This is a genomic window from Thermosporothrix hazakensis, from assembly GCF_003253565.1.
Taxonomy (GTDB): Bacteria; Chloroflexota; Ktedonobacteria; order Ktedonobacterales; family Ktedonobacteraceae; genus Thermosporothrix; species Thermosporothrix hazakensis.
Genome location: NZ_QKUF01000038.1, coordinates 1 through 50,403, shown reverse-complemented (window position 1 = coordinate 50,403; position 50,403 = coordinate 1). Strand labels below are relative to the sequence as shown.

53 protein-coding genes and 1 other RNA gene are annotated in these 50,403 nt (G+C 52.6%); 13 read left to right on the top strand and 41 right to left on the bottom strand.

The window, feature by feature from the left end; translation table 11 throughout:
• The 3 genes from EI42_RS28425 to EI42_RS28415 all read right to left on the bottom strand — a co-directional run.
• Nucleotides 1-866 (bottom strand): RNA-guided endonuclease InsQ/TnpB family protein (locus EI42_RS28425; protein WP_111326023.1); only part of this gene is annotated, 866 nt, incomplete at its 3' end.
• A gap of 113 nt (nt 867-979) precedes the next feature.
• Nucleotides 980-2,113, bottom strand: coding sequence for a lipocalin-like domain-containing protein (locus EI42_RS28420; RefSeq protein WP_170142979.1), 1,134 nt, complete (start codon nt 2,111-2,113; stop codon nt 980-982).
• A complete protein-coding gene (locus tag EI42_RS28415; RefSeq protein ID WP_111326021.1) occupies nt 2,106-4,385 on the bottom strand; it encodes an MMPL family transporter in 2,280 nt (759 codons plus the stop codon). Before EI42_RS28415 ends, EI42_RS28420 begins: the two co-directional genes overlap by 8 nt.
• 310 nt (nt 4,386-4,695) lie before the next feature.
• Between EI42_RS28415 and smpB the strand changes: the two genes are divergently transcribed.
• Both smpB and EI42_RS28405 read left to right on the top strand, forming a co-directional pair.
• Nucleotides 4,696-5,193: an SsrA-binding protein SmpB gene (smpB, locus tag EI42_RS28410; RefSeq protein WP_111326020.1), complete on the top strand. Its 498-nt coding sequence runs from the start codon at nt 4,696-4,698 to the stop codon at nt 5,191-5,193.
• Between the two features lie 35 nt (nt 5,194-5,228).
• Entirely contained in the window at nt 5,229-5,597 is a 369-nt protein-coding gene (locus tag EI42_RS28405; protein ID WP_111326019.1) for a VOC family protein, read from the top strand.
• A 28-nt stretch (nt 5,598-5,625) separates the two neighbouring features.
• Here EI42_RS28405 and EI42_RS32885 read toward each other — a convergent pair whose 3' ends face one another.
• The 10 genes from EI42_RS32885 to EI42_RS28360 form a co-directional block, all read right to left on the bottom strand.
• On the bottom strand, nt 5,626-5,787 hold the full coding sequence (locus EI42_RS32885) for a hypothetical protein (protein ID WP_170142978.1): 162 nt from the start codon (nt 5,785-5,787) through the stop codon (nt 5,626-5,628).
• Between the two features lie 113 nt (nt 5,788-5,900).
• Nucleotides 5,901-6,578 carry a GNAT family N-acetyltransferase gene (locus EI42_RS28400; protein ID WP_111326018.1) on the bottom strand — a complete coding sequence of 226 codons (678 nt, stop codon included), beginning with the start codon at nt 6,576-6,578 and terminating at the stop codon, nt 5,901-5,903.
• Nucleotides 6,579-6,952: 374 nt separating this feature from the next.
• A complete protein-coding gene (locus EI42_RS28395; RefSeq protein WP_111326017.1) occupies nt 6,953-7,945 on the bottom strand; it encodes a GNAT family N-acetyltransferase in 993 nt (330 codons plus the stop codon).
• Nucleotides 7,946-7,998: 53 nt separating this feature from the next.
• Complete coding sequence (locus tag EI42_RS28390; RefSeq protein ID WP_111326016.1) at nt 7,999-8,823, bottom strand: ABC transporter permease; 825 nt, start codon at nt 8,821-8,823, stop codon at nt 7,999-8,001.
• Between the two features lie 15 nt (nt 8,824-8,838).
• Complete coding sequence (locus EI42_RS28385) at nt 8,839-9,798, bottom strand: ABC transporter ATP-binding protein (protein WP_111326015.1); 960 nt, start codon at nt 9,796-9,798, stop codon at nt 8,839-8,841.
• A gap of 226 nt (nt 9,799-10,024) precedes the next feature.
• A complete protein-coding gene (locus EI42_RS28380; RefSeq protein ID WP_111326014.1) occupies nt 10,025-10,228 on the bottom strand; it encodes a hypothetical protein in 204 nt (67 codons plus the stop codon).
• Nucleotides 10,229-10,460: 232 nt separating this feature from the next.
• Nucleotides 10,461-10,835, bottom strand: coding sequence for a hypothetical protein (locus EI42_RS28375; RefSeq protein ID WP_111326013.1), 375 nt, complete (start codon nt 10,833-10,835; stop codon nt 10,461-10,463).
• 121 nt (nt 10,836-10,956) lie between these two features.
• Nucleotides 10,957-13,413, bottom strand: coding sequence for a transglutaminase domain-containing protein (locus EI42_RS28370; RefSeq protein WP_111326012.1), 2,457 nt, complete (start codon nt 13,411-13,413; stop codon nt 10,957-10,959).
• Nucleotides 13,414-13,419: 6 nt separating this feature from the next.
• Nucleotides 13,420-14,631, bottom strand: coding sequence for a DUF58 domain-containing protein (locus EI42_RS28365; RefSeq protein WP_111326011.1), 1,212 nt, complete (start codon nt 14,629-14,631; stop codon nt 13,420-13,422).
• A gap of 4 nt (nt 14,632-14,635) precedes the next feature.
• Nucleotides 14,636-15,604 (bottom strand): AAA family ATPase, encoded by a 969-nt coding sequence (locus EI42_RS28360; protein ID WP_111326010.1) that lies wholly within the window; start codon nt 15,602-15,604, stop codon nt 14,636-14,638.
• Nucleotides 15,605-15,945: 341 nt separating this feature from the next.
• Between EI42_RS28360 and EI42_RS28355 the strand changes: the two genes are divergently transcribed.
• The 7 genes from EI42_RS28355 (at nt 15,946) to mfd (ending at nt 25,330) form a co-directional block, all read left to right on the top strand.
• Nucleotides 15,946-16,257, top strand: a complete 312-nt coding sequence (locus EI42_RS28355; RefSeq protein WP_211326385.1) for an acylphosphatase — start codon at nt 15,946-15,948, stop codon at nt 16,255-16,257.
• Between the two features lie 25 nt (nt 16,258-16,282).
• Complete coding sequence (gene gatC, locus EI42_RS28350; protein WP_111326009.1) at nt 16,283-16,576, top strand: Asp-tRNA(Asn)/Glu-tRNA(Gln) amidotransferase subunit GatC; 294 nt, start codon at nt 16,283-16,285, stop codon at nt 16,574-16,576.
• Between the two features lie 3 nt (nt 16,577-16,579).
• Complete coding sequence (gene gatA / locus EI42_RS28345) at nt 16,580-18,040, top strand: Asp-tRNA(Asn)/Glu-tRNA(Gln) amidotransferase subunit GatA (protein WP_111326008.1); 1,461 nt, start codon at nt 16,580-16,582, stop codon at nt 18,038-18,040.
• Nucleotides 18,041-18,471: 431 nt separating this feature from the next.
• Nucleotides 18,472-19,449 (top strand): serine hydrolase, encoded by a 978-nt coding sequence (locus tag EI42_RS28340; protein ID WP_111326007.1) that lies wholly within the window; start codon nt 18,472-18,474, stop codon nt 19,447-19,449.
• Between the two features lie 181 nt (nt 19,450-19,630).
• Nucleotides 19,631-20,728: a metallophosphoesterase family protein gene (locus EI42_RS28335; RefSeq protein ID WP_111326006.1), complete on the top strand. Its 1,098-nt coding sequence runs from the start codon at nt 19,631-19,633 to the stop codon at nt 20,726-20,728.
• Between the two features lie 9 nt (nt 20,729-20,737).
• Nucleotides 20,738-21,412, top strand: a complete 675-nt coding sequence (pth, locus tag EI42_RS28330; protein ID WP_111326005.1) for an aminoacyl-tRNA hydrolase — start codon at nt 20,738-20,740, stop codon at nt 21,410-21,412.
• Between the two features lie 408 nt (nt 21,413-21,820).
• The gene (gene mfd / locus EI42_RS28325) at nt 21,821-25,330 is read left to right on the top strand and encodes a transcription-repair coupling factor (RefSeq protein WP_111326004.1); all 3,510 of its coding nucleotides are present in this window, start codon (nt 21,821-21,823) and stop codon (nt 25,328-25,330) included.
• Between the two features lie 32 nt (nt 25,331-25,362).
• On the opposite strand, the gene EI42_RS28320 is transcribed toward mfd, so the two are convergent.
• The 4 genes from EI42_RS28320 to EI42_RS28305 form a co-directional block, all read right to left on the bottom strand.
• Nucleotides 25,363-26,763, bottom strand: coding sequence for a hypothetical protein (locus tag EI42_RS28320; protein WP_211326383.1), 1,401 nt, complete (start codon nt 26,761-26,763; stop codon nt 25,363-25,365).
• Nucleotides 26,764-26,859: 96 nt separating this feature from the next.
• Nucleotides 26,860-29,106, bottom strand: a complete 2,247-nt coding sequence (locus EI42_RS28315) for a DUF2079 domain-containing protein (protein WP_111326002.1) — start codon at nt 29,104-29,106, stop codon at nt 26,860-26,862.
• Nucleotides 29,107-29,351: 245 nt separating this feature from the next.
• A complete protein-coding gene (locus EI42_RS28310) occupies nt 29,352-30,362 on the bottom strand; it encodes a glycosyltransferase family 2 protein (RefSeq protein ID WP_111326001.1) in 1,011 nt (336 codons plus the stop codon).
• 196 nt (nt 30,363-30,558) lie between these two features.
• Nucleotides 30,559-31,341: a glycerophosphodiester phosphodiesterase gene (locus EI42_RS28305; protein WP_111326000.1), complete on the bottom strand. Its 783-nt coding sequence runs from the start codon at nt 31,339-31,341 to the stop codon at nt 30,559-30,561.
• Between the two features lie 264 nt (nt 31,342-31,605).
• On the opposite strand from EI42_RS28305, the gene EI42_RS28300 reads away from it, so the two are divergent.
• From EI42_RS28300 to ssrA, 4 genes are all read left to right on the top strand, one after another.
• A complete protein-coding gene (locus EI42_RS28300) occupies nt 31,606-32,001 on the top strand; it encodes a Fur family transcriptional regulator (protein ID WP_111325999.1) in 396 nt (131 codons plus the stop codon).
• A 116-nt stretch (nt 32,002-32,117) separates the two neighbouring features.
• The gene (locus EI42_RS28295; protein WP_111325998.1) at nt 32,118-32,699 is read left to right on the top strand and encodes a VIT1/CCC1 transporter family protein; all 582 of its coding nucleotides are present in this window, start codon (nt 32,118-32,120) and stop codon (nt 32,697-32,699) included.
• A gap of 215 nt (nt 32,700-32,914) precedes the next feature.
• Nucleotides 32,915-33,295, top strand: a complete 381-nt coding sequence (locus tag EI42_RS28290) for a thioesterase family protein (protein ID WP_111325997.1) — start codon at nt 32,915-32,917, stop codon at nt 33,293-33,295.
• A gap of 104 nt (nt 33,296-33,399) precedes the next feature.
• Nucleotides 33,400-33,769, top strand: a transfer-messenger RNA (tmRNA) gene (ssrA, locus tag EI42_RS28285).
• 112 nt (nt 33,770-33,881) lie between these two features.
• Here ssrA and EI42_RS28280 read toward each other — a convergent pair.
• The 24 genes from EI42_RS28280 to EI42_RS32875 form a co-directional block, all read right to left on the bottom strand.
• Entirely contained in the window at nt 33,882-35,030 is a 1,149-nt protein-coding gene (locus EI42_RS28280) for a site-specific integrase (RefSeq protein WP_137686224.1), read from the bottom strand.
• Between the two features lie 56 nt (nt 35,031-35,086).
• Entirely contained in the window at nt 35,087-35,272 is a 186-nt protein-coding gene (locus tag EI42_RS28275; RefSeq protein ID WP_111326024.1) for a helix-turn-helix domain-containing protein, read from the bottom strand.
• Nucleotides 35,273-35,914: 642 nt separating this feature from the next.
• Complete coding sequence (gene dnaB / locus EI42_RS28270) at nt 35,915-37,318, bottom strand: replicative DNA helicase (protein ID WP_111325995.1); 1,404 nt, start codon at nt 37,316-37,318, stop codon at nt 35,915-35,917.
• Nucleotides 37,319-37,321: 3 nt separating this feature from the next.
• Nucleotides 37,322-38,347: a helix-turn-helix domain-containing protein gene (locus tag EI42_RS28265; protein WP_111325994.1), complete on the bottom strand. Its 1,026-nt coding sequence runs from the start codon at nt 38,345-38,347 to the stop codon at nt 37,322-37,324.
• A 182-nt stretch (nt 38,348-38,529) separates the two neighbouring features.
• Nucleotides 38,530-38,841, bottom strand: a complete 312-nt coding sequence (locus EI42_RS28260) for a hypothetical protein (RefSeq protein WP_111325993.1) — start codon at nt 38,839-38,841, stop codon at nt 38,530-38,532.
• 24 nt (nt 38,842-38,865) lie between these two features.
• Entirely contained in the window at nt 38,866-39,198 is a 333-nt protein-coding gene (locus EI42_RS28255) for a hypothetical protein (protein ID WP_111325992.1), read from the bottom strand.
• A 161-nt stretch (nt 39,199-39,359) separates the two neighbouring features.
• Nucleotides 39,360-40,160 (bottom strand): hypothetical protein, encoded by an 801-nt coding sequence (locus tag EI42_RS28250; RefSeq protein ID WP_111325991.1) that lies wholly within the window; start codon nt 40,158-40,160, stop codon nt 39,360-39,362.
• 21 nt (nt 40,161-40,181) lie between these two features.
• The gene (locus EI42_RS28245; protein WP_111325990.1) at nt 40,182-40,409 is read right to left on the bottom strand and encodes a hypothetical protein; all 228 of its coding nucleotides are present in this window, start codon (nt 40,407-40,409) and stop codon (nt 40,182-40,184) included.
• 93 nt (nt 40,410-40,502) lie between these two features.
• Nucleotides 40,503-40,778: a hypothetical protein gene (locus EI42_RS28240; RefSeq protein WP_111325989.1), complete on the bottom strand. Its 276-nt coding sequence runs from the start codon at nt 40,776-40,778 to the stop codon at nt 40,503-40,505.
• 106 nt (nt 40,779-40,884) lie between these two features.
• Nucleotides 40,885-42,315 (bottom strand): hypothetical protein, encoded by a 1,431-nt coding sequence (locus EI42_RS28235; protein ID WP_170142977.1) that lies wholly within the window; start codon nt 42,313-42,315, stop codon nt 40,885-40,887.
• A 15-nt stretch (nt 42,316-42,330) separates the two neighbouring features.
• Nucleotides 42,331-44,544, bottom strand: a complete 2,214-nt coding sequence (locus tag EI42_RS28225) for an ATP-binding protein (protein ID WP_111325986.1) — start codon at nt 44,542-44,544, stop codon at nt 42,331-42,333.
• 85 nt (nt 44,545-44,629) lie between these two features.
• Nucleotides 44,630-45,157, bottom strand: a complete 528-nt coding sequence (locus tag EI42_RS28220; protein ID WP_111325985.1) for a hypothetical protein — start codon at nt 45,155-45,157, stop codon at nt 44,630-44,632.
• Between the two features lie 15 nt (nt 45,158-45,172).
• Nucleotides 45,173-45,487, bottom strand: coding sequence for a hypothetical protein (locus EI42_RS28215; RefSeq protein ID WP_111325984.1), 315 nt, complete (start codon nt 45,485-45,487; stop codon nt 45,173-45,175).
• Between the two features lie 5 nt (nt 45,488-45,492).
• Entirely contained in the window at nt 45,493-46,062 is a 570-nt protein-coding gene (locus EI42_RS28210; protein ID WP_111325983.1) for a hypothetical protein, read from the bottom strand.
• A gap of 291 nt (nt 46,063-46,353) precedes the next feature.
• A complete protein-coding gene (locus EI42_RS28205; RefSeq protein WP_111325982.1) occupies nt 46,354-47,493 on the bottom strand; it encodes a hypothetical protein in 1,140 nt (379 codons plus the stop codon).
• Complete coding sequence (locus tag EI42_RS28200) at nt 47,477-47,971, bottom strand: hypothetical protein (RefSeq protein WP_111325981.1); 495 nt, start codon at nt 47,969-47,971, stop codon at nt 47,477-47,479. Before EI42_RS28200 ends, EI42_RS28205 begins: the two co-directional genes overlap by 17 nt.
• Nucleotides 47,968-48,312 (bottom strand): hypothetical protein, encoded by a 345-nt coding sequence (locus EI42_RS28195; protein ID WP_111325980.1) that lies wholly within the window; start codon nt 48,310-48,312, stop codon nt 47,968-47,970. Before EI42_RS28195 ends, EI42_RS28200 begins: the two co-directional genes overlap by 4 nt.
• Nucleotides 48,313-48,326: 14 nt before the next feature.
• Entirely contained in the window at nt 48,327-48,800 is a 474-nt protein-coding gene (locus EI42_RS28190; protein ID WP_137686223.1) for a hypothetical protein, read from the bottom strand.
• Entirely contained in the window at nt 48,797-49,000 is a 204-nt protein-coding gene (locus EI42_RS28185) for a hypothetical protein (protein ID WP_111325978.1), read from the bottom strand. The genes EI42_RS28190 and EI42_RS28185 overlap by 4 nt, the downstream gene beginning before the upstream one ends.
• On the bottom strand, nt 48,945-49,370 hold the full coding sequence (locus EI42_RS28180) for a hypothetical protein (protein ID WP_111325977.1): 426 nt from the start codon (nt 49,368-49,370) through the stop codon (nt 48,945-48,947). Before EI42_RS28180 ends, EI42_RS28185 begins: the two co-directional genes overlap by 56 nt.
• Nucleotides 49,336-49,605 carry a hypothetical protein gene (locus EI42_RS28175; protein ID WP_111325976.1) on the bottom strand — a complete coding sequence of 90 codons (270 nt, stop codon included), beginning with the start codon at nt 49,603-49,605 and terminating at the stop codon, nt 49,336-49,338. The genes EI42_RS28180 and EI42_RS28175 overlap by 35 nt, the downstream gene beginning before the upstream one ends.
• Nucleotides 49,595-49,795, bottom strand: a complete 201-nt coding sequence (locus EI42_RS28170) for a hypothetical protein (protein ID WP_111325975.1) — start codon at nt 49,793-49,795, stop codon at nt 49,595-49,597. The genes EI42_RS28175 and EI42_RS28170 overlap by 11 nt, the downstream gene beginning before the upstream one ends.
• Complete coding sequence (locus tag EI42_RS32880; protein WP_170142976.1) at nt 49,785-49,931, bottom strand: hypothetical protein; 147 nt, start codon at nt 49,929-49,931, stop codon at nt 49,785-49,787. Before EI42_RS32880 ends, EI42_RS28170 begins: the two co-directional genes overlap by 11 nt.
• 224 nt (nt 49,932-50,155) lie before the next feature.
• Nucleotides 50,156-50,403, bottom strand: a 248-nt coding sequence (locus EI42_RS32875) for a hypothetical protein (protein ID WP_170142975.1), incomplete at its 5' end; no start/stop codon positions are given.

The following is a 50,403-nucleotide window of genomic DNA, read 5'->3' as shown; positions in this document are numbered from 1 at the left end:
TCAGAGATGCTCTTGGCCAGATGACGGTTCTTGACGAGATGGCGGATCTGCAAGGCTTCATAGGCAATCACGTCGTGAGACGAGACAAGCGCGTTCGCCTGCTTCCTGGCGACATCCTCGCGCTGCCGCTGTACCTTGAGAGACGCTTTGCTGAGGGCTTGACGGGCTTTCTTGCGCTTGGCGGAGCGCTTCTGCGTCTTCGAGAGCCGACGATGCAGCCGCTTGAGCCGTCGTTCCGCTTTGCGGAGATACCGGGGAGGAGCCACGGTATTCCCTTCGGAGTCAGTGAAGAAGGCACGCAGCCCCAGATCAATGCCCACCTGCTTGCCCGAGGGCTGATGCTCGACCCGGCGGGTGGCTGCCACCGCAAATTGACAATAGTAGCCATCAGCCCGCCGGAGCAGTCGTACCCGCTTGATCTGTGAGAGGGGAAAGGCCATGATATCGCGCGAGCCGATGAGGCGCAGCCGGCCAATGCCACAGCCATCAGTGAACCGAATGTGCACCCCATCAGGATCCAGCTTCCAGCCCGTCTGCTTGTCCTCGACACTGCGACAATCGTGCTGGAACTGAGGATAGCCCTTCTTTCCTGGTTTCTTCTTCTTGCAATTCTCATAGAAGCGGGAGATGGCAGCCCACGCCCGATCAGCGGCAGCTTGCCGGGCCTGCGAGTTGAGGGAGAGCGCAAAGGGAATTTGTTTGGCGAGCACAGCGCAATACTGCTGCAGGTCATTCCTGGAGACGCCGCGTGCATCCATCCAGAGGCGCAGGCACGTGTTGCGAATGAACTGGGTGGTGCGGATGGCTTCCTCGATGGCGGCGAATTGCGCCTTCGACCCATCGAGCTTGTATTCGTAGATCAGCATCCCTTGCTCCTTGTTCGTCCTCACTATCTTCGTGTATTCTCGCACAACGATTGTCTTCTGTCAAGCGAAGGGGAACGTTCTGACTCTGCTGGCTTCCTGCGCCATCCATCCCCTTAGCTGAAGCCAGGGGCCTTCTGCCGCTTTTTGGTAAAGCCTGTCAGTTCCACATAGCCATCACCAGTCACTGGCTTGCCATGCTTCTGCCCCTCAACCGTCACCGCTCCTTCCCAGTAGACGTTACCGGTCGTTTGCTTCACAACCAGCTCTTGATCTTTCAGCACGGGCTTGATAAGCAGTGTTATTGGGATGCGCTTATCAGTGATCTCTATTTTCCAGCCAGAGGGATAGACAAAGCCTGTATGCGGGCTCTTCCACTGCTCAAGAATAGTGGTGTGCAGCGCCGAGGCTGGAAGCACAATATCCTTGCCTGAGGCATCGACATAACCAACATAAGTGGCTAACACCTTACCGCTGGCATCACGAATATAATAGACCATGATCTCGCTATTATCATGCAGTTGCAGGCTAAACCACTCCCAGCCGCCGCTGGCAAGCGTCAGGAAATCACCCCACTGATGATCCATCCAGGCCTGACCCTGCTCAATTTGAAGCATCTGCCCGTGATCGACAATAGAGCCACTGACATTCATCTTTGTCCGTGAATAATAATAGGAGAAGCCCGCCAGACCATAGGGAATCAAGCCGTCACCGTTATGCAGAGCCGCTGGCTTCCGGGCGGCAAGTTGAAGCGTGATCGCGTAGTTCTGCATGCTGGCAGCCAGATGATCTTGTCCGTTATAGCCCTGCATCGTCCAGTCACCAATATGGAGATCAAACCCTTTCACGTCATTTCGGGCTATGGTTGGCGACATGATACGCCGCTGATCGTACTGAAACGTGCCCTTTGACTTATCCGTGATCGCAAAATGCGAGGCGTAGAAAGGCGGCAGATCGGCACGCAAAACCTGGAAAATGACGAACTCAAAGCCGTAGTGCCGTAGTTTACCTGTAGCCTCCTTTGCTGTCAGGTGCCCCGTATAATACCACCACTCTGTCAGGTTATTGTGACGACCATCATCTTGCGGCAGCCGCGCAGGAGGTAACGGCGTCGGTGAGGGGGTAGGCTTTACCGGCGGCAATTGCTGCGTTGTCGAGACCATCCCCGGAAAACCACAGGAAGAAAGCAGTATCCCCAGTACAGCGACCAGGATTAACCAATATGGGTGCTGTTTCCTCGCTCTATTCATTGCTTCCTCCAACCGTACTTGTTGTTCCTGTTCTACTCTCGCCATGTGGCACGGGGGGATGATGCCTGTTCCTGCTAAAAGGATTCCACCAGTTCCAGTCTCCGAGCAGCCGCATGGTAGATGGAACCAGCAACCCGCGCACAAGCGTGGCATCAAGAATTACCGCCAGCGTCATGCCAATGCCTAGCGCTTTCACCAGAATCATATCAGCGGTGGCGAAACAGGCACTGACCACAATCACAATCACAGCAGCGCTGGTGATAATCCGCCCGCTTCGCTCCAATCCGACCGCCACAGAAGCGGTATTGTCTCCGGTGCGCCAGTATTCCTCCTGAATACGCGAGAGCAGGAACACTTCATAGTCCATCGAGAGACCAAAGAGCGCACAGAACAGCAGTATCGGACTGGATGCTTCCACAAAGCCAAGCGGCGCAAAGCCTAAGACCTGATGTAAAAAACCCTCCTGAAAGATAACCACCAGCGCCCCATAACTTGCCAGAATCGAGAGTGTATTCATCAAAATGGCTTTCAATGGCAGCACAATTGAGCGGAACAGGAGAAACAGTACCACAAAGGTAATCCCAAAGACCAGAAGCACGGCTATCGGAAAATCGGAGTAGAGCGAATCCACATAATCAACGTTGGCCGCCGAACCTCCATCAACAAGCACCTTGATCCCATCTCCCGGTGGTGTATTCCGAATCGTCAGTGCAAGCTCCTGCGAACGGGGGTCGCTCATCTCATACTTGCTGACCACCGAGATCATCAATGTGTCGCCCGACACCGTCGAGTGGAAGAGCGCCCCGATATAGGGATCAGCAATCAATTCAGGATGCGTATAAAGCAGCTCATACTGATCCAGCGTAAAACGTGGATCTGCACTGACAATGCTATCCACACGCTTCACACGCGGATCCGCCTCTATCCGCTGCACATAGGCATAGAGCTTACGAATGTTTTCCGGTGTCATCGCGTTGCCCTGCGTCTGCACGGCCAGGATGATCGGCGTTGTCTCGCGCATATCAAAACGCTTTGCCAGCAGGTCATATGCCTGACGAGACGGCACCTGAGCGGGCAAAATCGAGGCATCGGGGGCCGAAAAACGCACCCAGAGGAATGGAACTCCTAACCCGATCAGCACCAGCAGTACGGGCAAAAAGACGCGTACAGGATAGCGCATCACAAAGTGCGAGAGGCGATACCAGAACCCCTCATGCAGCACTTCCGTTTCTCGCCTGCGCAGGAAAGGGATCCTCACCGGAAGCGCATTGATACGCGGCCCCACAATGGCAAGCATCGCCGGTAAAAGCGTGACAGCGGCCAGTACCGCCAGAATCACAACCAGCATACCACCCATTCCGACTGAGCGCAGCATATTAATACGGAAGAAGACCAGGCCTAACAGCCCAATAGATACCGTCAAGCCTGAGAAGGCCACCGCTCGACCAGCCGTCGCCACGGTGATTTCGACCGCCTCCGCGACGCTATGTCCCTGCGTCAGCTCTTCGCGGAAACGACTGACGATAAACAGTGAATAATCGACGCCAAGCCCTAAGCCGAACAGCGTGGTGATATTCAACACAAAGATAGACAGATCTGTCACCTGCCCTGCACCATATACCAGCGCCAGCGCGATCACCACCGCACAGCCGCCAACAATGGCCGGCAAGACAGCCGCCACCACCGAATGAAAGACCAGCAGCAAGGCCACAATCGCGAAAGGAAAGGCCAGCAGTTCGGCCCGCCGCAGATCGTTCTCGCTAACAAGCTGAATATCCTCGTAAAAGACGGGAGAGCCACCAATATGATATTCAAGATCAGGAACCGCCTGCACCCGGCGGGCCAGTTCTGGTAACAGCTTCGGAGCTTCATCACCGCTGGCGTTCAGTTGCACCGTCACATAAGCGGCATGGCGATCTTTTGATACCTGCCTCGGATTCTCAACAAAGGTAGCGATTCCGGCAACTTCACTCCAGTTGCGCAACCGGCTCAATGACTGCTCAACCTCCGCGGGAAAGCGGGGATCATCAACAGAAAGATCCTTCTGTTTACTCTCATAAATAATCTGTACAGCGGTATCCTTTAACTTTAATTTATCGATCAGCAGATTAATCGCCTGCTGTGATTCAGCATCCGGGCTGGTAAAACCTCCCGAATGCAGCACCTGGCTGGCAAAAGGGGCAAAAGGAAGCGCCGCAAGCACTGCGACACCCCAGAGGGCCACAATCAGCCAGCGATATCGAATGGAGATCCTGCCTAGAAGTGCAAACATAGCCACCTCATCTCGCAGGCTCTCCGATTATGCCTCACGTCCATATCTCCTCTTTCTTTTCTCCATACAAACGGCGTTCTAGAGCCATAAAACAGAACCAATCCAGTTGTTTCTTATCAACAAAAATAATATAATACCCTCATTCCCAATCGTAGGTCTTTCGTTGCTTCCGGGTCAAGGGAAGCAACAGGTATCGCTCCTGTGTAGAAAGACCTCCTGCGGTGGCGTCTCCTGCATCTGGGCCAGTCGCAGTGTCCCTGCTGCATGGCATCCTCAACCTGTAGCATTTATTCACCAGGAGTTTTTTTATATGGCAAAAGCAAGTACGAAGAAAAAGGCTCAGGAAACAAAAGAGCAAGCCAGTAACAAGGTTATCGCGGTCAATCGGCAGGCATATCATGATTATACCGTTGAGCGCACCGTGGAGGCAGGAATTGTGCTGGCCGGAACCGAAATCAAGTCGATTCGCGATGGCAAGGTACAATTGCGCGGTTCCTACGCGATTATCCGCAATGGAGAGGTCTGGCTGGAAAATGCGCATATCTCGCCTTATGAGCATGGCAACATTTTCAATCATGACCCTCTGCGGCGGCGAAAACTGCTTCTCCACAAACGCGAGATCAACCAGCTCGTCGGGCGCGTACAGACAAAGGGACTGACGTTGATCCCGCTCAAGCTCTACCTCAAGGGCGGACGTGCCAAAATTGAGCTCGGGCTATGTCGCGGTAAGAAAATCTATGATAAGCGTCAGGCCATTACCGAGCGTGACGTCAAACGAGACATCGAACGCATCGTTAAAGGGCGCTAGGAGCCCATCAAGTAAAAGAAAAGGAAGAGACTGACGTGACTATTCAGGGAGTACACCACGTTCAAATTACGATTCCACGGGGAGCTGAAGAACAGGGACGCTGGTTTTACTGTACCGTTTTGGGATTGCCGGAGATTGAAAAGCCCGCTTCGCTCAAGGGGCGAGGCGGCTTCTGGCTTCAGGTGGGAGATAGACAGGTGCATGTTGGCACAGAAGATGGCTTCGACCGCACAACCACAAAATCACATATTGCCTATCAGGTGACAGATCTGGCGGGCTGGCGCCAAAAACTGGAAGCAAACGGTATTCAAATTCTGGATTCGGTCGCTATTCCTGGCTTCGATCGCTTTGAGTTTCGCGATCCTTTCGGCAACCGTGTTGAGTTTATTCAACCTCTCTCATAATCCCCGCCCGAGGCCAGGAGAGGGCTGGCTACCTCCCATGCATCCTGGCCTTACGGTAGTTATACCATGTATAGCAGGCAAGGATTCCTCCTACCAGGATCAGCGCGATACCAATGCACAACAGGACAATGAGAAATATGCGCATTCCATCGCTTGCTGCTCCCTGGGCCGTTGCTGTCGCGAAAAGCATTCCTTCTCACCTCCTTCCTGACAGCATACTTATCCCTTCAAAGAGACAGAAAGAGGAGTACAGCAACAAATAACGCCTGCACCCCTCCCCGACACCTCACAGCATGTGTTCCCCTATGCTGAGACGTAGTGGCGCTCTTCCTTCACCACTTTCTCGGCCTTCACAGCCGCTCGCAAGACTTTCTCATATGTGCAATACTGGCGAGCCGCATAGGGCTTATTCCCGGGAGTAGCTGCCGCTTTCTCGGGGTCAACAACGAGCTCCACTGCCAGTGTTTCACCTTCCTTGCCATTGTTCAGTTCTTGCAAGAACGACGTGTTCATGTTGATATGGACCCGCCAGAAAGGTCGCTCACAGTGATACCCCTCGCGCTCTAGCAGTCGTTTCGCAGTCCTATGGGTGCCATCAACGATGTACTGCAATGAGACCTGAATATGAGCAGGGATGCCCCACATTAACTGGCGGGCCCGCTCCTCGTTCAACCAGAGTAACAATGTGCCAACCCCTCGGCCTCTATAGGCAGGATGTACATACACCGAAGCCCGGAGCCTTCCGTTCTCCATGCGCCATACATCCGAATATCCTGCAATATGTCCCTTGTTCGTTGTAATGAGCCAGGCATCTGCATTCAGGTTAAAGTGTGCAGCCTGCCAGCGCTCGCGTAAACTCTCTTCTGTCTTCTCAACAAAACCCTTATCAGCTTTCTCGCACTCATGCATTAGCTCTATTACCGCCTCCAGATCTTCGCTGACCGGGCGCTTCGCTGCTAAATTGTGCAGACGTACTCGCATTGCTGGTTCTCCATTTCGCTTATGAGCCCAGTGGGGACAGTCACTGCACTCAAAACCTCTTCGTAGAGCCGGAGACAGGTGGACTTTACAGCACGCCTTCACCCACCTGGCGCTTGCGCACTGCATACCACCTCTGCCCATTCCTTCCGCTTCTCCGCTCGGTCCATAGCTTCTATCCTCAATGACATTATTCTTGCTCTCCTCTACCACAAAGGAGAGGTGGCATATTTCTCCAATTCACAAGCGCCACTCCTTTCTCTATCTATTTAAGCGATTGGCAGAGGTGAACAGCCACATACAAACTCATCCTCTATGACCTTCTCACTATTTCAATAACCTGGCATTTCAGTTACACACGAAAGAGCATAACTCTTTCAGTTTTCATCTTCCAATCGCTGAACTGTCAGATCGATCCCGTCGCGCAGAAGCATCTCCATCATCACGTACTCTTTGACTTTGCGCATGCCAGCCCGCTCATACAGGCGTGTGGCACCGGTCAGGCTCCTCGCATCTACATTCAGATAAACGTCTGAAATCCCCCGCCGATAAAACTCGCCAAAGGCCTGGTGCAACAAGGCCAGACCAATACTCTTGCGCCTCCACGGGCGACGTACTCCTAACACATTCACCCATCCGCCCTGATCATAGGGTGTCTCATCACTACAGAGCGCCAGTCCGGCAATCTCATCACCATCCATTGCCAGGAACCAGAGCGAGGGATCCATATTCTTCCGTTGAAAGGTATGCTGCGCCCACTCTTCAAAAGTAGTAGGAGTATGGCCCCAATGATCCTTGAAAGCCTCTTCTTTGGCTTCAAAGATCGCACGTTCCATACCAGGAGTCAGCGTTTGTACGGTAATTCCGTCTGCCCATTGCGGCGCGGAAGGCTGCTCTTTCAACTGAATGCCCATCTGCCAGAAATAGCGGCCCGGCGCATAACCATGATGCTCAAGGAGCTCCCACCTTGCGCTATCTTCGCGATCAAACCAGGTTTGCAAGGCCACCTTTGCCCCTTCAGGAGCCAGAGGAACCAGCTCACCCGCTCGCTTCTCACACAAATGTAAGAGATAGGTTTCAAGCCCGGTCTCTACCAGCTCGGGAGCTACAAACACCTCGAACTCAAGTACCCCATACTTTCTGTCGTAGAGCAAGGCCACCCCCGCCAGTGTGTCGTTCTCTGTCTTGACCAGCCAGCTATTCTGCTCAAGGCTGGCCTCATGTCGTCTCCACCAGGCTTCAATCTCATCTTGAATGGTATCTGTCTCTCCCAGACGAGCCAGTTCGGAGCGCTGTATTAGCTTCGTGACAGCCGCTGCGTCGGCCAGCGTGACCGGGCGAATCGTCCAATGTTCGGGAAGGTTTTCCATTACTCTCTATTTCCTGTTCCAGGGGGAAGAAGCGCTTCTTCCCCCAATCTATCTTAGCCATTTCGTTTCAGTTTTCCGGTCCGCTTGGCGTAACGCTCAGCGATACCAAAGATGTAAATCCCCACAGGAATCGTCACAATACCAGCAATAATCAGAGGCCAGGTGTTTGCCCACATGACCGGCGACCAGATAGACGCGCCATTGATTAACGCCTCTTTCAGTCCCTGGATCACATAGGTCGCAGGCGAAACATACGCCATATACTGCATCCAGACCGGTAGCACATCAATTGGATAGTACACACCCGACACCAACAACAGGACAGCCCGCACGATAAAAGACATCTGTGTCCCGCGTTCCGTAAAGAGCAGCGGCAGAATCGACGCGCCAATCCCCATCCCGATAAACGAGATGCTCCCTAACAACATAATGAAGATGGCAGAGAGGTAATTTGCATGACTCAAATCCAGGCTGAAGAATGCACAGACCACCAACAACTGCACCGCAGTAAAGAGCAGACCATGCGCTACCGCATACCAGCAGCTCCCAACCAGGTGGGTAAAACGCGAAATAGGAGCCATGAACGTGTGCTCAATCGTTCCCTCCCAGCGCTCAATGGTAATCATATCTGTGACCCCTTCAAAGGTCACGCTCAGGTATGTCCAGACCGAGGAACCGATCAGAAAAGTCAGGATCAGATGATTGACCATCTGCGGTGCGAACTGCTTCGCACTCAAACCAATAAATGTCACCGAAAGCGAGTTGACAATATTGAAGATCACCCAGACGACTTCCCAGGCCAGATACCTCTTCGTAAGATTCCAGTTTCGTTCAAAAAAGGCATAGGTTGCACGACCAGCATGCATCAGAGCGGCCATTCTTTCCCCCTCGTTTTACTCTTCGTCTTCTTCTTCACGCTGCGCCTCAAGCGCTTCAAAGGCTTTCTCCCAACTGCCATAGCGCGCAATATCTTCCTCGGTGATCAGGTGTGAGGCCGTGTAGTGCATAAAGACCTCATTCATGCTCACCGGCTTCTCGCGATTCATCAGTCTCGCAACATGTTGCTTCAACTCAGCGGTTGTTCCCAGTGCCATAATCTTCCCCTGATCAATGATGGCGACCCGGTCACAGAGCGCGTCGGCCTCATCCATATCATGGGTTGTAATCAGAATGGTCGCGTCATGCTGCTCACGGAGCTCATACACAAATTTCTGCACATCGAGCTTTGAGCGCGGGTCCAGGCCGGTCGTGGGCTCGTCCAGCAGCAACACCACAGGCGAGGTAAGGAAAGCACGTGCGATTGCTACTTTCTGCTGCATTCCTCGCGACATATTCTCTAAGGGCGCATGAATACGATCAGGCTTGATGCCGAGTCGGGCCAGGATCGCTTTAATATTGGCACGAGCCTCCGCCCCCGACATGTTATACAGGCGCGCCGCATACAGCAGGTTCTCCATTGGAGAGAGCCGCTTAAAGAACGAGGCCTCCACACTGACGCGATTAATCAAACGCTGGACCATGCGCTCATCTTTGATGACGTCATAGCCAAAGATGGAAATGTGCCCTTCATCCGGGATCAGCAGCGTAGAGAGCATGCGAATCAAGGTCGATTTCCCCGAACCGTTCGCCCCCAGAATACCGACAATCTCTCCCCGTTTCACGTTCAAACTGACGTGGTCTACAGCCCAGATAGTACGCTCATCACGCTTCTTATCCGCACGGAACCACTCCCAGAAGGGACGAGATTTCTTAAAGACCTTTGACACATTCTCAATGACAACCGCATCTTTGGTCGTATCCAGCTTGATATCTTTCACCAGACCGGTATAGACAGGTACTTCATGAACAGCCATACTGACTCCTTCCCTGATAGCTTGCAACACTCAATCGCTTCCCCTTACCACGCTCATAGCGACGAACATACATACACACATACACGCAAACAGACGACCGTTATACAGGCTTCCCTCCTTACTTTCCCTGGCATCCCGCCAGCGTCTCGCTCCCACATACAATAAAAAAACCGTGGGACTGATTCTCGTTCAATCAGTAGCCCACGGCTTGAGGGTTGCACGTTCTTTAAACATCTACACCTCGTGCTGGAGGATCTCCCCTCAAATTGGGCATACTGACGCTATGGGCCCCGAAATCGCGCTGACGGCTCATGCCAATAGGTGCGAATCCATCGATCTGATTCACCTGGAAAGCAGAGAAAGGCACCGCAAGGCATAGCATGCCCGCAGCAGGTTTAAAGGCATGATGGGATAAAATCTGCATAATCATGCTTGCGTGCTCCTTTCCAGTAACATCGGTACGTTTCACTTTCCAGTTTCTTTATTGCTCAAACGCTGTATTTTTGGGGGTCTTTTACGGGGATTGCAACACAGCAATCCCCACGTTCTAAGTATACGGACGCCACCGGGCTCTGTCAAGGGTTTTCACATACCGATTGCACCCTTCTTCAGAGCCCTCTTAGCGGCTTTCTGCCCGTAGAAAAGAAGATCCTGAACAGGCACTATGCATTTGTCAGAGAAGCCAGGAACTGTTTGAGCTTGCCCTGCTGAATCATCTCAATACAGCGGCGATGATTTTGCACCGCCTCTTCTTGCGTCTCACTGTGCAGCTCAGCAACCTGCAACCGATACATAGTCAGATAGCCGCCTTGCTGCGGATAAATAGCGGTGACAAAGCCGCGACCGAGTCCCCGGTCATCAAACGTTGCCACAACATAGTGACTGAATTTTGACTCTCCCGGAGCCTTTACCGAATGTCGAGCCAGATCAAGCTTCTGCATCTGGACGGGCGTCGCGCCCGGAACCGTTAATCCCCACTCAGGCTTTGATGTTTCCAGCAGCGCCTGCTCATTATCCAGAGCTTCTTGAACGGTCATAAGTACCTCCCGCATAGTCTACCACAAACAGAGATTGCAGCCTGAAACCTCATCTATACAGGCTGCAATCTATAGTGTACGCAAAACCTATTCATTTGGTCAAGGATTTACATCGATTGTCTTATAGATCGTCTTCAAACTCTCCGTTTTTGCGCCTTCGTTGTCGTAACGACCGCATCGCGCCACTGAGAGCCCGGGGGATGCTTCTGACAACCGAGGGATGTTTCAGCACATAGAAGAAAAGCTGTGGCTGAAGTCTGCGCCAGAGACCCGGCAACTCATGCACTTCTCCGCTGCGTCTGGGATGTTCTGCACTCTGTGGATCGGCCCACTGTTCGCGCACATAGATGTCTCCAAGCCGTTGCAGTGTTGTTGCATACGCAGGCGTGGCCCGGGAAATCTCTTCCATTCGTTCAAGCGGCGTCTGCGAGGGCGCTAGCTTGATACCTGCCCAGTCTGCCAGCAAACAGATACGCCTATACACCTGAGTCGCAAAGCTATAGTTACGGAACAACCGCCGCCACCAGATGGCAAAGAAGATGCCGCCAAACAGCAGCGCCAGAACCAGACTGCCAATGATAAAGCTAAATGAGCGCCCGATATTCACCTGCTGGTCGTTTGCGTAGTCACCGCCGCCAGCATCCTCTTCGAGCTGATGCAGCTTATCATTCATATTATGATTCTGCGTTGAGGGATCATTATTTCCCTGTTGCCCCGGGAGAGGCAGGCCAACACTCCCGCTACTTGTGGTCTCTGGACGATAGAAAGTGCCAAATCCAGAGGATGGTTCAAAATTAATCCAACCGTAGCCCGCAAAGTAGACCTGTGACCATGCATGCGCATCTTTGCCCTTGACCACACGCTCCCCGGCACCGGCATCATAATCGCCGTTTGTATATCCAGCTACAACACGTGCAGGAATACCAACCGAACGCAACATCAACGTCATTGCCGAGGCAAAGTAGTTACAGTAGCCCTCCTTCTTGCTGTGGAAGAGGAACCAGGAAGTAGGATCTCCGGTTGAGGGCGGCTGTACATCCAGATTATACCGATAATTCTGACGCAGGTAGGACTCTATAGCCTCAACCTTATCATACATAGACTGCTTTCCGGCAGTGATGCTGAGTGCCAGCTTCTTGATCTCCGGGTCAAACTCTTTGGGAAGCTGCGTATAGGTCTCGACAATTTGCGGCGCGTAGACATTAACCGCATCTTCTTCACGCTGCGCACTGGACGGTGCATCAGCAGGTAAGGGTACCTTACGTAAGGTTACCTTATCTACATTCGAGATCGCCGATTCAACAGTATAGGTTGTTCCTGTCGTTAGATACCCGTTCTGACCGAGCCAGGCCACAATTTCCCCTGGTGCACGGCGACTAATCAGCACGGTCGCCCCACGATCAACCTTGACAATCTCAGAGGCCCCAAACAGGTAGGGATATTGCTGACTTGGCGGATTCACCACTCTGATTGTCTGCTTGATCGTTTTGGTGCCGGCAGCGTTCACCGGCTGAAGCGTGTTCGCCTTGATGTTCTGAGAGCCGGTTTGCGTGCTCATCCAGGAACGTCCGGTATAGTAGTCGTAGCTTACTGACGCAAGGTACTGGCCTGCATCATCACTCTTAAAGCGAAACACGACTTCATCATTCAGGTTCGGATTGCCTCCCAACGCGAGAGTATCTCTAAAGTTCCCCCGGTTGGAAGCGTTGGCGCCGCCATTCGTCGAGATGATGCGATTGACAGTGTTCTGAAACTGTACCCAGGGACTTTCGCTATCATTCCAGATTTGAGACAGCAGCGGATCTGCATAGCTGGCAGGCAAGATCCAGGAACCGATCAAAATGACGACCGAGATCAGCGAGCCAAACTGCATGATATCCCAGCTCAGATCGTCGGCATGACGTAACCCAAGACGATTCCAGCGCTGCATTGACTCATACAAATTGAAGCGCAACAACAACAGCAAGGCAGCCAGCAGAAAGACAACCAGGAAGATAATCACTCCGGTAGGCGCGTTGTTCAGGTTGATCAAGAGCACTGTGGCATTCGCAACAATCATCAGCCAGGGGCTTCGCGTGCGATAAACAAGCCATGCACTGATATAGGCCAGGAGGTAACCAAGCAGCAGGATGAAGAAAAAGTAGATCGAGTTATCATCACCAAAGCCACCACGCAACACAGCTTGCGTCCACCACGTCCAGAGGCCATTCTGTGCAAAGGCGACAAAGTCTCCCTGATAGTAGCTTGCTGCCGTCTGCCAGTAGGCGAGCAGAAGCCCGAAGAGGAAAGAGCACAGATACGACAGAAAACGCGGGAACTGTTTCTGTTTGGCAGTAAAAACGCCCAGAATCAGACCGAAGAACGCAGTAAGCGTGAGTACCTGTAGATGATCGACCCAGTTGACCACCTGAATGCACCAGATGGTACTGAAGACGACAGCAGCGACCAGAATAAGGGAGAACCAGCCTTCATCAAGGCTAAAATGCAGCTCAAACTGCCTGCGTCGATAGGGCTTCTCATTTTTTTTGGGCTGCCGCGTAATTGTCTTTAACAACTTATCGACCGCTGCATCTTGCATGTCTCTTTACCTCCGTAGGGCATAGCGTGTGGTGGGTCCGCCTTCCAGCACCTGCGCAAGGGCATCATGGCTTTTCACACGCAACACAGGAACCCCGGCTCCTTCCAGAAGGGCCAGGCTATCTTCATCCTCAGGACTCTCATCAAATGATGCAGCATTTAAACCAACGACTGCGACCTGTACCCCTCTTCGCTGCAACTGCTGTACACCAATATGCCAATCTCGCGAATTGGACGGAGTAATCACAATTGCAGCAGTGTTTCGCCCAAGATGGAACGAATCCACTGCAAGCATCTCGCGCAATTCGGGCCCCCTTCCAGCCCGTACCACAGCCAGTAATTCAAGCACTCGCTCGATCTGACGATCACCGCGATCGAGCGGCAGATTTTCACGGTGCTCACCATTAACGATCAAGCCAACCGAAAGATCCTGGCGCAACAAATACACAGCAATGCTTGCGGCCAGCGTCACCCCGTATTCTTCGGTGGAATGTTCGCCCTCCCCAGCCTGCACAGCCTCATTCAGATCAAGAAAGATCCAGACATCGACCGCAGGATCAAGGTCGAACTCCTTGACCATAAGTTTATTATAGTGAGCACTTGAGCGCCAGTGAATGCGGCTCAAAGAATCACCACTGACATATTCACGAATCGTGGTTGCATTTGTTGTCGTCTGTAGCGCCTTGCGAGAGCTCTTCCCTCTTCCAGGTAAGCCACCTGAAAAGAGAGCAAAGGAAGTGATCGGTAATACCTGAGGAAGTACCAGCAGTTCAGCAGAGGAAGCAAGCGAGATACGTCGTCGAAACAGGCCGAAGGGATCTCCACTGGTCGCTGAAACAGGCCCGAGTTGAAAGCGTCCCCGCTGGCGACAAATAGTCCTCGCACGCCACATGGCGCGTTTTCTTCCCCCTATACTGGCGACATAACCGGCACGGTGTCCGGGCAAGGTCGAACCATCGACAATCTGGACCCAGAGCTTTGGCATAATGCTGAGATTATCCAGCATCAGACGCTCATCAAATGGTTCTCCTACCTGAATGCGGCCTCCTCCACCGGAGCGACGAAAGACCAGTTTGCGCAAGCTGTATCGCGCCCAGAGCCAGGAGAGCAGGAAGAGCGCAAGCAGCACATAGAGCAACACATAGAAGACCTTCCAGCCGCTACTAATCGCAAGAAAAGCCAGGATCAGGATAAGAAGAATGGCCTGCCAGGGACGCATACGCCTAGCGCCCCTTTCCGCCGCTCACCCAGGCATTGGGGACGGGTACACTCTGCAAAATCTCATCGAGAATCGCTGTTGATGAAATCGAGCGCACACGTGCGGCAGGCGTCACAATGATACGATGGGCCAGAGTCGGTTTGACCAGTGCTTTCACATCATCGGGAATCACATAGCTCCTGCCGCGAATCGCTGCCAGAGCCTGAGCAGCGCGAAAGAGCGCCAGTGAACCGCGCGGGCTGGCTCCCAGATAGATATTCTGATGATTACGAGTCGCGTTTGCTATTGCCACAATGTACTCACGAATAGAGGGGTCCACGTGAATCGTACGTACCTGTTCTTGAATCTGAAGCAATTCTTCAGCCGTCATAATCTGTGCAATATCATCCAGCGGGTGATGATGCTGCTGACTATCGAGAATATTGACTTCAGCGGTCGGTTGAGGATATCCCAGTTTAATATTCATCATAAAGCGGTCAAGCTGTGCTTCTGGCAGAGGAAAAGTGCCTTCATATTCAATCGGGTTTTGCGTTGCCATCACCATAAATGGTTGTGGCAGTTGATAGGTCACACCATCAACCGTGATCTGATTCTCTTCCATCGCCTCCAACAACGCCGACTGGGTCTTCGGTGTCGCGCGGTTGACCTCATCGGCCAGCACAATTTGCGCCATAATCGGTCCCGGGCGAAATTCAAAATTGCCATTCTTTTGATTATAAATCGAGACCCCGGTGACATCACTGGGCAAGAGATCCGGAGTAAACTGAATTCGTTTAAAGGAACAGCCAATTGAACGGGCAATTGCTTTTGTCAAGACAGTTTTCCCAACGCCGGGAACATCTTCAATCAAAATATGACCGTGACAGATAACAGCGATCAAGCTGAACGCTACTGATTCTGCCTTACCTACAATAACACGTTCCACATTGCCAATAACACGCTGAACAGCGGTCGCTAAATCCTGAACTTGCATGTTTATCTCCCAGGTAGACTTGATCTTCTTGTAGCTTCCTTACTCACCTTCAGGGAATGGCCGCGATATTCTTTATACGACGAATGTAACTTATCTTATCACAGTCCCTATGAAGAGAACTCTCTATTCGCGATGTGTCGGGGAAAAAACAGTATGAAACAGACTACAAGAACTGCCACGGTGTTTCTGTATGCTTATTCTAACACATTTATCGCATCATGTCCCATGATATGCGCCTTGCCATCAAGAAGGCGCGCGGTCCCATCCCTTCCGGCCCACGGAGCGCATCACCACCATGAGCAAATTTGCTCCGGGGCTATTCTATAAAGCAAGAGTATGCTATGATGGAAGCCATGAACCAGAGCGATACTTCTAAGAAAAGAGAAGAATTGTTTGCGATAGTTCGTGGACTGGTACAGGGAGTAGGCTTTCGCTATTTTGTCGTTCAAAAAGCCACTTCACTTGGTCTGCGCGGCTATACGCGTAATCTCGATAATGGTGATGTAGAAGTGCTAGCTCAAGGTCCCCGCCCGGCTCTTGAAACGCTCCTCTCGCATCTGCGGCGTGGTCCTGCTGCATCCTCAGTCTCTGAGGTACAGGAGGCCTGGCGAGAACCGACCGAGCATTTCAGCGGCTTTAACATTCGTTGGTAGAAGAGATTTCCAAAGAGGATGAGAGATGATCGACCGCGAGACGGTATTAAACGTTGCAAAACTTGCCAAGCTTTCTTTCGGTGAGGAAGAAATAGAGCTCTTTCAAAGCCAGCTCTCCAATATTCTTGAGCATATCCAGGTCTTACAAGAAGCAGATGTGAGCGGCGTTTCTCCTACCGCTCATGCCTCACGCCTTACCAATGTTACACGCCCGGATAATCCTCGCCCTTCGTATCCACCCGAAGTCATGCTCGCCAATGCTCCCGAGCAAGAGGATAACTGCTTAAAAGTGAATGTGGTGCTGGAGGGAGAACACTAAACTATGACCGATCTATATACATTGTCAATTCATGAAGCAGCTCGGCTCCTACGCGAACGCAAGATCTCTTCGGTCGAGCTGACGAAAGCCCATCTTGACCGAATTCGGGCCGTTGAGCCACAGGTAAAGGCCTACACCCTGGTAACCGATGATCTCGCTCTCAAACAGGCTGAAGAGGCAGACCGCCGGATTGCCAGCGGCGAAGACCTCTCTCCGCTGACCGGTATTCCCATTGCGATCAAGGACGTTATCTGTACAAAAGATATTCCTACAACCTGCGGCTCCCGCATGCTGGAAAACTTCAAGCCTCCCTACAATGCAACCGTCATGGAGAAACTGAACAAGGCAGGCGCGGTGATGCTCGGTAAGACCAATATGGACGAGTTCGCGATGGGTTCTTCTACCGAGCATTCGGCCTTCTTCCCGACACACAACCCCTGGGATCTGGAACGCGCCCCCGGCGGAAGTAGTGGCGGTTCAGCCGCCGCTGTCGCCGCAGGCATGGCCATGGGAGCCTATGGCACCGATACTGGTGGCTCCATTCGTCAGCCCGGTTCTCTCTGTAATGTGGTCGGCCTCAAGCCAACCTACGGGCGCGTCTCACGCTTTGGTCTGGTTGCCTTTGCCTCCTCGCTCGACCAGATCGGCCCATTCACTCGCAATGCACAGGATGCAGCTTTGATGCTTCAGGCGGTGGCCGGTTACGACGCACAGGACGCTACCAGTTCGCCCCAACCAGTCACCGACTACACGAAGGAACTGACCGGCAACATCAAAGGGCTACGCATTGGTGTTCCTCGCGAATACTGGGTCGAGGGCATTCAGCCCGGCGTTGAAAAGGTTGTCCGCGAGGGCATTGAGCGGCTACGTGAGCTTGGCGCTGAACTGGTTGATGTATCGCTTCCACACACAAAATATGGCCTGGCTGCTTACTATATTGTCGCTCCGGCAGAGGCCAGCGCCAACCTCGCGCGTTATGATGGCGTGAAATATGGCTACTCCTATCGTGAGACCTCCGATATGTGGGAAGCGATGGAGAAAACTCGACAATACGGCTTCGGAGCTGAGGTAAAACGCCGCATTATGCTTGGCACCTATGCCCTCTCCGCTGGCTACTATGATGCCTATTATAAGCGGGCGGAGCAGGTTCGCACCCTGATCAAGCAGGACTTTGTGAATGTCTTTAAAAAGGTAGACGCGTTAGTCAGTCCGACCTGCCCGACGGTAGCCTTCAAACTTGGTGAGATCACCGATCCCTATCAGATGTACCTTCAGGACATGTTCACCATCCCGGCGAACCTGGCGGGTATCTGTGGCGTGTCGATTCCTGCGGGCTTCAGTGAAGGGCTCCCGGTTGGCTTGCAGCTCCTCGGCAACGACTTCGCTGAAGGCACGATTCTGCGCATTGCGGATGCTTTCCAGCGCGTGACCGACTTCCACGACCAGTGGCCTGATCTGCAATAAAACTGACTCTGTTGGAGAGGAGGGTATGCAATCTCCTCTCCTTTCTTTTAAAAGAAGCTACTTCTCTCTATTGATACCATAACGTACAATTATGGCAGTGCAGCACGTGAAAGCTGTCACCTTCGTGTTGTCCTGTTCAGAATCGTGAGCGCTCAGAGCGACTTCCGAGAAGCATTGCATTCTGTTCTTTGGCTAAGGCCCATCATTTTGCTATCCACTCCAGTAGAACTGTATACTTAAGTGTCCTCCTTCTGTCCAGCTCAAGAAAGGCAGCGGAGAGAAAAGAGGCAATAGCTGATCACTACGAAAGCGCTTAAACGGTTATAAAGCGAGTAATCTTCGGTTTGAGCGCTCAATAATACCTGTCAAATATTATCAAGTTAATCTATATAATAGAGCAAAAAAAATAGGAGTAAAAGGTGTTGCGTCCAATGAAACGCAAGCAGAATCGACTTTATACGACACTGGTCATAACGCTTATTGTTTGCTGTGCTCTCCTTGTCGCGCTTATTGGCTACACAGTCTATCTCTTCCTGCCCTCTTCTCAAATGGAAGCACAAACGCCCCTGCCAATTACTCCGACGTCATCGTCGCCGCCAAAGCCCGTGCTGACAGTGAAAACGGCTCCTCCAAAGCAGGACGACACTGTTTCCACCTATCTGGTTGATATGGATACAGGAAATGTGCTGGAAAACCATAACGGCACCAAACCAATGCCAATGGCAAGCACGACCAAGATCATGACAGCCCTGATCGCACTTCAAACCGGGGACCTCAATCAACTGATTCCAGTGCATCAGGATGCGTACGATCATGTCATCGAAATGGGCAGCAGTTCTGCACAGCTTCAGGTTGGCGATACACTTACGCTGAAGGATATGCTCTACGGTCTGATGCTACCTTCGGGAGGTGATGCGGCTATTGCCATTGCAGACGCGCTGACCGATGGACACCCGCAGATTTTCGTTGAGCGTATGAACCAGTTCGCCCGCCGCTTGCATATGTTCCATACCAACTACGAAAACGTTGACGGTCTGACTACGTCGAGAACACACTACTCGTCTGGCGCAGATATTATCACCCTGACAGAGTACGCAATGAAAAACCCGGTTTTCCGGGAAATCGTGCAGACGCCGAAGTATACCGTCCCGGCAACCGAGCATAATCACGCCTATGCCTGGGTCAACACCAATAAATTACTGACCTCCTATACCGGCATGACCGGCGTCAAAACCGGACACACCGATGTTGCGGGCTGGTGTCTGGTTTTCTCCGCCAAACGCAACGGACACACGCTTATGGGCGTCATTCTCAACAGTCCGACCGAAGAGGGACGAGACGCCTCCGTCCGGGAACTGCTGGACTGGGCCTTCTCTCAGCCATCATTGCCGCCATCACAGGCCGCATAGCAAACATCTGAGGAGCATACCAGACGCTATGCTCCTCCCTCTGCTCCCGCTGCACACCTCTTTCTACACCATGCATCCATAGCTCTATATTTGCAAGCTAACCACTGGAAAGGTTGCAGCAAACATGATAGAATAGTTTCACTCACTCCTATGTTATATAGTTTGAAAAAGAGTTTACTGAATGCGTTACGCTATTTTTTCCGACATACACGCAAATTTGGAAGCATTAGAAGCTGTACTGGCAAAAATCGACGAGCTTGCACAGGAAGAGCCAATTGACCAGATCTGGTTTCTTGGTGATCTGGTCGGATATGGGCCCAATCCTAATGAATGCATTGCGAAACTGCGCGAACGCACCGATGTGATTATTGCTGGAAACCATGACTGGGCAGCGATCAATAAAATAGATCTGAATGACTTCAGCGAGGCAGCCCGCATTTCAGCCGAGTGGACAGCAGAACAACTCACCGAAGAGCATAAGCAGTTTCTTGCAAACCTTCCAGAAAAGCTTGTCATTGGAGCCTGTACGCTCGTACATGGAAGTCCTTACGGTCCTCTCTGGGAGTATTTGACCAGCACGCTGGCCGCCGAAGAGAGCTTCAAGCATTTCCATACGCGCTTCTGCTTCGTCGGGCATACCCATGTCCCCATTATTTTTCAACAGCCCTTTGATGTCGCCGAAACGCCGACCATCCCCCTTGATGACGACGCACAGTATGACTCTTCTGTCCAGACCTCTCAGGCCAGCGAACGCGAGGACGAGGAAGACACAGTTGAAATGGTCGCCGTTATGCCTGCTCAACGAAGCGAACAGAATACTGAAGCGGCCAGTTCAACAGATGAGGCACCATCGACCGAAGAAACGGCAGCTTCAGCGGTTTCTCAATCGGATGCTGAGCAACCGGACGAGGAAACCGGAACTGACATCCTGACGCCCGAAGAGGTGATACTGAGCGCAGAAGAGGCTTTTGATCGCGAGGTTGAGGAATTGGAGTTTCTCCTGCAATTCACACGCAACATGCTCAAGCGTGTCACCAATGAGATGCTCATTCCTCCCGAGGGAGATTGGGCCCCGCCGAAGGCATATCGCGCCATCATCAATCCCGGTGGCGTCGGCCAGCCACGCGATGGCGACCCACGAGCTGCCTTTATGATCTATGACACGGAGCAGGGGTTCACCTTCTACCGTGTCCCTTACAAAATCGAGAAAACGCAGGAGAAGATCATCAAGGCTGGTTTGCCCCCCTATCTGGCAACCCGCCTGGCATATGGTCGTTAAGTGAGTCCCATGAAGTTAATTGTAGGTCTGGGTAATCCAGGCGATCAGTATACTCGTACCCGTCACAATGTTGGTTTCCGTGTTGTGGATATCCTTGCCTCACAGCATCAACTCCGTTGGGAGCGTAAAGGCAAGGCTATGATCGCGCAAACAACGCTCGCTACTGAAAAAGTAGTGCTGGTGAAACCGATCACCTTCATGAACAACAGTGGTGAAGCCGTAGCCGATCTGGTTCGCTGGTATAAACTTCAGCCCCAGGATGTGCTTGTCATCTATGATGAGCTTGACCTTCCACCCGGACGCATTCGTTTAAAGACCGGTGGCAGTTCCGCAGGGCACAACGGCATCAAGAGCATTATTCGTTACCTCCATACCGATCAGTTCCCACGTGTTCGTGTGGGCATCGGGCATCCGGCGAATACCCATATGCGAGGGGTTGATTATGTGCTCGGGATTCCGACCCGTGATGAACTGACACAGCTCTCAGAGGCTGAAGACAGGGCCGCGGAGCTGATCCCATTTATTCTTGAAAAAGGGGTCGAGGCCGCTATGAATACGGTCAATGCCGATCCGGAAGCCCTGCGTAAAGCAGAAGAGCGCCGCCGTCTTCAACAGGAACGGCGTCAGCGCCAGCTTCGCGAGCAGCAATCCCCGGCGGAAGAAGAAATGACACCCGGGCAATAAGGAGCAGGGCCTATAGCATGATTATAGGCGAGTAGAAACACGGCTCTCCATACCGCTTGCGCTTCAGGCGTGCATGGAGAGCACTTTCAAGCATAAATTTCGATTTCAACATCTCACCTTATACCGCTTGTAACACTGCCGATAATAAAAAGAGATGCCTCTTGTTTTTCCAGGAAAAAAGCTTCTACCCTGCTGAAACAGCTTTTCAAGCCTGTATCACCGGGCTTTCGGGCGGTTATTTCCGCATTTGAGCACTGAAGTTCTCTCACATGGGGCATTGCATGGAGAGAGTAAGTAGGGTATCATTAAGCTTGGCAATTACCAAAAACAGCTTCGACAAGGCTAGAACCACCCCCTACACAATTCTGTTGTAGGGGTTACTTAGCATGGTGCTTTTTGGAGGAAGACGTGACATTACAGGGTTTACTCTCATTGCTCGCTCAGCGCCCGGAATTTCGTCGCTTACTGGATATGTTGCGCAAACGCGAGGGCATACCACTCCTCACAGGCATTACAGAGGCTGCACGCCCCTATGTGATGGCAACGCTCTCTCAGGCACTTAAACAGCCACTTCTGATCGTTGCGCAGGATGAAAATCAGGCAAATCAGCTTGCGGACGCACTCAAGGCCTTTATGAGCAATCCCGGCGATGTCTTTTTTTTGCCGGATCGCGACGCTCTTCCCTATGAGCGACTGATTGGGGATACCCAGACAACACAACAACGTATGCAGGCCCTTATCGCAATGGTAGAGCGTGAGCGTACTTCTATTGTGGTCTGTTCTGCCCGGTCCCTGTCACAACTTGTCATTCCTCCTCAAGAACTTGCTGCGTCCCTGCTCTCGCTGGAACCCGGCCAGGAAGTTGACCTGACCAGTATGCTGGATCATCTCTACAATCTGGGCTATGAGCCTGTAGCAGAGGTAGAGACCCCGGGCCAGTTCAGCCACCGAGGCGGCATTATTGACCTCTTCCCTCCAACAATGTCACGCCCGGTCCGTATTGAGTTCTTTGGAGATGAAATCGAGTCGCTCCGCACGTTCGATCAAGCCACGCAACGCTCACTGAACCCGGTCTACAAGTGCATTATTGGTCCGGCGCGTGAAGCTTTACCTGTTCGCGGCCCCGAAGCCGTCAAAGAGCTGCAACAACTGGACAGCAAGATTCTGCATCGCGACGCAGAAGCACGCTGGAACCATGATCTAGAGGAGCTCAGCAAGAAGCGTTCCTTTGAGGATATCGCCTTCTATCTCCCTTATCTGCATCAACCGGCCTCGCTGCTGGACTACCTGCCCCAGAACGGCCTGCTCATTATCGATAATCCAGGGCTTATTCAAAACCGCATCCTGGATCTTGAGGCACAGGCGAAGGAGCTCAAGGAGAATCTGGAACGTGAGCGCGAGAACCCGGCCCATCTTCGCACGGCATTTCTGAACTGGAGCGAGATAGAGCTGAAGATGCAGCAGTATCGGCAGGTGCGCTTCGCCGATGTGCTCTCGACCGCCGAAAGCGAGTTTGAGGTGCATCAACAGGGCGGCACCGAACATCTGATGCCACCTTTTAGCAGCGCCAGTTCCTATGGTGGTCGCCTGCGCGCTTTTGTGCTTGATTGTCACAAAGCGCTTGAGAACCGTGACCGCATTATTATTGTCACGACACAGGCCCGCCGCATGGCCGAGGTGCTGGGGGATGATAGTGTACTGCCAGACGCCGCGATTCATGTCAGCCCGGGAAGCAATATCAATCAGGTCCCAGAGGCTGGCACCCTTACCCTGATTCAGGGTCAGCTTGCGGAGGGCTGGCAATGTCGCTCACTTGCTCTCTACATCTATACCGATACAGAGATCTTCGGCTGGTCAAAACGACGGAGCCAGCCACGTCGCAAGCCAATCACGCCCGCTACCTTCCTCGCAGAGGTCAACCCGGGAGATTATGTTGTTCATCAGGAACATGGGATAGGCCGCTTTGAGGGTCTGGTCAAGATGAACCTGACCGGAGTAGAGCGCGAGTATCTCCTGATTCAATATGCCGGGACTGATAAACTCTACATTCCGACAGACCAGCTTGACCGCGTGACTCGCTATATCGGCATGGGTGATTCTGTACCGGCGTTGAGTAAGCTTGGCACTTCAGAATGGACCCGCGCCAAGTCCCGCGTGAAAGAGAACGTCCAGGATATTGCGCGCGACCTGCTGAAGCTCTATAGTGCACGTGAGGCCGCTCCGGGGCACGCCTTCCCGCCCGATTCAGAGCAGCCCTGGCTCCAGGAACTTGAAGACGCCTTCCCCTATGAAGAGACGCCCGACCAGGCTCGCGCCATTGCCGAGGTCAAGGCAGATATGGAACAGCCCAAGCCAATGGATCGACTGGTCTGCGGTGACGTCGGGTACGGCAAAACGGAGGTCGCCCTTCGCGCCGCCTTCAAGGCCGTACTGGACCAGCGGCAGGTAGCGGTTCTGGTGCCAACAACTGTGCTTGCACTTCAGCACTACAACACATTCAAAGAGCGTCTGAAAGCCTATCCAGTGCGCGTTGAGCTGCTCAGCCGCTTCCGCTCTGAAAAAGAACAGAAGCAGGTACTTGAAGATCTGGCCCTGGGAAAAGTCGATGTGGTGATTGGAACTCACCGTCTGCTACAGAAAGATGTGGTCTTCTTCCATCTTGGCTTGCTCATCATCGACGAGGAACAGCGCTTCGGTGTGGTCCATAAAGAGCGCTTGAAGCAATTGCGAAACGAGATCGACGTGCTCACGATGACTGCAACTCCGATCCCGCGCACGTTGCACATGTCGCTGGTGAACCTGCGCGATATGAGCATTATCGAGACGCCCCCACAGGAGCGGCTCCCGATTCGGACCACGATCCGTGAGTACGATGAAGCATTGATTCGTGAGGCAATTCTGCGTGAGCTTGATCGTGGTGGACAGGTCTTCTTTGTCCATAACCGGGTACAGGGCATTCAGACTATTGCGCAGAAGCTACAAAAGATTGTACCGGAAGCCCGTATTATTGTGGGGCACGGACAGATGAACGAGGAACAACTGGAAAAGGTCATGCTCAGCTTCACCAATGGTGAGTATGACGTGTTGATCTCGACGACCATTATTGAAAACGGTCTCGATATTCCGAATGCCAATACGATCATCGTCAACAATGCTGCGTTCTTTGGTCTGTCGCAGCTCTATCAGCTTCGTGGACGCGTTGGCCGTGGCACCCATCAGGCATATGCCTACTTCCTGTACAATAAGGACTCACGCCTGACACCTATTCAAGAGAAGCGCTTGCGGGCTATCTATGAGGCGACAGAGCTTGGTGCAGGCTTCCGCATCGCGATGAAAGATCTGGAAATTCGCGGCGCAGGCAATCTGCTCGGGGCCGAACAATCAGGCTTTATGAACGCCGTTGGCTTTGACCTCTACTGTAAGTTACTGGCAGAGGCCATTCAGGAACTACAAGGGAAGCCGGTCGAGACGGTCTCGTTCAACACTACCGTTGATCTGCCGCTTGACGCTTACCTGCCCGATAGCTTTATTAATGATCGCACTCTCAAGGTGAACTTCTATCAGCGTCTGGCAAGCCTGACCCAGGAAGAGCAAGTAGAGGCGATGGAAGCCGAGATGCTTGACCGCTTCGGGCCACTTCCTAAAGAGGTACAGAACCTCCTTGCGCTGGTGCGGCTCAAAGTGGAGGCGGCAAAACTTGGCTTTGAGTCGATTACCGTCAAGGACAACGCGTTTGTACTGACAGTGAAACGCTCGGTCATTCCAAATCGCATCGCGCTCTATCGGCGCTTCCGCAATAGCGCACAAGTACAACAAAGCGTGATCCGCATTCCGCGCCACCTGTTCAACTCAAACTGGCTGGCACAGCTTCGTGAACTGCTGCCAGAAATAACAGCGACGGTCTCTCCTACAGCATAAGGAGAGACCGTCACACAGCTTCCAGTCGGAGACTACCGCCGTGTATGCATCAGATGGAACATCAGTGCCTGCTTGTAGTCCATCATGCTAACCTGTCCACTCTTGATCACCTGATTAGAGAGATTCAGCAGGGTCGAGACGACCTGTAGCCGGGTCTCATCAATATGGCCCTGTTGCCGCAGCATCTCCAACAGTTGTGATGGACTCTGCCCACCAATATCAAGCCCGGCCTTGACCGATTCAATACGCAACCAGAGAATCAACTGATGACGCATCTGCTCAAATATAGCAATATCATCATCTCCCACCGCAATTGTGGGCGCGGCTTCCTCCCGAGGAGCAACCCCATTGGAGGGTGGCTGTGGAGCAGCAGGAGCCGGTGTGGGCTGTGAGACAGGGCGTGGAGGCTGTGCGGGAGCCACAGGCGGAACAGCATCTTTCTCAACCGGAGGCGATACCTGATACTGGATCCCATAATGCTCTTCAACCTCGGGAACCTGCTGAAACAGGCCTTCCTCCGGTTTGATAGGAGCCATTGCCCTTGTATCCATCGTCTCTATAGCCGCAACAATCTCTTCCAGTTTTGGCTCTTCGGCTGCTGGCGCGGGACGCTGTGGAACCGAAGGGTAGGACGGTGAAGACGGCGCTTTGGCAGCCGGTCGCCCATTGCTCCCGGGTAAGGTCCCGGTTGTCGAGCGCGGTTTGGTCTGTGGCGGCGTCAACTCTGCCGGTCTGGTAGAGGAGATATCTGCCGCACGCGCCGGGCTCTCCTGAGGAACACCAGGCCTTTGCGGGCGAGAAGGCAACATACGCCTACCATTATTGCCCTGCTGCTGTTGTTGTGAACGGTCTAATGATGTCGATGACTGGGATGCCGGTTTGATCTCGCCACGAAGCTCCTGCAGCTGCTGTTGCAAAGCCATAGTCGAGGCAGCGATCTGCTCCCAGGTAGGCTCCTGCTTCCCGCTGATATTCAAGGCTGACCATGAGACAACGGGACGCGGACTACCGAAAGGATGATTCCCCGTTTTCTGACCTGCCAGATGACTCCGCAGGTTCTGTACGACCGAAGATGCGCAGGAACTGATTAAGGAGCGCACGTCCCCCATACGTTTGCGTCCCTGATCACCAAAGAAGGCCCTGTTGCGCTGCACAAATTGAATGAAGAGCCGTTCTATCTGGGTCTGAAGATCGCTTGAGGTCAGATCGACGCGACTCCAGGCCGTAAAGTCCACTGCGCTCAAGTACATCCAGACTTCCTGGCGTTTGGCACGGTCAACCGGTCGCATACATAGAGATTGAGTACGATGGTCAAAAAACCGTGGATAACAGAAATTGGCGATTAACGTTTCTGCCAGTTCCGCCTTCAACCGCGCAACTTCAGCCGGGGGGAGCTGACCGAGATATATTCCCATCGCTACATCCTCTTTCATCGCTTTTTCGCGTTGCTCAGGGCCCCTTGCTTCAAAGAGGCCCCTTTATCATCGTATCGTGCCAGCCGCAGTGGTAGCTGTACGACTCTTCTCATGCTATCTCCGAAAGTCCAACGTCATCAGTTGTACTTCGCGTGTCTCCTGCTTCACTACAACTGCATTCGGCGTTTTTCCTGCGTTTACCAACAACCGCGTTGGTACATCCTTTATTTTACTAGAAGACTGGTCTAAAGGTAAAAGGGACACAGACAATTGTGCTAGCCCATTTGGAATTTGTGGACCATCCTGCAACCGGAATGTATCTGTATGCCAGACAACGATGTGCTCATTCTTCCCTCGCTGCTGACACAGATACATAATACCGCCATCGATACCCGCAATATACTCTTTTCCATCTGCGGCCTTGATCGTATAGGCCGCAGCCAGCGGCTTTGTGATTGGTTGATCGACGCGCCAATAGGTCGTCAAGCTCACATATGTATCCACCGGGTTATAGTGACCCGGCTGCGGTCTCTTACTCTTGTCCTGAAGCGAAAGAGAATATCCTGTCAGCGTGATTGATCCTCCAAGCCCACTAAACGTGACATTCATCGGATTGGGCACATCCTGTGGGTTCGTATAGAGATCAGAACAGACATTCTCAGGCAACAATGGCAAACGCGCCGTCGGATCATTTGCCAGCCCCGTTTCTTTCGGAGGCCCCATCACTTCAGGTGCAGGAAGCCCACGCTGCAAGAGCAGGAAGCCATTTTCTGATTGTTTAATGCCAAACTCGCCACTGACCAGCAGCTTCTGCACAGCTTGAATAAATTCACCTCGCGTCAGGAAGGGATACTGATCACCTCGCAAATCCAGCAAAACATAATCCGCCTTCTCGGTCGCATACGGGAACATATAGATTCTCTCCCGATGACTCAAACGAGGAACCATTTTTGTCTGTGCAGATACTGATACATCGGGCGGTATCATTTGAATAAACTTCTGGGCAAGCGCCATTCGCTCATTTCCTTTGGGCCAGACAAAGTCATTTGAGAAAGGCAACTGACCATGAAAAGTCAGATCAAAGCGCAATGAGCTTAACAACATCGCACAGAGCAGTGCCGTCAGGATGCCTGTACTGAAAAAACGGCTCATGGTCTGCATTGACCAGAAGCGAGGTCCACCCGAAGTCTGTGGTCTGCTGCGTATCCAGTTACTATAACGAGACAGACCCTGTCTTGTCACCCACAATATCAGCACCAGGCCCTCAATACTGGCAAAGATCAGCACGGGGATAATCTCCGCATTGTACTGGAACAGGCCGCTATGCATGGAGGGATTGGACGATAGCAGGTTGATCGCCAGCGCTGGCGCTGCCAGAACGAGCACCCACGGAGCCAACAACGGCAGAAAGGCAGCAGAAAGGAACAACAGGCGCAAATACATCAGCCGTGAATGCTCAAAGAAGGCATTCTGAATAAACCACTTCGGCTGAGTGACAATGTTACGCACAATCTCTACCGGCCCATTGCCCAGCCACGCGTAGCGACCAATCAGCAATGGCTTACTCGACGGGCTGAATGCAGGGATAATGACCTTGAAACCAATGACAAACCACGCAGCAGCAATCACCGTCATCGTTAGGCCGCTTTTCCAGCGTCGCTGAAATATTGCCGTCCAGAGACCAAGCAGCGCCACCAGCAAGGGAACTTCCTCTTTACAGCCCATAGAAAGCAGCGCAAAAAGGAACATCAGCGCCGTACGCCGGGTATACATGAAATACAGCGTAAACATCAACAGCGATGCTGTGAGGGTAACCGCATGAAAATCAAAGGTAATTGCCTGCTGCAAAGAGGGATACAACAAATAGAGCCAGGCAATCGCAACAGCAGCGATATCATTCCGCAATCGCAAACGAGCCAGCCAGAACGCGGGATACGCACCCAGTGCGACAACGACTGTCTGAAAGATAATCAGCGTTCTGGGGTCAGGCCAGAGAAAATAGAGCAGCGATATCGGGTACAGAATCGGCTCAAAATGAATCGCAAACCGGTTAATCCCGTCAGGAGTATAACAGTTGGTATCACCAACAATATTACAGATCGTCTGATGCAACTGCCCGTGATTGACCAGGTTCCAGATAGCCTGATCCATAATGCCCATATCTTCGGCATTGGTCAGAAGGTTATTATGCCGGGCTAGCATGTAGACAATAAAATAGCCTGAAAAAAGGAGAACGGCAAGCGTCACCAGGCCCAATGCAACCCAATAGAGCCGCGTACGTGGAAATGGCTCAGGTGGAGGATACAGATAGAGTCGATTACGTATACTGGAGAGCCGTTTCCGCCAGATGGTGCTTTTCACGGCTCCTCCCTCTTTCTACCCGGGTGCATAGAAATAGCATTCCAGCCTTTCTTCTCTTTCTCTTGTCATGAACATCACAAATAGGTGGCTCTTCTCGCATCGTGCATACCGTTCGAGAACAAAAAAGAAGGGCTGGGGATCACCTGAAAAGCGCTTCCTGTTTTCAGGCACTCCCCTCCGGAGAATATTGTATGCACCATACAGAAGCCCTACCAGGCGCTCGTAAGCGCTCTCTACAGGCTGCCTCAGTCAAGCTCTTCTTTGATACTGTATTCTTCCCCTGGCTGGAATGCATAGTGCCTGATCATTTCACTCTGCAAGCCTGTCAAAATAAACTGGACACCGAAAATCATCAACAGAATACCAACAAACAGCAATGGCTGATCGTGAATTGGCTGGCTGAAGAAAAGCTTTCGTATAACAACGAACAGGTCAATCAGAATGCCAATAAAGAGCGTAAAGAAGCCCAACGGACCAAAGAGGCGCAACGGTGTCCGCAAGAATGACGTCAGGAAGAGCACATTCAGCAGATCGATTAGACCACGAGCAAAACGGCGAGCACCGAACTTTGAGACACCATACTTGCGCGGATGGTGCTTCACTTTGATCTCAGCGACTTTAAAGCCACGCCAATGCGCCATAACCGGCACAAAACGATGAAATTCGCCATACAGCTTCAAGTGTGGATCATCGATCAGTTCACGACGATACGCCTTAAAGCCATTATTGATATCATGCAGATGCACACCGGTCATAGTGCTGACCATCCAGTTGAAGATACGTGAAGGGAAGGTCTTCGATATCGGGTCCAGACGAGGAAACTTCCAGCCCGTGACCAGATCATAGCCCTCTTCGATCTTCTCCAGATAACGAGGGATCTCTTCTGGATCATCCTGCAAGTCACCATCCATCGTAAAGACGACTTTGCCCCGGCTACGGCTAAAGCCGGCAACCAGCGCAGGCGTCTTGCCGAAGTTCCGGCGGAAGCGAATAACACGCACGATCCCGGGATTTTCATCGCGCAGCTTCTTCAGCTCATCAAAAGTGCCATCGGTGCTGCCGTCGTCCACAAAGATAACCTCATAGCTGCTTCCAAGTTGATGAAATTGAGCTGATAATTTCTCAAATAGCGGGCGCACATTGCGCAACTCATTCATTACAGGCACAACAACAGTTATAGCAATATCTTGCTCAGATGAAGAGAGTGGAAGTGCCTCTGTTTTTGTTGTTTTTGCAGGTGCTTCAGTTTGTTGCATAATTTATATTCTCCACATATGGCCGAGAAAAATGAACAGACTTCACTCTATCATTTCTAACCGGGACCCATTATAACATAGGGGTATAATAAGCCCTCAACGATATGGTACCTTTACCTTTTTACGCGTAGGAAACAGGCCAGCAGAGACAGGAAGATCCACATATAGCTGATCTTCCCTGTCGCCAGATGTCCCTCTACATTTCAGCAGTATGTTGCAGACAAAGGGCAACCAGATCAGGACGATCAGTTGTGATAGAATCAACACCTGCCTCAATACAAGAACGAATCTCATCCTCGGTGTTTGCATCCCAGATTCCCAGTTTAACACCCTGAGCATGAAGAACCGGCACTATTTCTGGCTTCAATTGCTTGTACTCCATATCAAGCCAGCCACACTTCAAAGTCTCTACTTTCGCCAGCAAGGCGGTCAGGTCCTGTTCGGTTGCAAGCTTCCAGGTATTGTCGGATGTGAGCATACCGGTCGCAATCGCAGGCTCAAGGCGCTTGATTTCGGCCAACATCTGCCAATCAAAAGAGATAATCAGCGTCTCCTTAAGCATATCTGTGGTATAGAGATCAGCAAGGACCAGTTCCATAATATGAGGATACCGCCCCAATATGCCATCTCGTTTACTTGTTTTCAACTCAACATAGATTTCCGCACGCCCCTTTATCACATCGAGGACCTCGCGTAGGGTCGGCATCTGCTCGGCTGTTGGCCAGCCTGGAAAATGAGCAGCAACATTCAGAGATCGCAGAAAAGCAAAATCCAGATCAAGGATGTTGCCAGTTGCATCAGTTAAACGATCCACTGTATTATCATGAAAGATCACAAGCTGACCATCTCGACTGACCTGAACATCTACTTCAACGGCATCAGCCGCGAACGTCAGGGCCTTGCGAAACGCCGCTACAGTATTTTCAGGAGCCAGATCAGCCCCTCCACGATGAGCGACACATTGAACACGTGAAGCCATAAAGCTTTTCTCACCTTTCTGTCAGTGTATCAAGATTAGCGAACCTCACTCACCTCCCTTTAGTGATAGATTATAGCCTGTTTTCAGGCGAAGACTGCTCCATCCCCCGATTTTACCAGGACGCATATGTCCCGCAGTACCAGCACGGAAACATGATCAGCGCCCACTGTTAACTTGACTTCTTCCCAGAAAAAGCATATTATGAGAGAGATAAAAATGATAATAATTCTCATTATTAGGGTTCCCTAATACGGAGTGATATAGATGCGAGAGAAATTGAACACAAACGCGCAGGCTGTCCTGGAAGCCGTTCAGGCAGCGGAACATCCCACAGCGCTGGACGTCTATGAAACGGTGAAGCAGACACGTCCGAAAATCGGGCTTGCTAGTGTATACCGCATCCTGCATCACCTGGCGGAGCGTGGTTACATTAAAGAATTGGGACGCAATGACGATGGCTGTCGCTATGATGCTCGAACATCACGACACGATCATGCAATCTGCACGAAATGTGGAGCGCTCATTGATATACCCATTGATGTAACGCTTCCCGAAGAAGCCCTGCAAGCAGCGGCGAAAGCGGCCGGGTTACAGCTTACGTCGCATGAAGTCAGGCTGTATGGTATTTGTCCGAACTGCGAGCGCACCTCAAAGTCCTGATTGTGTCAGCAGATAGTTGATAGCGCGACCCTGCTCATTGCCCGGTACGCTCTCATTCTATATATAGTGTTTTTATCCAAATGGCATGTTCATTTAGCGAGAAGGAGTACGGTCACATGGCACAAGACGGGAATACAAATACTCTTCCGTCCACAGCAGATCAACAGCAAACACAGAGCGTAAAAGAAGAAATTGCTGAAATTTTCCATGCGATCATCAGAAATGACGACTCATCACATCGTTTTTTGCTCCGTGTAGTCCAGCCTGGACTGGCGGGGCTTATGGATGGTTCCGTATCGACACTGGCCCCGATCTTTGCGACCGCGTTTGCAACCCATAAACCCTTTACTGCCTTCCTTGTTGGCATGGCTGCTGCGACGGGTGCTGGTATCAGCATGGCTTTTTCTGAGGCACTATCGGATGACGGGGTGTTAACAGGTAGAGGTAGTCCGGTTGTCAGAGGTGCGATTACAGGCCTGATGACATTCTTTGGCGGAGCACTGCATACGCTTCCATTCCTGATCACGAACCTGCACCTTGCACTGATTACAGCCTACATCGTTGTGGCATTCGAGCTGTTTCTGATCGCCGCAATCCGCCATCGCTACTTCAAAACCAAGTGGGCCCTATCGATCGTGCAGGTTGTTGGTGGCGGTATTCTGGTCTTTCTGGCAGCGCTCATTTTCGGCAATGCCTGAACAAACATCAGAGATGAGTGTGAGAACAGCATTGTTTCTCCCCTCATCTCACGGGAATACATATGCGCTTTCCAATGTTATAAAGAGCAGTATCACTAGAAATGACAAAGAAACAGAATCCATATAGTCAGAACAGTGCCAGATACCTCCGGGAATAGATAGAAAAATCCTCTTGTTTTAAAAGAAGAGAGAGTGATAAGCAGAAAGGATGCTCAATGACAGTAGTTCCTGGATTGAGGGGCGAGGCAACAACAACGGTGGTGTATGAGAACACCGCAGAGGCTGTAGGAGCTGGAGGAGTGGCTGTCTTTGCGACGCCGATGATGATCGCTCTGATGGAAAATGCGTCATGGAGAGCGGTCGCAGAGGCACTCGACGAAGGCTATGTCACAGTGGGAACGCTGGTTCAGGTACGACATCTTGCCTCAACTCCGATCGGACAACAGGTTCGAGCAGTTGCTACACTCAGTGAAATTGATGGCAGGAGATTGGTATTTCGGGTGGAAGCCTACGACGAACAGCAAAAAATCGGCGAAGGCATCCATGAGCGCTTCATTGTCAATCTGGAACGATTTATGCAGAAAAACGCCGAGTAAAGATGCATTCAAAAGCGCTCACCCCTTGCTATTTGTCAAGTTATATGGTATACTTTATTTACCTGTGAGAAAGTATGCTTCTTTCTCGGGTATTGCTTCAATCTGGGGATGTCGGGTTTCGACAGACGAACAGATTGAAGGATTGCAGGCCGAGGTGCCGGTACGCACTCTCGTTAAACAACCGGCAAAAAAATAGTTGCCAAACAAGCAACACCTTCTTACGCTCTAGCTGCCTAAACACCAGCAAGCGTCGTCTGCCTGACTTTTTCCTGTGGGGTCAGTGTCAGGCGTCACAAACGCAGGATGCGATAACAGCGATCGCCTTCTAGCTGTTATCAAAGACCAAGGAGGCCAGCGTAGAGAGATCCCGTCGGTGGGAGTTCTCTGCGTAATGAAAAACGCCGACTAAGCCTGTAGTACATTCTTTGATAGGTTCGTTTGGACGGGGAGTTCAACTCTCCCCCATCTCCACCAAGAATAAAAGGACCGGAAGCCTCGTCAGAAGCGGCTTCCGGTCCTTTTATTTTCGCAGCATATCTTCAATGGGAGCAAAACTGAGAGCAAAAGCTATTCAAAACAATGATTTTCACCGCTTTTTTGCGCCACCAGTTCCGTCTATCTCTTCGCCGTCATCCTCTCGGCCTTCTCCCCTGAAAATAGTATCCCATTTCTCTGTCACCTCTATCTGCATCGAAGGAAGTAAGTGAGAATATAAGCCAAGCGTGATCGATACGTTGCTATGCCCTAAAAGGGCCTGGATTACCTTCATGTTCACCCCCATACTCAGCAACAATGTAGCTGCACTGTGACGCAAATCATGGAAGTGCATGTGAGGCAATTTAGCATCCTGCAAAATCTTTTGAAAAACTTTGAGCAAGTATCTGGAACTGTAGTATCCTCCCTGCAAGTTAGGAAACACCAGGTCTTGGTCTTTCCACTTATCGCCTTGCTTTAACCGCTGCTCTAACTGCTTGACTCTATGCTCCTGGAGCATGCGCAGCAGAAACGAGGGTAAGGCGATCTGTCTTCGGCTCGCCTTTGTTTTTGGCTCTGTTTCAACATACCCATAATGGGCAATATAATCTACAGTCCTGCGGACAGACAGTATGCTGTTGGCAAAATCAATATCTGCCCAGCGTAATCCAAGCAACTCGCCTCTTCTCATCCCTGTAACCACGGCCATAACGAGCAGCACTTCTAGCCGGTATTCTTTCGCCTTCTCAAAAAGAGCATGCGCTTGCTCAAGTGTCAAGGTGACGGCTTCACGACTCACAATGCGTGGCGGAGATACCAGATCACAAACATTTCTGGCAACATATCCCCATCGCACAGCATTTTCTAGAGCCAAATGGAGCACCCCATGAATAGAATGGACAGTCTTTGAAGACAGCCCTTCTCTGCTCATCTTCGCATAAAATCGCTGTACTTGCTCAGGAGAAAGTTTCTGAATGGAAACATGTCCAAGCTCTTTCACGATATACTTGATAAGCTTCTTATACTTCACATAGGAGCTTACCCGTAGCTTATCTTTATGGACATTGTCAATCCAATCCTCTATGTACTCACCAAGTTTTCGCTGAGGGCCTGTCGCAAGCATTCCCATTTCCAGTTCACGCAAGAGTTCATTCTTTTTCTTGATCGCTTCTGACCTGGTCTTAAAAGAGTATTTCTTTCGCCGGCCAGGCGCATGCGATATAGCTACTATCCATCGATCGCGATCTTTATCGTAATACACTGATCCTTCCTTGTGCCCTCTTCTCTTCCGTTTCGGCTCCGACACAGGCCACCTCCTTACACAAGTTGCTGTTCACGCCCTTTTATCCATTTTCGGAGAGAATCGGGATCAACAAAGCGCCGCCCTCCAATAACAATCGTTGGCAGTCCCTCCCGATAAATCCAATTATAAACTGTTTGCTTGCAAACACCGATTTTTTCTGCAACCGCGGCAACGCTTAAAAGCCACGGTTCTGTTACCATTTTATTACCTTTTCTCGACATCTTCTTCTCTCTTTCACAAACTACAGGCTCAAACAGCCCCAAAATGGATGCTATAGGTCTGGAGAAGTAGAAAATTGGAGCCTTCTTCTACAAAACAGGGCTCATTTTTGCCATTTTGGGGCTGTAGAATGAACCTACGTGTTCATTTGAAATCTTATCCTTGTTACTTTTCAATGCGCCTGAGTAGCACGTCCTGGGTCAAGCCCAGGTGTAGCCCGCATTGCATGCAGGCTACACACTGCTCCGGCCACTGCCTCGAAGCAACCCAGAATACGGCTACCTTCCCACAGAAACTACATTTAATCTGGTTTTGTTTTTTACGCCTGTTATGTTTCATGTGAACACTCCTTTACGAACTAGAGAGAGTTTTGCTGGCCTGTTGGAGACGGGAAACCAAGAAGAGCAACTGGGGCCGGGGGATCATCATGAGTTTGAAACATCAGTGTCCCTTTTTCACTACTTGCAGTTCGATGAGTACTCAAACGACTGTCATCCCGTCAAAATGCCCTAAATTTTGCCCTTTTGCCAGAGATTGTTAAATTTACTTCTTCCCCAAAAACGGGGCTTATTTTGGCGATTTTGGGGCCGTAGAATGCACTTCCTGTTCTCTCCTCAACAGGTCTACCTTTCTGAACCATGTGTCCCTGAAATGGCGTGGTCCAGGTCATAGAACACACCTTGTGTCTTCTGGAAGCACAAGGCGATTTCACCCGTGGGTCCATTGCGCTGTTTGGCACAAATGACCTCCGCAATATCGTCTGTCCCGGTGGAAGACTCCGGGTCTGCCTGCTGCTGTTCGCGCTCTTCCCGCTCTCGGTAGTAGGCATCTCGGTACAAGAAAAGCACAACATCTGCGTCTTGTTCCAGACTGCCAGAACCGCGCAGATCAGAGAGCTGAGGTCGTTTGTTCTGGCGCGTTTCTACCTGACGGTTGAGCTGAGCCAGTGCCAGCACCGGCACATCAAATTCCCGTGCCAGATGCTTGAGCCCGCGGGAAATGGCGGTGAGCTGGCGCACCTCATTGTCCTGAGCCGTCTCGGTATCTGGATCGATCAGCCCCACATAATCGACAACCACCAGGTCTACACCCCCGTGGGTCTGGACCAGACGGCGTAGATCAGCTCGCATGGAAACGAGAGGTTGCGCGGCGGTATCATTGATGGAGATCGGCATACGGGATAACTGGACCCCGGCCGCATAGATGCGATCCCACTCTTCATCCTCAATCCAGCCAGATCGCAGGCGGGCCATATCAACCTTTGCCGTCATCGCCATCCAACGTTGCGCGAGTTGGGTACGGGGCATTTCCAGGCTGAACATCGCAACCCGATAATTGCACAAAGCAGCTCGGTAGGCGCAGGTAAGCGCAAAAGCGGTCTTCCCCATACTCGGACGCCCACCCACAATGATCAGATCAGCGCGCTGAAAACCGCCAAGCAGAAAATCCAGGTCGCGCAGGCCTGAAGGGATTCCGGTCAGGGGAGTCTGTCCGCGCCGCTCTGCGAGTTCGTGGAGCCTTGTCATGTAGTCCGTCATCACATCTGGCAAGTCGATAAAGCCGTTAGAGCGAGAAGCGGAGGCCGAGCGGATCTGAAACAGGCGCTCTTCGGCTTGCTCCAGCGCTTTCTGCGCATCCAGATCGCTATAGGCCAGCGCGGCAATGTCTGCGGCCGCATGGATCAGGCGACGCTGCACGGCCGTCGAAGCCACAATCTGTGCATAGTAGCGGACATTGCCCGAGGTGGGTACCTCATTGACCAGGCTCACAAGATAGCTCTGACCCTCGGCGGCGTCCAATTGCTGCATGCGGCTCAGCTCATGGCTCACCGTTAGATAGTCCGCCTGGATGTGTTGCGCATTCAGCCGCAAGATGGCGGCATAAATGAGCCGGTGAGCATCACGATAGAAATCGTCCGGTTTGAGCAGCGTCACCACCTCGGGAAGCACATCAGGATCAATGAGAATACTTCCCAGAACGCCGCGTTCTGCGTCCAGGTTGAAGGGAAGGAGACGTTCTTTCGGCATAAGCTACTGCTCCTTCCGTTGCTTGTTTTGAAAGCGTGCCGCCAGCTCACGATTACGGATCATGGTTGGCGTCAAAAATGCTGCCGGGTTTTGTTTGGCTGTCTGTTGGCGCGGCGGTTTGGAAGCCCGAAGCACTTGCGCCACTTCCGGCCCGAACTTGAGGATTACGGCCGCACCAATCGCGTAGCGCCGTTCTGGATCGGACCAGTATTTATGCTTCTCGAAGAGGTAGGCGTGAAGCTGGTCAATCTCTTCGGGCGTCCACTGCTTGAGGAGCTGAACAACACAGGCGCGTTCTCGCTGCTGCTCCTGCTTGCTGGTTAGTTCGTACCCACGGCGAGTAACAATAGCCTGATAGACTTGCTGCTGCTGTTGTTCCTGGTTGACGGCAGGGGAGTTCTCGGCACCAGAAGAAAAACCGTGTGTGTGTTCCTGATCACCTGATGCATTCTCCAGGTTTCCAGCAACACTCTCTTTCTTCATTACTGTTCTTTCTTCATTGTTCTTTCTTCTGACATCAAATTTTGAACAATCTCGTTCAAATTTTGAACAATCCGGGGGGGTATCGTTCAAATTTTGAACAATCTCGGGACTTCGTTCAAATTTTGAACAATCTTGCGGGACTTCGTTCAAATTTTGAACAATCTCGGGTGAAATACTCTCCTTTGCTTGCTGTTCCTGCTGACAGGCTTCGGCATTCGCTGCCCAAATGTCCACAATTGAAAGGTGCCAAAGTTCTCGGCCTGCACTGCCACGCCGTTTCTTGGTTGCATGAATCAGGCCTTCGTCATGCAAGCGACGGATCATAGTGGACAACGTGCCTGTAGAGATATTGGTTTCCTGGGAGAGCGTTCGCAACGTGCGAAAGCAAGTGCCCTGATCGCCACAAAGGTCTTTGAGACATTGATAGAGCCACAATGCCGCAAAGGGCAGATGCTTGTATCGAAGCCGAATGATACGTGGAATAACCGCATAAAAGCCCCATTGTTGTTTAGGGTTATTGGATGCTGATGTATTTTGTGCTACCATACAACTGAGAACTCCATTTGAACGACAGAGCCTACGGGCGAGGTAGACTCTGTCCAGGACAATAAGGGACATGCCGGTTTATGGGATCACACTCATAAACCGGTTTCTACCAGAGCACAGCAATAACATGGCCCAGATGAAGAACAATGTGCTCGCCAGGCTCCTGGTTTGTGCAAAGCAGTTCAGGAAGGCGGCTCTGTATGCTCGGTTTCACCGACTCTGAGCTGCTGTTCAAGGAAGTCGGCCTGTTGGTCGAGCTCGTTGCTAACGGCCATCATTGCATCAACCATTGCATTAATGAACCCCTTATGTGCTTCATAGAGTGCGTCTTTGTTAGAGGCATAGACACTCAGTTCGTCGGCTTCCCATGCTGCATAGATGGCTCTCTCTTCCTGCCTCAGCGTTTCTGCTGCCTGGCGAAGCGCCGCGATCCGTAGCAGCGTTGGATTGTCCTTCATCTGCTTGAAACGTTGTATTTCCTCTGCTTGATCCATATTGGTGTCTTCTCCTGGAACAGTTCAGATGTTCTGCTCTGAATGATCTGCTGGGGGTGTTTTGCGCTGTTGTTCAAGCTGGTCAGCTTGTTGATCCAGTTCGTCACTGATGACCATCACTTCATTGATCATTGCATTGATGAACTCCTTGTGCGCTTCGTAGAGCTCGTGTTCATCGGGTGTGTAGAAGCCAAGCTCGTTGGCCTCGAGTACCTCATAGATGCCCTCTTTCATCCATCTCAGCACATTTGCTACCTGGCGAAGCGCAACTATCCGAAGAAACGTTTGATCCGCTTTCATCTGGTTAAAGTTCTCAATCTCCTGCAATTCTTCTTGCGTCAAGTCTTCTTGATCCATTGCACTTTCTCCTTTATCGCATCTCTAAAAGTAGTTCCACGCCGCTCGTGGTTCACACTACCGCACCTCCATCCTCACAAGGATTTTGTTGCGGCTCGACAAATGACAGGCGTGCTGGCCCACCCGACCGACGAAACGGCTTCAATAGCTCAGCTCCATGCTCACCACAATGCCCCTTCCAGCCGCGTGCGGATCTCCCGAAGCGGATAGGCTTGTTTTTGTCCTTGACGCACCATCGCGCAGAAGCTCCGGTGTGCTCGGGGACCTCCCTTTGCTCGTTGCTCTTCTTCCCACTCCTGGCAAGCGTCAAATCTCGCCGGGAAATATCTCAGGAGTCGGAGCCACTCGCTGTAGCCTTGGCGTACACAGCGCCCTCCACAATTGTTGTGTTTAAAGCCCAAGCTGTATAATCGTGGGGGTGTGATGTGCCAATCCTGAAGGCACACATCCATAAGTGGCCGCTGTTCGTATGGCTCCCAGAGCAGGGGGTATTCTACCTGGACGTCAGGCATTGCTTTTGCATAGGAAGCCTTGACGCTCGCCAGGCGCCGGTTTTCGTGCCGATCTAAGCCAATATGGACCATCGGTAGACACGGCATAGCAGCAATAAACTGCCGAAACGGCCGGACCTTGAGCTCATAGCTGCATGGAGCTGCCATATTGCAGGGGATTAACTTTTTCTGCTCTGCAACGTCTAATGGAGTACGTCCGTCAGTGTACCAGTACAGGGCGCCCTGCCAGCGAGCCATGAGATCATGTAAAAAACGGTAGAGGTCTTCGTCCTCATACCGTGTATCGGCAAACCAGAGCGCAACCTGTTCACGGCCATATCTCTGTATCACACGTTCAGCGGCAACCGCCGAAGCCAGACCCCCACTGAGGGAGACGATATGTGGTGTATGGAGAGATTGGGCAATTGGTGCCATGTTCGCTGATGTGAGGGGGAAAATGGAAAAGCTCATAACGTCTCCTTTGTGACAAGATCATAGGGGTGGACGGCTTGATGAGGTATGAGCCAGAAGAGCGGCCCGCTCGCGCGCATCTGCCTCAATCTCTTGGTCTGCTGCCAGTTCTCCATGCGTTTGACGATAGAGGTCATAATACAATGCTTTCCAGGAAAGCCGGGGCCGCGAGGTTGACCGGTGCTGTTTGGAACGCGGTGTCGCTGGCTGCTGAGCGAGGTTGGTGTGGTGCTTTCCTCCTTGATTCATAGGTCATTCCTTTCTGTGGCCCTGACAGAAGCCTGGACAAGCAGGCCGCTGTCAGGAAGGTGGTGAGAACAATAAGGGATATGCCGGTGTGAGCTATGCTCGAAGCCCAAGCCAGGCAAGGAGCACAATGGCAGTGGCAATGCCAACGTACCAGGGCCAGAGCTGGAATGCTTGCCAATAAAAAAAGCCTGCAAGAAAGCAGGCGAAGGCAAGCACTGACGGAAGTCTGGAAGGACGTTCCACATACATGATGTGGGGCGCTCCACAATCGGAGCGGGGGCCGTGCCGTGCTGGTTTGCGTGACAACCCTGACAAAATCAGAGCCAACAGCAGGACCAGCAAGGAGACAAGCAGTACTGTTTGATACATACACCCTTCTTTCTTCGGGGTTGCAGAACGCACTACAGGGCCAATATCGAAACTGCCCGGCCCGGGATCGCACCAGGGCCCCCGCTTCCACGGATCGGGCTCTCTGCTAGAGGTTCACTGACTGCTCTTGCTGCTCCTCTTCGGAGCGCCGCATTTCGCGGACAGCCTGTCGTGCATTGACTGCTGTCTGTTTCGAGCAGCCGGTCTGATTGATGATTTCGGACAAGGTTGGCTCACGCCGTTGGGTGTCGAGATAGGCAGTGATGAAGTCCATCACCTCTGTCTGTTTGACGGACCCACCAGAACCATTAGACAGGTGAATGATCTTTGAGCTGTCTATTTTTGGGGTGTCTATTTCGTGCTTTGGGGTGTCTATTTTTGGGGTGTCTATTTCACTCTCCCGTGTGTTGCTTTTTTTCTCCTGGGTGTCTAAAAGGTGGTCGCTGGAGGTGTCTATTTTTGCAGCGTGCGGGTGTCTATTTTTGCGGTTTGTGTTCCCCGCCGCAGGTAGCTGAAGACTCTGTACCTGCTTGAGTAAGGCCCCCTGCATCGCTTCAAGTCCTGCCTCTACACGGACTGCAATTTGCTGTAACTGCTGCTCCTGGGACTGCTCTACAAGCGTGATGCGCGCACCAATTGTCTGCATGCGATCTTCGACCGTAGACAGCAGACTGGAGAGATTTGCGAACGCCTCACCCAGCGTCGTAACCTGTCTACTCAAGGTGTCTATTTGGGTGGCCGTACCGGTGGCGAGGGTGTCTACTTTCCGCGTAATCTGGGTGTCTAAAAGCTGCATCTCTTCCTGAGTAGACAGGGTGTCTAAGCGTGCAGCAACCTGTCTATTCAGGGTGTCTATTTGAGTTGCCACGTGTCCCATCAGGCTGTCTATTTTTTGGGTGATCCGGGTGTCTAAAAGCGTGAGCTGCTCTTGCCAGGTGTCTAAATGACTCTGTACTTTTCGCACCGAAATGACTTTCGTGGCCCCCTGGTCTTCGCCTTTGAGACTATGAATGACCACCCCGTAGAGGACCGCCAGCACTGCCCGTGCAATCAGCAAGATGGTCTCAATGGTCATGTACACGAGGTTGTCCAGCTTGAAGAGTTGCGAGATCGAGGAGACAACAAGACTCGTCATCATCAGTAGGAGAAGTGCAATACCCACGACCATCGCTAAGGTGCCACCCTTCCGGTTGCGCTCTTCACGTGCTTGTTGCGCCAGTTTGATGAGCCCCATTCCTCCAATGTCCAGCGCAATCTGCTGTGCGATAAACACGATCGAGTCCCAGGGAATCAGCGTCTTGGGCATTCCCGGCAACATTTTCGCGCCAAAGTAGAGCACAGATACGAACAGGACAGGCTCCGCCGCCTTTGTTGCCAGGCCAACAAACCAATCCCAGGCAAGGGTGATATAGGTGGAGCGCCCCACGTGGTAGCGCAGGACGTCCCAGTCAATGCCCTTCCGCTGCTTCTTGTTCTCCTGCTGTTGTGGAGCAGCGTTCTCAAGGTCTGCTTCTTGCTTTGGCATAGACCGTTGCATGTTCTTTTCTCCCTTCTATGCTCGTTTCCGCTCCTGCTCCAGATAAAGCAGGACTTTTTTATAAACCTCATACTTTCGCCCTCGCAGGCCGACAATCTCCGAGATTTCCCGGTCCGTATAGTGTTTTTCCTTCATGCGTTGAATATTGTCCAGCGTTTCCGCCGAGACCCCTAACTGATCCAGTTCTGTGCGTGTGACCGGCGTTTCCGCTTCCGTATTGGAAACGGGAAACAGGTTCGTGATCACCCTCCCCGAAGCCGCCTGTGAAGCTGTTTCCAGCGCGTTTCCCGAAGCGTTTCCCGCGTTTCCCCCAATGGAAACGCGTTCCGTTTCCGCCCGGGAAACGGGAAACAGCATCTTTTCTGTGTTTCCCGGAAGTGCTCCCTCGTCTTGCCGTGCTGTTTCCAGGCGTTTCCCATTTCCGGCTGATGGCGTTTCCGTTTGCGCCAGCGCTTTCAGTAAGGTGAGCATGGTTGCCTCATCGATCTTGCCGGTGGTGTACCAGGCCATCACCGTGCTCAGGTCAGGCTGCTGCGCGGCCCCTGTATGCGGAGATGGAGCCGTCTGCGCGGCCCGACGTAACCGGCGAATCCCCGGTGTCTCAGAGAGGTCGCGACTTTGACGCTTGTCAAACTTGACCAGCATCGGACGCTGGGTGAACCCGAACACCACCCCAACGCCTGGCGGAAGACTTTCCATATCCTCGCGGGTAGCAACTCCCTTGCCTCCAAGAATTTCCTCACACATGTTCAGGTCGTTGTGCTCCGCATGCCGCATGAAGATCCGAATTTGACAGCTCTTGATTGCCCATTTCGCGATGTACGTGAGGCTCTGCGTCGCGAAGCACATGGTGTAGCCATTGGAACGCCCATTGCTTACCAGCGCGAAGAAGGCATTTGAGAGTGCCTGCAATATCTCGGTATTCTGTCGCGCCTCGGGAGGGAGCAGCCCTACCTTCTCCGGAATATACAGTTGCGCCTCATCCAGGAGCACCAGGCACGGGATGATCTCCTGACTCTGAGCTCGCTGGCGTTGTGCATAGCGCATTAAGCCCTGACCCACCGCCGCGACGATCTGCGCCCGATCCAGCCACCCATCTCCATAGGATGGCAACAAGACCACGGCTTGCAGTCGCTCTTGCATGACCTTCTGAACAAAGGCGCTCACCGTCGCAGGAGTCAAGGCGAAGAACGGCAGTCTGAGCTGCTCTGCCTGACGCTGTGCCTCGGGACCACCAGCAAGCAGCACATGGAGAAAGGGTAACTCGCCTAGCGTCGCGTACTCTCCCTTGTGATCCAGGACAATGGCAGGGCTACCACACTTTCCCGCCTGCTCAATCACGAGTCCACACAGGATGGATTTGCCGCTTCCCTGCACCGCGGCAACGGTCATACCCGCGCCAAAGAGCGCATCAATGTGCGGATCGAAGCGACGCCCGACCACCTCCGTGGTGGCGTACTGTTTGCGGTTCTGGGCATAGGTGTTGACCAGCTCGCGCAGGGTTTCCCTGTCAATCGCCTGGCCTAAACGCAGCGTTTCATCATCCGGATAGGGCGGAAAGACTGGTGTGAGAGACGCTTCTTCCGAGCGCTCTGCGTCCTCCTCTTCTTCGCTTTCCTGTACTCCCTGCGCGTCGAGCTGCTGAGCAGGCTGTAAATGTCTTCCTAAGAGCCGGTCCATGACCGTGTATTCGCCTGCGGCAAGTCTGCGCTCTTTGCGCTCTCGGAGTTTCTCCAGGTCTGCGGCCATCGTTGGTGGGAGCTGGTTTCGCAACGCCGCGTAGATCTCGGGCGATTTCGCCGCAAGCGCCCAGGCCCCAACCAGACCAAGTATTTCTGCGGGGAGTGGCGCGTGTAGCAGAGCCGGGATGGCCAGCCCGATCGCTGCGGCAGGGGCAAAGACGGCTGCTTTCTGTCCAAGTGTGAACTGGACCCCTTGCGCTGTTGAGGCTGGCGCAGGAAGTGCGGCCGTCTCCTGCTCTGTGGGCTGCATGCCAAGCTCTTTCGCTGCACATGTCTTGCAGAGCACCATCACATCTTCTTCCTGCTCACACCCCTGGTGCGCAAGACTGGTATGATAGACCTCCAATTGCTTGGTTCCCTGGCAGAGCTCACATGCAGGGTGCAAGCGCAACGCTGCACGACGAGTGGCCTGCCATTCCGGGGTCTGAAGGTAGTCCAGGTAGGCCATCTCCTGGAGCTCGTGTAAGCGGTGCTTCTCGCGTTTCATATCGGGTCTCCTTGTGTATGGCTAGCAAATCCTCGTCCCGCGCTTGCCCACCCCTCAACAGAGGCGGGCAAAAACGGACCGACGATTACATACGGCTGAACGCCTGCTTAAAGCAGACAATGGCGAACATCAGGACACAGAAGGTCACAAAAAACACAACGGCAGTAAAGCCACATTGCCCCCAAAACCCGTACCTGCTGGAAGCAAAGTAATCACCGCAGGCGTTCACCACGATGAGCGTGATGACCGTCCCCCAGGAGAGGTAATAGCGCCATTTTGGATGCGGTGGTAATTCGACGCCAATGCTCGCCACGATCAGCGCGAGCTGGACCCCCCATCCAAAAAGGAAGGGGACATACATCTCGCCGGCCAGTTCGCCGCGCACGGCCATCCAGAGTTGTCCAAAAGCATTGAAGTTGATCTGACTCATCTCTTGCCCAAGCAGCCAGGCCTCGGACGTGAGAACCTGGACGGATGTGCCCAGGGCCCAGATGCCCAGAAGAACCGTGCCAAGCAATATGTATACAATGGGCGGCCACGTGGCTGTACTTGCAAGAGAGGACGGCTGGAAACTCCCGCCCAGGATCGCCTGACGCATGCGGTTTGAAGACATGACAGAGACTCCTTTCTAATCGCGCAGATAGGTGTTATAGTCCGCGACAAGTTCTTCATCGCGGAGGATGGCGAGGAAGAGCGAATCAATCTCGCCCTCCAGCCATTCCAGGATGATGTAACCAAGACCGAGCTTGTCTGTGGTCCCGTGATCGATCAGGACCACCTCTTCGCGTTCGGCAAACCAGCCAATTATCTTGTGAAGGATGAACTGGTAGTCGCTGGTGCGAAGCAGAATGTACACGCCCAAAATGGCGCCCTCTCGTGCAGGCGGTAGCTGAAGAGGAAGGGCCTCTTCAGCCGAAGGGTTACTGTAAGGGATGATCTCCATGCGGCTTACGCCTCCTCGTCTTCCTCATCCTCTTCGGCTACCGCCTGCGCATAGGCGTCAAGCTCTTCCTGTGTTGCAGGTTCAAGCTGATAGCCGTTGCCGTCGGGTGTTGGCGCGAAGTGGAGACCTTGCGCCAGCGCCCATTGATCCAGACACTGAATGGCTGCACTCAGGTTGCATTCTTCATACCAGTAGGTACCGTCTTCCGGGTCTTCCACGTACGCACCGGCCTGCACCAGGAGCATGAGAGAGGTATATTCCTGACAGGCTTTCTCGCGCTCGTGCTGGATAGCAAGGGCCACCTCTTCCTGTGTTGCATCATCCGTTTCGGGTTCGCCATTCTCTTGCAGGTAGACCTTTACAGTCTCTTTCATCGGGTAGGCATAGCCGAAGCAACTGTGTGCAATGCCGTCTACCTGCACGGCGTAGACCGGAGCGCCATTCACCTTCTCGGGGAGCGTCCCTACAATCGTCGTAGCAGTCACATATGCGGAGTCCCCTCCGCGGTCTTGCCAGGTAAAGGTGCAGTAGAGCCCGGCATAGCGATGCACCGTGTCACGATCAAGTGTCGGCATAGGGATTTTCTCCTTGTGGGGGGGAGACTCGGCACGCGACCGAGTCTCCGGAACACAATCACGTCTTGAAAGGGGTACTCAGGATGTGGTTCCTGGTTTTTCTCAGGGACCAGGGTCAGCTAGGCCTCGTGGAGCTGGTGAAAGTGCTCCTGCACATGTGCAGGGAGGTCCGAGCACTTCCCTCAATGGAGTTCTCCGGGAACGCGCCACTCATAGGGAGCCCCGATCCACAGATGACGAGGACGATATTCGAGGTGCATGGCAGAGCCACGGTACATGGTTGTTCTCCCTTCAATTCAGTATGCCAACAGACGGAGCTAAAGCCGCGAGCTTCTCCCGCTCAAGCCTGATAGTTCGCCTGATCGTGTCCAGGTGCCCTGACATAAGTCCCATCGGCATCAGCAAGCAGGTGCAATCGCCTGTCTCATCTCGCAAAGCAAAGGGCTTCTCTGGATGGCTCAAGTGGAGGGAAAGCTGTGTGTCAGGGAAGGCCCGCAGCATTCTGACAAGGTACCAAGGGTTGAGCAGCGCCCCCTCATCCCAATCGGCAGGTATCGAGGCTCCCTCAACAGGCAACCGCATTTCCGCAGCAGGGCTCGTGTCTGTCATCAGGTAGAGACGGAGGTTCTGGGTCGAGCCCTCAACCTCAAGAAGCAGAGGGCTATCATGAAGCGCCTGAAGGGCTTGCACTGCATACAGCAAGGCTTTGCGGTCGACAAGACCGAACGGACCGGTTGGTATCCGCGCCTCGATGTCAGGATACTGCTCCCAGGAAAAATGGGCTCGAAGCAGGAGTCTTCCATAGGAGAGAGGAAGATCTACCACGGCACACGTTTCACGCTCATACAGACAGACTGCATCGGGCATGATGCAGGATGAAAAGCGGCTGAGCGCACGAACGAAGGGCACCTGGAGCAGCAGATGCTTTGTTGGGTCTTGTTGAGACAGTGTCCCCTGAACGCGTCGACGCACCGCGCAAAAGCCATCAGAGCCCACAGCCCAGAGGCTGTTTTCTGTCGCTGCTTGCAAGACGACATGACAGAGCCGATACAGGCAAAAATCACGGCACACGAAGGGAACGACGCTCCGCATGAGTACATGCAGCGAGGAGACCGGCAGTGAGAGGAGCTCAGGTTCTGAGCTGTGCAGTGGCGCAACAGGGAGGAAGGTCACCTCATCGCGCGGTGCAAGGGAAAGGGTCAGCTCAGGGCCGGATCCCTGCTGGAGCAGTTGGCGCAGCGCGCGGAGTGAAAGGGTATGGGTTCCGATCTCTTCAACTGCCGCAGGAAGCATGACCGTGATCATCGTCGAGGAGAGGTCCGCGGTCAGCAGAAGCTGTTCTCTGGCGTCCAGGCGGATCGTTGAGGCATGGCAGGCAGTGAGTTGCCGGCATACCTGCTGCATAGCTGCAGCACTAACGCGCACACGCATGGGGAGCTCCTTCTTCTTTTTCAACAACTTGGCGATAGATGGCAGCACACTGGGTGATGATCTGCTTCCACGCTGGATCAGAGGTGAGATCAATCAGTGACCGGTTCCAGTCGACAAGCTTCGCCATTTCCGCGATCATGGCCCGTGCATGCTTCTCGGTATAACAGGTGAAGGGCATGCGAGAACCGCTGGCCAGGTGGGTGATGATATAGTGTGGTGCTTCCCGATAGACGAAGCCGTTGCGCCAGGGCTTCCACGGTTGCTCAGCGCGCCAGTAGCCCAGACCTGAACCGTAGTATTCGCGTCCGTGGAGCACTTCCCACCCTTCTGGATCTGGAACCCAGATCGTCGTCTTAACAAAGGGAACCTGGCCATCATGTCTGAGCCAGGCATGGGTCTCGTCTGCGTATATGGCGCATTGTTCGCACCAGCTCAGGATATGGATACTGGTGCGCTGAGGAGGGAAAAAGGTGATCATTCGTGACTCGCTTTCTGCTGGTGCTGAAGAAACGCTGTCCGTGCGATCTGTTCATGATGCTGATAGAGCAGGCGGAGCAGTTCCCAGACTGGGGACATCTCCTCTTCTTCTTTGTCGGCCACCTGTGCTTCGCTCTCTGGCACAAACAGCGCCGCATGCCAGGCTTGATTCAATTGCCGGAATGCTCGCTGTTGCGCATCTGGGAGAGCAGAATCACATCCCAAGAGGGTGAACAACCCCGCAATGGCCCCCATACTGCATGCGACGCGCTCCCTATATGGCTTTCCATGTAGTTGCTGAAGAAAACAAATGGTTTGTTCAATCTTCTGCTCAATGCTCATCAGGGAATCTCCTTTTAGAACGGAAAGGAATGCTCTTCCCAGGCGGCGGCATACATCTCATACTCCTGAGAGGACACAACCTGACCATCCTCACAGATGTAGAGGGAATGCCCGTGAGGACAGATGCGTTTTTGGATGAGGGGAATGTTGCCCTCATGTTGCATAAAATCAAGAAGCTCTGCCTCGATTTCCCGCCAGAAGGGATTGTAGACATTTGGAATGCTGTAACGCATATCATCCGCAAAAAAGGAGAGGGCGCCGCACTCAGGGCACCGATACAGCTTCCGACTATAGACAATGTGGATGGAGAAGCAGGGAAAAAACCCGATCCAGAAATGCAGTTCATTCCTCACCCGTTTGTAGGTGGCTCCGATCCATAGGTTGCGGGGGTGATACTCCGTTTGGAGGTGAAGACAATCACCAATGGGCATGGATAGTCTCCGTTTCTTTTTCTCCGATGGTGTTAGCGTGTGGGTTGGTGTTGTCATTCGTGACTCGCTTTCTGCTGTCGCTGAAGGAACACTGCCTGCGCGATCTGTTCGCGATGCTGATAGAGCAGTTGCAGCAGTTCCCAGGCCTGGAGTGGAGTAAAGTGCTTGGTAATGGTTACAGGATGAGGGATATAATCCTGTTCAATCAGTTTCAGGTTGCCCGTCGAGGTGACCTGGAAGCATATCTTCTTGTGCATCAGAAAACTCCCAAAGATCGTTGATCTGACGACCACGTTGCCGAATATCGCCGAGCATGTTGGTATAGCGGGGCTCTGGTTCGCCTGTGGAGATGTAGAGGGAGGTTGCCAGCACCTTTGTCGGGAAGGCAACGACATCCAGAGCGACATACGAGCGCTCCCAGAGAGTGATATGGGCGCTCTCTGGGTCGATCAGCGTGAGCCGTCTGCACCCCTCATGCTCGACAATGTGAAGCACCTGCCACGCGGGAATGCGACCATCCTCATAGTCGCAAATGTAGACCTGAGGCGGTACAACATCGCCAACCTTGAGCCCCACTAACACGTCATAGATGTCACTCGCTTGCGCCAGAGGCCTGATCGCTCTCACCAGGAGCCCCCTCCACAAGCAGCGGAAGTATGTCAATGAGAAAAGCAAAGATGCAATGAGGCAGACGCTTAAGCGTCATTTGGTGCAGCAGCTCCGGAGTCGGAGTGATACCCAGCTCCTCCAGCCGTTGCCGGTTTTCCTGCCCGATTCGCCTGGCGTCCTGTTGAGCGCGTAGCATCGTCAGCGCGAGAAGTTCCTGCTGTGTAAACCGGCGACGGGGTAGTTTAGCACACATGATGAGCCCCTCCTTTGCGCTGCTTGGTGCGCTGCTGCCGGAGCCATTGCGCATGCGCGCGGCAGGCCGAGGATGATTGCGCCGCGGGATAGGCTTTGCCTGGATGAGCAACGTACCAACACCAGGCACAACGCAGATCAGGCGCGGCAACAGGGGGAATGACGGTCGAGGAGAGAGGATTAACAATCATTGTTCTGCTCCTCAGCCGGTTGCTGCTGCTCACTGGCCTCAATCGCCAGCGCCGTCTGCAAGAGATCAGGGAAATTGTCGCGCACCTCATCATCAGAAAGCGTTTCAAGGTACTCGATGAATTGTTCAGCGTCCATACTCGTGGTATACTCCTATCAGGCATTCGTCTTTTGTAAGGGTGCGAATGCCGCTATTAAGCGTGCCCCGTCATGTTTGCGCATGATGGGGTTCTTTTCTACGAGCTGCGCTACAACGCCGCACTACGGTGGAACAATGACCGACAAGCGTCGCACGACAAGGAACAATCCTCCGCGCGAACCACGCTCCTTTTAGACCTTTACATTGATACAACAAGTCGTACTTACGAGTGCTCATCATCTACGAACAACGCGCTACAAGGCCGCTTGACTCGTGCCTGCTGATCGAGCACATACAGGGTCAGCAAGCACCAATCAAGTGGTCCGATCAAGGACACTCGTTGGGAAAGGAGAGATGTGGGCGCATGAGAGTGGGAAAAACAGAAGATGAAATAAGGTACAGTCCGCACCTGAGCGCCGCCGCTGCTTACTTCGCCTTCACAGAGGAGACGCCAGGCTGCGACCTGTCTGC

Coding starts and splice junctions, on each gene's coding strand:
- EI42_RS28365 (WP_111326011.1), bottom strand. CDS start 14,631: ATGCGTCCCTGGCAGGCCATTCTTCTTATCCTGATCCTGGCTTTTCTT.
- EI42_RS28340 (WP_111326007.1), top strand. CDS start 18,472: ATGAAACGCAAGCAGAATCGACTTTATACGACACTGGTCATAACGCTT.
- EI42_RS28300 (WP_111325999.1), top strand. CDS start 31,606: ATGCGAGAGAAATTGAACACAAACGCGCAGGCTGTCCTGGAAGCCGTT.
- EI42_RS28385 (WP_111326015.1), bottom strand. CDS start 9,798: ATGGCTGTTCATGAAGTACCTGTCTATACCGGTCTGGTGAAAGATATC.
- EI42_RS28320 (WP_211326383.1), bottom strand. CDS start 26,763: ATGAAAGAGGATGTAGCGATGGGAATATATCTCGGTCAGCTCCCCCCG.
- EI42_RS28195 (WP_111325980.1), bottom strand. CDS start 48,312: ATGAGCATTGAGCAGAAGATTGAACAAACCATTTGTTTTCTTCAGCAA.
- EI42_RS28245 (WP_111325990.1), bottom strand. CDS start 40,409: ATGAATCAAGGAGGAAAGCACCACACCAACCTCGCTCAGCAGCCAGCG.
- EI42_RS32885 (WP_170142978.1), bottom strand. CDS start 5,787: ATGCTTTTCGCGACAGCAACGGCCCAGGGAGCAGCAAGCGATGGAATG.
- EI42_RS28415 (WP_111326021.1), bottom strand. CDS start 4,385: ATGTTTGCACTTCTAGGCAGGATCTCCATTCGATATCGCTGGCTGATT.
- EI42_RS28380 (WP_111326014.1), bottom strand. CDS start 10,228: ATGATTATGCAGATTTTATCCCATCATGCCTTTAAACCTGCTGCGGGC.
- EI42_RS28310 (WP_111326001.1), bottom strand. CDS start 30,362: ATGCAACAAACTGAAGCACCTGCAAAAACAACAAAAACAGAGGCACTT.
- EI42_RS28190 (WP_137686223.1), bottom strand. CDS start 48,800: ATGACAACACCAACCCACACGCTAACACCATCGGAGAAAAAGAAACGG.
- EI42_RS28250 (WP_111325991.1), bottom strand. CDS start 40,160: ATGAGCTTTTCCATTTTCCCCCTCACATCAGCGAACATGGCACCAATT.
- dnaB (WP_111325995.1), bottom strand. CDS start 37,318: ATGCCGAAAGAACGTCTCCTTCCCTTCAACCTGGACGCAGAACGCGGC.
- EI42_RS28205 (WP_111325982.1), bottom strand. CDS start 47,493: ATGCGTGTGCGCGTTAGTGCTGCAGCTATGCAGCAGGTATGCCGGCAA.
- gatC (WP_111326009.1), top strand. CDS start 16,283: ATGATCGACCGCGAGACGGTATTAAACGTTGCAAAACTTGCCAAGCTT.
- EI42_RS28210 (WP_111325983.1), bottom strand. CDS start 46,062: ATGCCGACACTTGATCGTGACACGGTGCATCGCTATGCCGGGCTCTAC.
- EI42_RS28375 (WP_111326013.1), bottom strand. CDS start 10,835: ATGACCGTTCAAGAAGCTCTGGATAATGAGCAGGCGCTGCTGGAAACA.
- EI42_RS28235 (WP_170142977.1), bottom strand. CDS start 42,315: ATGCAACGGTCTATGCCAAAGCAAGAAGCAGACCTTGAGAACGCTGCT.
- EI42_RS28200 (WP_111325981.1), bottom strand. CDS start 47,971: ATGATCACCTTTTTCCCTCCTCAGCGCACCAGTATCCATATCCTGAGC.
- EI42_RS28290 (WP_111325997.1), top strand. CDS start 32,915: ATGACAGTAGTTCCTGGATTGAGGGGCGAGGCAACAACAACGGTGGTG.
- EI42_RS28355 (WP_211326385.1), top strand. CDS start 15,946: ATGATGGAAGCCATGAACCAGAGCGATACTTCTAAGAAAAGAGAAGAA.
- EI42_RS32880 (WP_170142976.1), bottom strand. CDS start 49,931: ATGGACGCTGAACAATTCATCGAGTACCTTGAAACGCTTTCTGATGAT.
- EI42_RS28170 (WP_111325975.1), bottom strand. CDS start 49,795: ATGATTGTTAATCCTCTCTCCTCGACCGTCATTCCCCCTGTTGCCGCG.
- EI42_RS28225 (WP_111325986.1), bottom strand. CDS start 44,544: ATGAAACGCGAGAAGCACCGCTTACACGAGCTCCAGGAGATGGCCTAC.
- EI42_RS28400 (WP_111326018.1), bottom strand. CDS start 6,578: ATGCGAGTACGTCTGCACAATTTAGCAGCGAAGCGCCCGGTCAGCGAA.
- EI42_RS28295 (WP_111325998.1), top strand. CDS start 32,118: ATGGCACAAGACGGGAATACAAATACTCTTCCGTCCACAGCAGATCAA.
- EI42_RS28185 (WP_111325978.1), bottom strand. CDS start 49,000: ATGCACAAGAAGATATGCTTCCAGGTCACCTCGACGGGCAACCTGAAA.
- smpB (WP_111326020.1), top strand. CDS start 4,696: ATGGCAAAAGCAAGTACGAAGAAAAAGGCTCAGGAAACAAAAGAGCAA.
- EI42_RS28260 (WP_111325993.1), bottom strand. CDS start 38,841: ATGGATCAAGCAGAGGAAATACAACGTTTCAAGCAGATGAAGGACAAT.
- pth (WP_111326005.1), top strand. CDS start 20,738: ATGAAGTTAATTGTAGGTCTGGGTAATCCAGGCGATCAGTATACTCGT.
- gatA (WP_111326008.1), top strand. CDS start 16,580: ATGACCGATCTATATACATTGTCAATTCATGAAGCAGCTCGGCTCCTA.
- EI42_RS28240 (WP_111325989.1), bottom strand. CDS start 40,778: ATGTATCAAACAGTACTGCTTGTCTCCTTGCTGGTCCTGCTGTTGGCT.
- EI42_RS28305 (WP_111326000.1), bottom strand. CDS start 31,341: ATGGCTTCACGTGTTCAATGTGTCGCTCATCGTGGAGGGGCTGATCTG.
- EI42_RS28390 (WP_111326016.1), bottom strand. CDS start 8,823: ATGGCCGCTCTGATGCATGCTGGTCGTGCAACCTATGCCTTTTTTGAA.
- EI42_RS28265 (WP_111325994.1), bottom strand. CDS start 38,347: ATGGTAGCACAAAATACATCAGCATCCAATAACCCTAAACAACAATGG.
- EI42_RS28215 (WP_111325984.1), bottom strand. CDS start 45,487: ATGGAGATCATCCCTTACAGTAACCCTTCGGCTGAAGAGGCCCTTCCT.
- EI42_RS28255 (WP_111325992.1), bottom strand. CDS start 39,198: ATGGATCAAGAAGACTTGACGCAAGAAGAATTGCAGGAGATTGAGAAC.
- EI42_RS28220 (WP_111325985.1), bottom strand. CDS start 45,157: ATGTCTTCAAACCGCATGCGTCAGGCGATCCTGGGCGGGAGTTTCCAG.
- EI42_RS28360 (WP_111326010.1), bottom strand. CDS start 15,604: ATGCAAGTTCAGGATTTAGCGACCGCTGTTCAGCGTGTTATTGGCAAT.
- EI42_RS28335 (WP_111326006.1), top strand. CDS start 19,631: ATGCGTTACGCTATTTTTTCCGACATACACGCAAATTTGGAAGCATTA.
- EI42_RS28395 (WP_111326017.1), bottom strand. CDS start 7,945: ATGGAAAACCTTCCCGAACATTGGACGATTCGCCCGGTCACGCTGGCC.
- EI42_RS28420 (WP_170142979.1), bottom strand. CDS start 2,113: ATGAATAGAGCGAGGAAACAGCACCCATATTGGTTAATCCTGGTCGCT.
- EI42_RS28370 (WP_111326012.1), bottom strand. CDS start 13,413: ATGCAAGATGCAGCGGTCGATAAGTTGTTAAAGACAATTACGCGGCAG.
- EI42_RS28275 (WP_111326024.1), bottom strand. CDS start 35,272: ATGGTAACAGAACCGTGGCTTTTAAGCGTTGCCGCGGTTGCAGAAAAA.
- EI42_RS28175 (WP_111325976.1), bottom strand. CDS start 49,605: ATGTGTGCTAAACTACCCCGTCGCCGGTTTACACAGCAGGAACTTCTC.